46 protein-coding genes, 1 tRNA gene and 1 pseudogene (1 of these 48 only partly in view) are annotated in these 57,671 nt (G+C 71.5%); 21 read left to right on the forward strand and 27 right to left on the reverse strand.

The window, feature by feature from the left end; all coding sequences use genetic code 11:
• Positions 1 to 35 carry the 3' portion of an RdgB/HAM1 family non-canonical purine NTP pyrophosphatase gene (gene rdgB, locus KZ813_RS15415; RefSeq protein ID WP_219755869.1) on the forward strand. 592 nt of this gene lie to the left of the window's left edge, so 35 of the gene's 627 nt are visible here — the last part of the coding sequence; its start codon lies beyond the left edge, outside the window; its stop codon occupies positions 33 to 35.
• A 345-nt stretch (positions 36 to 380) separates the two neighbouring features.
• Here the strand turns inward: rdgB and KZ813_RS15420 are convergent, their stop codons facing one another.
• The 3 genes from KZ813_RS15420 to KZ813_RS15430 form a co-directional block, all read right to left on the reverse strand.
• Positions 381 to 2,756, reverse strand: a complete 2,376-nt coding sequence (locus tag KZ813_RS15420) for a membrane-bound PQQ-dependent dehydrogenase, glucose/quinate/shikimate family (RefSeq protein WP_219755870.1) — start codon at positions 2,754 to 2,756, stop codon at positions 381 to 383.
• 118 nt (positions 2,757 to 2,874) lie between these two features.
• Positions 2,875 to 3,474, reverse strand: coding sequence for a CAP domain-containing protein (locus KZ813_RS15425; protein WP_308461908.1), 600 nt, complete (start codon positions 3,472 to 3,474; stop codon positions 2,875 to 2,877).
• An 811-nt stretch (positions 3,475 to 4,285) separates the two neighbouring features.
• Positions 4,286 to 4,372 (reverse strand) — tRNA-Leu (locus KZ813_RS15430).
• Between the two features lie 155 nt (positions 4,373 to 4,527).
• Here KZ813_RS15430 and KZ813_RS15435 point away from each other — a divergent pair.
• From KZ813_RS15435 to gltB, 6 genes are all read left to right on the forward strand, one after another.
• The gene (locus KZ813_RS15435) at positions 4,528 to 5,457 is read left to right on the forward strand and encodes a complex I NDUFA9 subunit family protein (protein ID WP_219755872.1); all 930 of its coding nucleotides are present in this window, start codon (positions 4,528 to 4,530) and stop codon (positions 5,455 to 5,457) included.
• A 45-nt stretch (positions 5,458 to 5,502) separates the two neighbouring features.
• Positions 5,503 to 6,312 carry an undecaprenyl-diphosphate phosphatase gene (locus KZ813_RS15440; protein ID WP_219755873.1) on the forward strand — a complete coding sequence of 270 codons (810 nt, stop codon included), beginning with the start codon at positions 5,503 to 5,505 and terminating at the stop codon, positions 6,310 to 6,312.
• A 152-nt stretch (positions 6,313 to 6,464) separates the two neighbouring features.
• Positions 6,465 to 7,904, forward strand: coding sequence for an NAD(P)-dependent oxidoreductase (locus tag KZ813_RS15445; protein ID WP_219755874.1), 1,440 nt, complete (start codon positions 6,465 to 6,467; stop codon positions 7,902 to 7,904).
• On the forward strand, positions 7,901 to 8,197 hold the full coding sequence (locus KZ813_RS15450) for a nucleotidyltransferase domain-containing protein (protein ID WP_219755875.1): 297 nt from the start codon (positions 7,901 to 7,903) through the stop codon (positions 8,195 to 8,197). Before KZ813_RS15445 ends, KZ813_RS15450 begins: the two co-directional genes overlap by 4 nt.
• The gene (locus tag KZ813_RS15455; protein ID WP_219755876.1) at positions 8,194 to 8,667 is read left to right on the forward strand and encodes a ribonuclease HepT family protein; all 474 of its coding nucleotides are present in this window, start codon (positions 8,194 to 8,196) and stop codon (positions 8,665 to 8,667) included. Before KZ813_RS15450 ends, KZ813_RS15455 begins: the two co-directional genes overlap by 4 nt.
• The gene (gene gltB / locus KZ813_RS15460; protein ID WP_219755877.1) at positions 8,664 to 13,169 is read left to right on the forward strand and encodes a glutamate synthase large subunit; all 4,506 of its coding nucleotides are present in this window, start codon (positions 8,664 to 8,666) and stop codon (positions 13,167 to 13,169) included. The genes KZ813_RS15455 and gltB overlap by 4 nt, the downstream gene beginning before the upstream one ends.
• An 81-nt stretch (positions 13,170 to 13,250) precedes the next feature.
• Here gltB and KZ813_RS15465 read toward each other — a convergent pair whose 3' ends face one another.
• Positions 13,251 to 13,682, reverse strand: a complete 432-nt coding sequence (locus KZ813_RS15465; protein ID WP_219755878.1) for a transposase — start codon at positions 13,680 to 13,682, stop codon at positions 13,251 to 13,253.
• A gap of 43 nt (positions 13,683 to 13,725) precedes the next feature.
• Positions 13,726 to 13,857, reverse strand: a complete 132-nt coding sequence (locus KZ813_RS20550; RefSeq protein WP_258046840.1) for a hypothetical protein — start codon at positions 13,855 to 13,857, stop codon at positions 13,726 to 13,728.
• A 242-nt stretch (positions 13,858 to 14,099) separates the two neighbouring features.
• On the opposite strand from KZ813_RS20550, the gene KZ813_RS15470 reads away from it, so the two are divergent.
• Both KZ813_RS15470 and KZ813_RS15475 read left to right on the forward strand, forming a co-directional pair.
• Positions 14,100 to 15,338, forward strand: a complete 1,239-nt coding sequence (locus tag KZ813_RS15470; RefSeq protein WP_219755879.1) for a cyclic di-GMP phosphodiesterase — start codon at positions 14,100 to 14,102, stop codon at positions 15,336 to 15,338.
• A gap of 4 nt (positions 15,339 to 15,342) precedes the next feature.
• The gene (locus KZ813_RS15475) at positions 15,343 to 16,422 is read left to right on the forward strand and encodes a GGDEF domain-containing protein (protein WP_219755880.1); all 1,080 of its coding nucleotides are present in this window, start codon (positions 15,343 to 15,345) and stop codon (positions 16,420 to 16,422) included.
• 82 nt (positions 16,423 to 16,504) lie between these two features.
• On the opposite strand, the gene KZ813_RS15480 is transcribed toward KZ813_RS15475, so the two are convergent.
• The gene (locus KZ813_RS15480) at positions 16,505 to 17,887 is read right to left on the reverse strand and encodes a methyl-accepting chemotaxis protein (protein WP_219755881.1); all 1,383 of its coding nucleotides are present in this window, start codon (positions 17,885 to 17,887) and stop codon (positions 16,505 to 16,507) included.
• Positions 17,888 to 18,019: 132 nt separating this feature from the next.
• On the opposite strand from KZ813_RS15480, the pseudogene KZ813_RS15485 reads away from it, so the two are divergent.
• A pseudogene (locus tag KZ813_RS15485) lies at positions 18,020 to 18,426 on the forward strand (cupin domain-containing protein).
• 18 nt (positions 18,427 to 18,444) lie between these two features.
• Here KZ813_RS15485 and KZ813_RS15490 read toward each other — a convergent pair.
• From KZ813_RS15490 to KZ813_RS15530, 9 genes are all read right to left on the reverse strand, one after another.
• Positions 18,445 to 19,203 carry a metallophosphoesterase family protein gene (locus tag KZ813_RS15490; RefSeq protein ID WP_219755882.1) on the reverse strand — a complete coding sequence of 253 codons (759 nt, stop codon included), beginning with the start codon at positions 19,201 to 19,203 and terminating at the stop codon, positions 18,445 to 18,447.
• Between the two features lie 16 nt (positions 19,204 to 19,219).
• Positions 19,220 to 20,614, reverse strand: a complete 1,395-nt coding sequence (locus KZ813_RS15495) for a hypothetical protein (protein ID WP_219755883.1) — start codon at positions 20,612 to 20,614, stop codon at positions 19,220 to 19,222.
• Between the two features lie 94 nt (positions 20,615 to 20,708).
• Entirely contained in the window at positions 20,709 to 22,022 is a 1,314-nt protein-coding gene (locus KZ813_RS15500; RefSeq protein ID WP_219755884.1) for a Gfo/Idh/MocA family protein, read from the reverse strand.
• A 211-nt stretch (positions 22,023 to 22,233) separates the two neighbouring features.
• Entirely contained in the window at positions 22,234 to 23,043 is an 810-nt protein-coding gene (locus KZ813_RS15505) for an aldo/keto reductase (RefSeq protein ID WP_219755885.1), read from the reverse strand.
• 181 nt (positions 23,044 to 23,224) lie between these two features.
• Positions 23,225 to 24,121: a glycosyltransferase family 2 protein gene (locus KZ813_RS15510; RefSeq protein ID WP_219755886.1), complete on the reverse strand. Its 897-nt coding sequence runs from the start codon at positions 24,119 to 24,121 to the stop codon at positions 23,225 to 23,227.
• Positions 24,118 to 25,407 carry a hypothetical protein gene (locus KZ813_RS15515; protein ID WP_219755887.1) on the reverse strand — a complete coding sequence of 430 codons (1,290 nt, stop codon included), beginning with the start codon at positions 25,405 to 25,407 and terminating at the stop codon, positions 24,118 to 24,120. The genes KZ813_RS15510 and KZ813_RS15515 overlap by 4 nt, the downstream gene beginning before the upstream one ends.
• 229 nt (positions 25,408 to 25,636) lie before the next feature.
• Positions 25,637 to 27,751 carry a GumC family protein gene (locus tag KZ813_RS15520; protein ID WP_219755888.1) on the reverse strand — a complete coding sequence of 705 codons (2,115 nt, stop codon included), beginning with the start codon at positions 27,749 to 27,751 and terminating at the stop codon, positions 25,637 to 25,639.
• Between the two features lie 44 nt (positions 27,752 to 27,795).
• A complete protein-coding gene (locus tag KZ813_RS15525; protein ID WP_219755889.1) occupies positions 27,796 to 29,121 on the reverse strand; it encodes an outer membrane beta-barrel protein in 1,326 nt (441 codons plus the stop codon).
• On the reverse strand, positions 29,121 to 29,675 hold the full coding sequence (locus KZ813_RS15530; RefSeq protein ID WP_308461909.1) for a polysaccharide biosynthesis/export family protein: 555 nt from the start codon (positions 29,673 to 29,675) through the stop codon (positions 29,121 to 29,123). The genes KZ813_RS15525 and KZ813_RS15530 overlap by 1 nt, the downstream gene beginning before the upstream one ends.
• Positions 29,676 to 29,891: 216 nt before the next feature.
• Between KZ813_RS15530 and KZ813_RS15535 the strand changes: the two genes are divergently transcribed.
• The 7 genes from KZ813_RS15535 to KZ813_RS15565 all read left to right on the forward strand — a co-directional run bounded on the left by KZ813_RS15535 (position 29,892) and on the right by KZ813_RS15565 (position 38,933).
• Entirely contained in the window at positions 29,892 to 31,061 is a 1,170-nt protein-coding gene (locus tag KZ813_RS15535) for a glycosyltransferase (RefSeq protein WP_219755890.1), read from the forward strand.
• A gap of 17 nt (positions 31,062 to 31,078) precedes the next feature.
• Positions 31,079 to 32,251, forward strand: coding sequence for a glycosyltransferase family 2 protein (locus KZ813_RS15540; RefSeq protein ID WP_219755891.1), 1,173 nt, complete (start codon positions 31,079 to 31,081; stop codon positions 32,249 to 32,251).
• Positions 32,252 to 32,284: 33 nt separating this feature from the next.
• Positions 32,285 to 33,847: a glycosyltransferase family 39 protein gene (locus KZ813_RS15545; protein WP_219755892.1), complete on the forward strand. Its 1,563-nt coding sequence runs from the start codon at positions 32,285 to 32,287 to the stop codon at positions 33,845 to 33,847.
• Positions 33,848 to 34,115: 268 nt separating this feature from the next.
• Positions 34,116 to 35,330: a glycosyltransferase gene (locus KZ813_RS15550; RefSeq protein ID WP_219755893.1), complete on the forward strand. Its 1,215-nt coding sequence runs from the start codon at positions 34,116 to 34,118 to the stop codon at positions 35,328 to 35,330.
• Between the two features lie 87 nt (positions 35,331 to 35,417).
• Positions 35,418 to 36,341, forward strand: a complete 924-nt coding sequence (locus tag KZ813_RS15555) for a glycosyltransferase family protein (protein WP_219755894.1) — start codon at positions 35,418 to 35,420, stop codon at positions 36,339 to 36,341.
• A 151-nt stretch (positions 36,342 to 36,492) separates the two neighbouring features.
• Positions 36,493 to 37,986 carry an MOP flippase family protein gene (locus tag KZ813_RS15560; RefSeq protein ID WP_219755895.1) on the forward strand — a complete coding sequence of 498 codons (1,494 nt, stop codon included), beginning with the start codon at positions 36,493 to 36,495 and terminating at the stop codon, positions 37,984 to 37,986.
• Positions 37,983 to 38,933, forward strand: a complete 951-nt coding sequence (locus KZ813_RS15565; protein ID WP_219755896.1) for a glycosyltransferase — start codon at positions 37,983 to 37,985, stop codon at positions 38,931 to 38,933. Before KZ813_RS15560 ends, KZ813_RS15565 begins: the two co-directional genes overlap by 4 nt.
• Positions 38,934 to 38,940: 7 nt before the next feature.
• On the opposite strand, the gene KZ813_RS15570 is transcribed toward KZ813_RS15565, so the two are convergent.
• A complete protein-coding gene (locus tag KZ813_RS15570) occupies positions 38,941 to 40,302 on the reverse strand; it encodes a DUF1501 domain-containing protein (RefSeq protein WP_219755897.1) in 1,362 nt (453 codons plus the stop codon).
• A gap of 11 nt (positions 40,303 to 40,313) precedes the next feature.
• A complete protein-coding gene (locus KZ813_RS15575; protein WP_308461910.1) occupies positions 40,314 to 42,215 on the reverse strand; it encodes a DUF1800 domain-containing protein in 1,902 nt (633 codons plus the stop codon).
• Here KZ813_RS15575 and KZ813_RS20415 point away from each other — a divergent pair.
• Complete coding sequence (locus tag KZ813_RS20415) at positions 42,199 to 42,738, forward strand: hypothetical protein (protein ID WP_308461911.1); 540 nt, start codon at positions 42,199 to 42,201, stop codon at positions 42,736 to 42,738. The genes KZ813_RS15575 and KZ813_RS20415 overlap by 17 nt on opposite strands.
• Positions 42,739 to 42,831: 93 nt before the next feature.
• On the opposite strand, the gene KZ813_RS15580 is transcribed toward KZ813_RS20415, so the two are convergent.
• From KZ813_RS15580 to KZ813_RS15600, 5 genes are all read right to left on the reverse strand, one after another.
• On the reverse strand, positions 42,832 to 43,368 hold the full coding sequence (locus tag KZ813_RS15580; protein ID WP_219755899.1) for a serine O-acetyltransferase: 537 nt from the start codon (positions 43,366 to 43,368) through the stop codon (positions 42,832 to 42,834).
• 17 nt (positions 43,369 to 43,385) lie between these two features.
• A complete protein-coding gene (locus KZ813_RS15585; RefSeq protein ID WP_219755900.1) occupies positions 43,386 to 44,753 on the reverse strand; it encodes a cellulase family glycosylhydrolase in 1,368 nt (455 codons plus the stop codon).
• A 68-nt stretch (positions 44,754 to 44,821) separates the two neighbouring features.
• Positions 44,822 to 45,898 (reverse strand): glycosyltransferase family 4 protein, encoded by a 1,077-nt coding sequence (locus KZ813_RS15590; protein WP_219755901.1) that lies wholly within the window; start codon positions 45,896 to 45,898, stop codon positions 44,822 to 44,824.
• A gap of 35 nt (positions 45,899 to 45,933) precedes the next feature.
• Complete coding sequence (locus KZ813_RS15595; protein WP_219755902.1) at positions 45,934 to 47,214, reverse strand: glycosyltransferase; 1,281 nt, start codon at positions 47,212 to 47,214, stop codon at positions 45,934 to 45,936.
• 53 nt (positions 47,215 to 47,267) lie between these two features.
• The gene (locus KZ813_RS15600) at positions 47,268 to 48,455 is read right to left on the reverse strand and encodes a glycosyltransferase (RefSeq protein WP_219755903.1); all 1,188 of its coding nucleotides are present in this window, start codon (positions 48,453 to 48,455) and stop codon (positions 47,268 to 47,270) included.
• Between the two features lie 204 nt (positions 48,456 to 48,659).
• On the opposite strand from KZ813_RS15600, the gene KZ813_RS15605 reads away from it, so the two are divergent.
• The 3 genes from KZ813_RS15605 (at position 48,660) to KZ813_RS15615 (ending at position 52,651) form a co-directional block, all read left to right on the forward strand.
• Positions 48,660 to 50,027, forward strand: coding sequence for a hypothetical protein (locus tag KZ813_RS15605; protein ID WP_219755904.1), 1,368 nt, complete (start codon positions 48,660 to 48,662; stop codon positions 50,025 to 50,027).
• Positions 50,028 to 50,117: 90 nt separating this feature from the next.
• The gene (locus KZ813_RS15610) at positions 50,118 to 51,197 is read left to right on the forward strand and encodes a polysaccharide pyruvyl transferase family protein (protein ID WP_219755905.1); all 1,080 of its coding nucleotides are present in this window, start codon (positions 50,118 to 50,120) and stop codon (positions 51,195 to 51,197) included.
• Positions 51,194 to 52,651, forward strand: coding sequence for a lipopolysaccharide biosynthesis protein (locus tag KZ813_RS15615; protein ID WP_219755906.1), 1,458 nt, complete (start codon positions 51,194 to 51,196; stop codon positions 52,649 to 52,651). The genes KZ813_RS15610 and KZ813_RS15615 overlap by 4 nt, the downstream gene beginning before the upstream one ends.
• 10 nt (positions 52,652 to 52,661) lie before the next feature.
• On the opposite strand, the gene KZ813_RS15620 is transcribed toward KZ813_RS15615, so the two are convergent.
• The 5 genes from KZ813_RS15620 to KZ813_RS15640 all read right to left on the reverse strand — a co-directional run bounded on the left by KZ813_RS15620 (position 52,662) and on the right by KZ813_RS15640 (position 57,637).
• Positions 52,662 to 53,759 (reverse strand): glycosyltransferase, encoded by a 1,098-nt coding sequence (locus KZ813_RS15620; protein WP_219755907.1) that lies wholly within the window; start codon positions 53,757 to 53,759, stop codon positions 52,662 to 52,664.
• Positions 53,760 to 53,882: 123 nt separating this feature from the next.
• Positions 53,883 to 54,572, reverse strand: coding sequence for a sugar transferase (locus KZ813_RS15625; RefSeq protein ID WP_308461912.1), 690 nt, complete (start codon positions 54,570 to 54,572; stop codon positions 53,883 to 53,885).
• Between the two features lie 295 nt (positions 54,573 to 54,867).
• Positions 54,868 to 55,335: a PilZ domain-containing protein gene (locus KZ813_RS15630; RefSeq protein WP_219755908.1), complete on the reverse strand. Its 468-nt coding sequence runs from the start codon at positions 55,333 to 55,335 to the stop codon at positions 54,868 to 54,870.
• Between the two features lie 147 nt (positions 55,336 to 55,482).
• Positions 55,483 to 56,769: a DUF1996 domain-containing protein gene (locus KZ813_RS15635; protein ID WP_219755909.1), complete on the reverse strand. Its 1,287-nt coding sequence runs from the start codon at positions 56,767 to 56,769 to the stop codon at positions 55,483 to 55,485.
• A 112-nt stretch (positions 56,770 to 56,881) separates the two neighbouring features.
• Complete coding sequence (locus KZ813_RS15640) at positions 56,882 to 57,637, reverse strand: PEPxxWA-CTERM sorting domain-containing protein (protein ID WP_219755910.1); 756 nt, start codon at positions 57,635 to 57,637, stop codon at positions 56,882 to 56,884.
• Positions 57,638 to 57,671: the final 34 nt, after the last annotated feature.

Consider the following 57,671-nt stretch of genomic DNA (forward strand, 5'->3'; position numbering starts at 1 on the left):
ACGCCTTCCGGCAGCTGGTCGCGGCGGTGTTCTGAGGGGAAGCGTAGGCGCCGCCTTCGAGCGGTCACGGGGCTCGCCTTTCCGTCTCACGAGACCGCCCCGGCGAACGCCGGGGCCCAGGTGGGAGGGCCCCGGTGAAACTCACGAACGTCTCCCGACTGGACCCCGGCGTCCGCCGGTGTGGCGGCAGTGGGGTGAGCGGAGCATCCTTCCCGATCGGTGCCCGGGCGGAGGCCGGGGCCCAGGTGAAAGACGGCGGTGGCTCGAACATGCGCCTTCCCGACTAGGCCCCGGCCTTCGCCGGGGCACCGATCGGTGGGTGAGCGCTCCCGCCGCAGCTTACCCCACCGGCAGCGCAACTCGCCCCACGAGCGCGCCCCTCACGTCCGCGGCAGCGCGTAGGCCAGCGTATAGTCCCCGTAGCGCGTGCCCAGCGCGCCGTGGCCGCCCGCGGTGATCACGACATATTGCCGCCCGTCGCGCCCGCGATAGGTCATCGGCGTCGCCTGAGCCCCCGCGGGCAGCCGCGCCTTCCACACCACCTTGCCCGTGCTGAGGTCGAAGGCGCGCAGATACTGGTCGGTGGTCGCGCCGATGAAGGCCAGCCCGCCCGCGGTGATGATCGAGCCGCCGAGGTTGGGCACGCCGGTCTTGAGCGGCACGCCGAGGTGCGAGCCGAACAGCCCGGTGTCGCGCGCCGTCCCCAGCACCTCGCGCCACAGCACCTTGCGCGTGCCGAGGTCCACCGCGGTGAGATGCCCCCAGGGCGGCGCGACGCAGGGCGCGCCGAAGATGCCGACCCAGGCCTTCACCACCGCGACGTACGGCGTGTTATACTGCGTCTGCAGCTGCGCCTGCATCGCGTTCTCGCCGCCCTGCTTCTGCTTCATCAGCGCCGCCGCGCGCGGGTCGTCGCGGCGCATCAGCCACAGCTTGAACGGCATCTCCATCGTGTTGACCGTCATCACCCCACGCACCGGGTCGACCGCCGCGCCGCCCCAGTCGGTGACGCCGTCGAAGGCCGGGTGGCCGATGATCGGCTTGAGCCCCATCGGCTGGTAGACGCCGGTGCCCTGCGCGCGGCGGACGTCGATGCGGCAGAAGAGCTGGTCGATCGGCGTCGCGCCCCAGGTCGCCACCTCGGTCGGCGCGGGCGGGGTGAAGCTCGGCATGCCGGTCGAGAAGGGCTGGGTCGGCGACACGCGCACGCCCGGCGTCGCGCCGTCGGTGCGCACCTCGCGCTCGGTGATCGCGGCGATCGGCGCGCCGGTCAGCCGGTTGAGGAAGAACACCTGCCCCATCTTGGTGGTCTGGATCAGCGCCGGGATCACCTGACCGTTCGGTGCACGATAGTCGAACAGCGACGGGCCGATCGGCAGGTCCATGTCCCACATGTCGCGGTGGACCAGCTGGCGCACCCAGCGCAGCTTGCCCGTCTGCGCCTCGAGCGCGACGATCGCGCTGCCGAAGCGGTCGTCGAACGGGCGGCGGTAGCCGATCCAGTAATCGGGCGAGGCGTTGCCGGTGCCGAGATAGACGAGGCCGTTGTCGGGGTCGGCGGTGATCGCGCCCCACACGTTGGGCGTGCCGCGGGTATAGACCTGCCCCGCGGGCAGCGGCGCGATCGCGTCGGGCGAGCGGCCGACGTCCCACGCCCAGACCGGCGCGCCCGACACCGGGTCGTAGGCGCGCACCACGCCCGAGGGGATGTCGCGGTTGACGTTGTCGGTGATCCGCTCGCCGATGATCAGCCGACCGTTGACCACGACCGGCGGGGTGGTGCCGATCTGGTCCGAGGGCTTGGACACGCCCATGTTGGCGCGCAGGTCGATCGCGCCGTTCTGGCCGAAGCCCGCGCACGGCCGGCCGGTGTCGGCGTCGAGCGCGACCAGCCGCGCGTCGAAGGTCGGCGCGAAGATCCGCCGCGGACAGGCCGTGCCCGCGGGCGCCTCGAAATAGGTGACGCCGCGGCAGACCAGATAATTGTTGCCCGCGATCCTGGCCGCCTCGTGCCAGCTCCACTTGGTCTTGCCGGTGGTGGCGTCGATCGCCTGGACGAAGGAGTGCGGCGTGCAGGTGTAGAGCGTGTCGCCGATATGGATCGGGGTCGCCTCGGAATGATACTCGCGCTTGTGCTCGGTCGCCTCGGCGGGCATCGGCAGGTCGCCGGTGCGCTGCGTCCAGGCGAGCTGGAGCCGGCCGACGTTCTGCGGCGTGATGTCCGCCAGCGCCGAGTAGCGCCGTCCGGCGGGGGTGCCGCCATAGTCCCGCCAGTCGCCGTCGGCGGCGCCGGTCGGTGCCGCGGCGAGCGCCGCGCCGGGCGCGGCGGCCCGGGCGGTCCCCTGCGCGGCGACGTCCTGGTGGCCCAGCATCAGCCCGAGCCCCGCCAGCGCGGCGACCCCCGCGGCCACCGCGGGCACCGCGCGCGAGCACGCGCGCGGCCCGCGCCGCCAGCCGGTCAGCAGCACCAGCGCCAGCAGCACGGTCGGCGCGACGAGGCGCGGGATCAGCTGGAGCCCGTCGAGCCCGACCTCCCACAGCGCCCACAGCAGCGTGCCGACCCAGACCGCGACGTACAGCCAGCGCCCGGCGGGGTGGCCGCGCCCGAGCAGCGCGCCGCTCGCCACCATCGCGACCCCGGCGACGAGGTAATAAGGCGAGCCGCCGAGCGACGCGAGCACGCCGCCCGCGACCGCGAAGAAGCCGCCGAGGATCGCGATGACCCACGCCAATGCCACCGTGAGCAGCCGTCCCATAACCCGCTTCCTCGTTGATCCAGGGCAGCAACGCGGCGGCGGGAGAAAAGTAACGCGATGTTGCTGGCGGCGGAGGAGAGCGCCGGGGCGACGCGCCCGGCGGGGGGAGGCGGGCGCCTCAGTAAGCGGTCGCGCCGACCGCCGCGCCGGCGGGGGCGTAGCGGCAGACGAGCACGTCGTCGCGCCCGCCCGCCGCCAGCGCGCAGCCGAGCCGCGCGGTGCCGCGCCACACGATCTGCGCGTAATGCACCGCGTCCTGCCAGCGCCCGGTGCGGCTGAAGCGCGGCGCCGGCGCGTCGACATAGGCGGCGCGCTCGTCGAGCCACCAGCGCACCATCTCGGCGTAGGTGTAGGCGTCGCGCGTGCCGGCGAAGAGGTTCTCGCCCTGGCGTTCGCCGCCGCGCGGCTGCGCCGCGTGCGCGAGACGGCCGGCGCGCGCCAGCGCGCGGGCGTAGGTGTCGGCGGCGCGCGCGAGCGTCTCGTCCCAGGCGAGCGGCGGCAGCGCCAGCTCGGCGCGCGCGCGATTGTGCTCGTCGAGCATCGCCTGGCGCAGCAGCGTGGCGCCGCGCGGGGCGGGATCGATCCGCTCGCGCCACTCGGTCGCGCCGAGGCGCGGCGGGGGCGGCAGGCGCGACGGCTCGGCCCGGGCGGGGAGGTCGGCGGAGGAGCGCGCGAGCAGCGCGACGGCGAGCAGGACGACAGTTCGTTGCGATGACACAACGAGCGCTCGTAGTGCCCGCGACTCGCGGTGCAAGGCGGCGTCGCGGCGAAGGGGCGCGCGGGGCTGTGCTAGAGCGGGACGGGGGCGGTGGGCGGCGACGACGCGCTCGTCCCGTCCTCACCGACGGATCGCGGACCGCGAGCGAGACGCCCGCCGTCCTGGTCTCGGGCATGTGCCGGATCAGGGGTCAGGAGGCTTCGAGGCAGCCAGATGGATCGGCGCGATCGCGGTCGCCGGGTCACGCCGGCGCCAGCGCGAGAGGAGCCGTCGCCACGCCGCCGCCATCGCACCGCTCCCTCGCGACCATGGGCGGAACATGCTGGCAACATCGCCGAGTGGCAAGCCGCCGCCCGCGTCCGATCGCCGCGGCGGGTCAGCGCCGTCGGCGCCCGCGTCGACGCGGCGGCGGCGCCCGCGCGTTCGTCGCGGCGGATCAGGTACGAGCCGCCGACCTGGCTCGGGCGCACGACGACGGTCCGCGCCAGGCCAGGGTCGTCCGAGAAGATCGCCTCGACCGCGCCAGCGTCGTGACACATGAGACGTCGCCGATCCTCACCGCGACGCTGAGCGGCTCCTCCGCTTCCGCCGGCGCCTCCGCGTCGGCGGGCGCGGTCGAGGCGCGCGCCGCCTGCTCGCCGGGCGGCGCTGCTCGGCCGTGTAGGGGAAGAGCGCTGTCCATCGTCGCCGCAGACCGCGTCGCCGATCGCGCGACGGATGCGCCCGCCAGCCGCAACGGCGAGCCGTGCCGAGCGCCCGCTCGCCGCGCCGGGTCAGCGCGCGCGGAACATCGATCGGCTCTGCGGGAGAATGGTGCCCAGAAGAGGACTCGAACCTCCACGCCGTTGCCAGCGCCAGCACCTGAAGCTGGTGCGTCTACCAATTCCGCCATCTGGGCACGGGGTAGGCCGGCGCCTCTAGGGGGTGGTCGACGCCCTTGTCAACACGCATTTTCGCGAAGCTCGCCGCACCGCCGCATCCGGCCTTGTCATCGGCGGGCGCGGCGGGCACAGCGGCGCGCGTAGCGGAAAGGCGTTCGAGATGAAGGACGGCATGAACGACAGTCTGGTCACGCTGATCGGCGGCGGGGGGTTCCTCGGCCGCTACGTCGCGCAGGCCCTGCTCAAGACCGGCGCGCGCGTCCGCGTGGCGCAGCGCGACCCGCGCCAGGCCTTCTTCATCAAGCCGCTCGGCGGGCTCGGCCAGACCCAGTTCGTCGCCGTCGACGTCGCGCGGCCCGAGACGATCCAGCGCGCGGTCGCGGGCGCGGACGCGGTGGTCAACCTGGTCGGCACCTTCGCGGGCAACCTCCAGCGGATCCACGTCGACGGCGCGCGCATCGTCGCGGAGGCGGCGCGCGACGCGGGCGCGGCGCTGGTCCATGTCTCCGCGATCGGCGCCGACGCGAACGGTGACTCGGTCTACGCGCGCACCAAGGGCGCGGGCGAGCGGGCGGTGCGCCAGGCCGACCCGTCCGCGACGATCCTCCGCCCCTCGACCGTGTTCGGGCGCGAGGACCAGTTCCTCAACCGCTTCGCCGGGATGATCGCGCGGCTGCCGGTGGTGCCGGTGCTGCGCCCCGCCGCGCGCTTCCAGCCGGTCTATGTCGTCGACGTCGCGCGGGCGGTGTTCGCCGCGCTGGCGGACCGTGACGCGCACGCGGGGCACATCTATGAGCTGGGCGGGCCCGAGGTGCTGACCATGCTCGAGCTCAATCGTCGCGTCGCCGAGCATGTCGGCCGCCACCCGCGGTTCGTCACCGTGCCCGACGCCGCCGGGGCGCTGCTCGCCGCACTGCCGCTGACGCCGATCTCGGCCGACCAGTGGAAGCTGCTCGGCCACGACAGCGTCGTCGGCCAGGGCGCCGAGGGGCTGGCCGCGCTGGGCGTCGAGCCGACGCCGCTCGACGCGGTCGCGCCCGACTGGCTGGTGCGCTACCGCAGGGCGGGGCGCTTCAGCATGATCAACCAGACCGCGGGCTGACCCGACGCGCGGGAGACGCGTCGGCGAGCCGGGGGGAGAAAGACATTGAACGACCTGCTGATCACCATCCTCCTCGGCATCGTCGAGGGGGTCACCGAGTTCCTGCCCGTCTCCTCCACCGGGCACCTCGTGCTCGCCGGCGCGCTGCTGGGGCTCAAGGAGGCCGACGCCACCTTCGACATCGTCATCCAGCTGGGCGCGATCCTGGCGGTGATCGTCCTGTTCTGGCGGCGCTTCCTCAAGGTCGGCGAGGGGCTGCTGCGGCGCGACCCCGGCGCGATCCGCTTCACCCGCAACGTGCTGCTCGGCTTCCTGCCCTCCGCCGTGGTGGGCGCGATCGCTTATTCCTCTATCCGCAAGGTGCTCGAGGCGCCCGGCATCGGCCCGACGGTGGTGGCGGTGGCGCTGATCGTCGGCGGCATCGCGATCCTGTTCATCGAGCGCACCGTGCCCCCCGCCCCCAAGAGCGAGGTGGAGACGATGTCGTGGCGCGTCGCGCTCGGCATCGGACTGGTCCAGTGCATCTCGATGATCCCCGGGGTGAGCCGCTCGGGCGCGACGATCATGGGCGCGCGCGCGATGCGGGTCGACCAGGAGACCGCCGCCGAGTACAGCTTCTTCCTCGCCATCCCGACGATGCTCGGCGCCACCACGCTGGCGCTGTGGAAGAGCCGCGACCTGCCCGGTCACGTCGACTATGGCGCGATCGCGATCGGCTTCGTCGTCGCCTTCGTCGTCGCGCTGCTGGTGATCCGCTGGTTCATGGGGGTGGTGACCAAGCACGGCTTCGCCCCGTTCGCCTGGTACCGCATCGTCGCGGGCACGCTCGCGCTGGTGCTGCTCGCGCTGCATTGATCCGGATCGGACCTTCTTCTCGGGTGCGAGTGGAAGGAGGCTGCGCGGCCGCGCAACAATCGAAGTTTTTGCGGCAGTCTCGCTGACCTGTCGGCCGGAAAGTGCGTGACTCCCCTATGATGGTGTGAGACGTCGGCGATCGGAGGTTACCGATGGCCGACATGCTCAAGTTCGTGGATCGCGCGCAATCCTATCCCGCCAAGCGCGGGGCGGCCGATCGCGCCGACGATTTCCGCGAGATCGCCGAGCGCTACGCCGCCCCCGCGGCGGAGGACCAGGCCGGGCGCTGCTCGCAGTGCGGCGTGCCCTATTGCTCGGTCCACTGCCCGCTCCACAACCATATCCCCGACTGGCTGCGGCTCACCGCCGAGGGCCGGCTGCGCGAGGCCTATGAGCTGAGCAACGCCACCTCGACCATGCCCGAGATCTGCGGCCGCATCTGCCCGCAGGACCGGCTGTGCGAGGGCAATTGCGTGATCGAGTTCAGCGGCCACGGCGCGGTGACGATCGGCTCGGTCGAGAAGTTCATCACCGACACCGCCTGGGAGGAGGGCTGGGTCGAGCCGCTCGTCCCCGGTCCCGCGCGCGGCCAGTCGGTCGGCGTGATCGGCGCCGGCCCGGCCGGGCTCACCGCGGCGGAATATCTCCGCGCGTACGGCTACGAGGTCCACGTCTACGACCGCCACGACCGCGCCGGCGGGCTGCTGACCTACGGCATCCCGGGCTTCAAGCTGGAGAAGCCCGTGGTGATGCGCCGCGTCGAGCGGCTCAGGGCGGGCGGGATCGTCTTCCACGAGGGCTTCGAGGTCGGCCGCGACGCCACGCTCGACGCGCTCCGCGCGCGCCATGACTCGCTGCTGATCGCGACCGGCGTCTATCAGGCGCGCGCGATCGACCTCGCCGGCAACGAGCTGGCCGGCGTCGTCCCCGCGCTCGACTATCTCACCGCGTCGAACCGCAAGGGCTTCGGCGACCCCGTCCCCGCCTTCGAGGACGGCACGCTCGACGCCGCCGGGCGCGACGTGGTGGTGATCGGCGGCGGCGACACCGCGATGGACTGCGTCCGCACCGCGATCCGCCAGGGCGCCCACAGCGTGAGATGCCTCTATCGCCGCGACCGCGCCAACATGCCGGGCTCGCAGCGCGAGGTCGCCAACGCCGAGGAGGAGGGCGTCGAGTTCGTCTGGCTCGCCGCGCCGGCCAGGTTCAGCGGCGCCGACGGCAAAGTGAGCGCGGTCGAGGTCAACCGCATGCGGCTCGGCGCCCCCGACGCGAGCGGGCGGCGCGCGCCCGAGGTCGCCCCCGGCGGGGCCGAGACGATGAAGGCCGACCTGGTGATCAAGGCGCTCGGCTTCGACGCCGAGGATCTGCCGCACCTGTGGGACGCGGCCGAGCTGGGCGTGACGCGCTGGGGCACGGTGCTGGTCGATTCCAAGACGCTGATGACCAGCCTCGACGGCGTGTTCGCGGCGGGCGACATCGTCCGCGGCGCCAGCCTGGTGGTATGGGCGATCCGCGACGGGCGCGACGTGGCGGCGACGATGCACCAGTATCTGCGCGCCAAGGCGAAGAGCGAGAAGGTCGCCGCGTGAGGCTGCCGCCCGACTATGTCGCGGCGATCAAGGAGGCCGCGCGCGAGGCGTTCGGCGCGGGCGCGGTGGTGCGCCTGTTCGGCAGCCGCGTGCGCGACGACCTGCGCGGCGGCGACATCGACCTGCACTTCGAGGTCGATCCCGGTCGCGGCACCGACGCAGAACTCGACCGCTTCGAGGACAAGCTCTTCCAGCACATCGAGCCGCAGCGCGTCGACAAGGTCTTCAGCGTGCGCGGTGAGCCGCTCGGCCCATTCGAGCAGATCGCCTATCGCGACGGGGTGGTGCTGTGACCGCGCCGGAAAGCGTGTTGCTCGCGAAGCTGACCGCGGCGCTCGACTCGGTGCTGCGCGGCGCGGACGTCGCTGCCCGCATCCTTGGTACGTTGCCCGAGACGGCCGTCGACTTCGCGGCACTCGACGACCTGCGCGCCACAGGCGCGCGCGCGCTGCTCAAGGCAGTGGAACAGGCGCAGGATCTGCTCGCCCGCATCTTTCGCACGTACCTGATCGCCGAACAGATCGATATCTCCGAGATGACCGCACGCGATATCGCGAACCGTATGGAGAAGTACGGGATGCTCGCCGATGCGGCGGCCTGGTCCGGGCTGGTCCGGCTGCGCAACCGCCTGGCGCATGAATATCCCGTCAGCCCCACCGAACAGCGTGAACGCGTCGTCGATGCGCTGGCGGCGGTCCCGCTGCTCCGCTCCATCCGCGATGGTCTTCTACCGACGCTTCATACCAAGGGTTATCTGGCATGACCGATCCCCGCACCCACCTCGCCACGCACGGCATGTACCGCCCCGAATATGAGGGCGACGCGTGCGGCGTCGGCCTGGTCGCCGCGACCGACGGGCGCGCGTCGCGCCGAGTCGTCCAGTCCGCGATCGACGCGCTCAAGGCGGTGTGGCACCGCGGCGCGGTCGACGCCGACGGCAAGACCGGCGACGGCGCGGGGCTCCACGTCGACCTGCCGGTGCGCTTCTTCGACGATTGCGTCGCCGCCAGCGGGCACAAGCTGATGCCCAACCGCCTCGCCGTCGGCATGGTGTTCCTGCCGCGCACCGACCTCGGCGCGCAGGAGACCTGCCGCACGATCGTCGAGAGCGCGATCATCGAGGCGGGCTACACCATCTACGGCTGGCGCCAGGTGCCGGTCGACGTCTCGGTGATCGGGATGAAGGCGCAGTCGACGCGGCCCGAGATCGAGCAGATCATGATCGCGGGCCCGCTGCCCGACCAGGTCTCGGCCGAGGAGTTCGAGAAGAACCTGTATCTCGTCCGCCGCCGCATCGAGAAGCGCGTGATCGCGGCGCAGATCCAGGGATTCTACGTCTGTTCGCTGAGCTGCCGCTCGATCATCTACAAGGGGCTGTTCCTGGCCGAGAGCCTGTCGGTCTTCTACCCCGACCTGCAGGATCAGCGCTTCGAGAGCCGCGTCGCGATCTTCCACCAGCGCTATTCCACCAACACCTTCCCGCAATGGTGGCTGGCGCAGCCGTTCCGCTGCCTCGCCCACAACGGCGAGATCAACACCGTGCGCGGCAACAAGAACTGGATGCTCAGCCACGAGATCCGCATGGCCTCGATCGCGTTCGGCGAGCATTCGGAGGACATCAAGCCGGTGATCCCCGCCGGCGCGTCCGACACCGCCGCGCTCGACGCCACGTTCGAGGCGATCTGCCGCTCGGGGCGCGACGCGCCCACCGCCAAGCTGATGCTGGTGCCCGAGGCCTATTCGGACGACATGCCGCCCGCGCACCACGCGATGTACCAGTATCTCGCCTCGGTGATGGAGCCGTGGGACGGCCCCGCCGCGCTGGCGATGACCGACGGGCGCTGGGCGGTCGGTGGGGTCGACCGCAACGCGCTGCGCCCGCTGCGCTTCACCGAGACCGCCGACGGCCTGCTGATTGTCGGCTCGGAGGCGGGCATGGTGGTGGTGCCCGAGAGCACCGTGATCGCCAAGGGCCGGCTCGGGCCGGGGCAGATGATCGCGGTCGACCTCCACGAGGGCCGGGTGCTGCGCGACCGCGAGGTGAAGGACCGCATCGCCGCCGAGCAGGACTATGCCGCGATGATCGGCGAGTTCTCGACCATGGCGGACCTGCCCCCCGCGCCCGTCGACACGCTGACGCGCTACGCCCGCGCCGACCTCACGCGCCGCCAGGTCGCCGCCGGCCAGACGATCGAGGACATGGAGCTGATCCTGTCGCCGATGGTGGAGACCGGCAAGGAGGCGATCGGCTCGATGGGGGACGACACGCCGCTCGCGGTGATCTCGGACAAGCCGCGCCTGATCAGCCAGTTCTTCCGCCAGAACTTCAGCCAGGTGACCAACCCGCCGATCGATCCCCTGCGCGAGCGCTACGTGATGTCGCTGCGCACGCGTTTCGGCAACCTCGCCAACATCCTCGATACCGAGGACCGGCGCGAGCGCGTGCTGGTGCTCGACAGCCCGGTGCTGACCTCGACCGACTGGGCGCGGCTGAAGGGTTATTTCGGCCAGGCCGCGGCCGACATCGACTGCACCTTCGAGGCGGGCGGCGGCCCGGAGCGGCTCCGCGCCGCGATCCAGCGCATCCGGAACCAGGCCGAGCAGGCGGTGCGCGAGGGCAAGAGCGAGCTGTTCCTCACCGACGAGCATATCGGCGAGGACCGCGTCGCCATCCCGGGCGTGCTCGCCGCCGCGGCGGTGCACACGCATCTCGTCCGCCGCGGCCTGCGCTCCTACGCCTCGGTCAACGTGCGCGCGGCCGAGTGCCTCGACACGCATTATTACGCGGTGCTGATCGGCGTCGGCGCCACCACGGTGAACGCCTATCTCGCCGAGGCCGCGATCGCCGACCGCCACGCGCGCGGGCTGTTCGGGAAACTGTCGCTCGAGGAATGCCTCGCCCGTCATAAGAAGGCGATCGAGGAGGGGCTGCTCAAGATCCTCAGCAAGATGGGGATCTCGGTGATCTCCAGCTATCGCGGCGGCTATAATTTCGAGGCGGTCGGGCTGAGCCGCAGCCTCGTCAACGACCTGTTCCCGGGCATGCCCGCGAAGATCTCGGGCGAGGGCTATGCCTCGCTCCACGTCAACGCCACCGAGCGCCACGAGGCGGCGTACGATCAGGCGGTGGCGACGCTGCCGATCGGCGGCTTCTACCGCCAGCGCCACAGCGGCGAGGCGCACGCTTACTCGGCGCAGCTGATGCACCTGCTGCAGACCGCGGTGGCGACCGACAGCTATTCGAGCTACCTGCAATTCTCGCGCGGGGTGGCGGACCTGCCGCCGATCTACCTGCGCGACCTGCTCCAGTTCAACTTCCCCAACGAGGGCGTGCCGGTCGACCAGGTCGAGGCGATCACCGAGATCCGCAAGCGCTTCGTCACCCCGGGCATGTCGCTCGGCGCGCTCTCGCCCGAGGCGCACGAGACGCTGGCGATCGCGATGAACCGGATCGGCGCCAAGGCGGTGTCGGGCGAGGGCGGCGAGGACAAGGCGCGCTACACGCCCTATGCCAACGGCGACAACGCCAACTCGGTGATCAAGCAGATCGCCAGCGGGCGCTTCGGCGTGACCGCGGAGTATCTCAACGCCTGCGACGAGATCGAGATCAAGGTCGCGCAGGGCGCCAAGCCCGGCGAGGGCGGCCAGCTGCCCGGCTTCAAGGTGACCGAGTTCATCGCCAAGCTGCGTCACGCCACCCCGGGCGTGACGCTGATCAGCCCGCCGCCGCACCACGACATCTACTCGATCGAGGATCTGGCGCAGCTGATCTACGACCTCAAGCAGATCAACCCGCGCGCGCGCGTCTGCGTCAAGCTGGTCAGCTCGGCCGGCATCGGCACGGTCGCGGCGGGCGTGGCCAAGGCGCACGCCGACGTGATCCTGGTCTCGGGCCATGTCGGCGGCACCGGCGCCTCCCCGCAGACCAGCATCAAATATGCCGGCACGCCGTGGGAGATGGGGCTCTCCGAGGTGAACCAGGTGCTCACGCTCAACGGCCTGCGCGGCCGGATCAAGCTGCGCGCCGACGGCGGGCTCAAGACCGGGCGCGACATCGTCGTCGCCGCGATCCTGGGCGCGGAGGAGTTCGGCATCGGCACGCTCAGCCTGGTGGCGATGGGCTGCATCATGGTGCGCCAGTGCCACTCGAACACCTGCCCGGTCGGCGTCTGCACGCAGGACGAGGCGCTGCGCCAGAAGTTCGTCGGCACGCCCGAGAAGGTGATCAACCTGATGACCTTCATCGCCGAGGAGGTGCGCGACATCCTCGCCCGGCTCGGCTGCCGCAGCCTCGACGAGGTGATCGGCCGCACCGAGCTGCTGCGCCAGGTCAGCCGCGGCGCCGAGCATCTCGACGACCTCGACCTCAACCCGATCCTCGCCAAGGTCGACGCCACCGACGCCGAGCGCCGCTTCTCGCTCAGCACCTTCCGCAACGAGGTGCCCGACAGCCTCGACGCGCAGATCATCAAGGACGGCGCGCCGGTGTTCTCGCGCGGCGAGAAGATGCAGCTCACCTATTCGGTGCGCAACACGCACCGCGCGGTGGGCACGCGCCTCTCCAGCGAGATCACGCGCAAGTTCGGCATGTCGACGCTGGCCGAGGGGCACGTGACGATCCGGCTGCGTGGCTCGGCGGGCCAGTCGCTCGGCGCCTTCCTGTGCCGCGGCATCACGCTGGAGGTGTTCGGCGACGCCAACGACTATGTCGGCAAGGGGCTGTCGGGCGGCACCATCATCGTCCGCCCGGCGGTGTCGTCGCCGCTGCGCAGCCAGGAGAACACGATCCTCGGCAACACCGTGCTGTACGGCGCCACCTCGGGCAAATTGTTCGCGGCGGGCCAGGCCGGCGAGCGCTTCGCGGTGCGCAACTCGGGCGCGACCGTGGTGGTGGAGGGCTGCGGCGCCAACGGCTGCGAGTATATGACCGGCGGCGTGGCGGTGGTGCTCGGCGCGGTGGGCGCGAACTTCGGCGCGGGCATGACCGGGGGCATGGCGTTCGTCTACGATACCGACGGCAGCTTCGCGCGCTCGGCCAACCCGGAGAACATCACTTGGCAGCGCGTCGCCGCGGCGCACTGGGAGGAGCAGCTGCGCTCCCTGATCGCCGAGCACGCCGTGGCGACCGACAGCCGCTGGTCGCGCGGGCTGCTCGACGACTGGGAGCACACGATCGCCTCGGTGTGGCAGGTGGTGCCGCGCGAGATGCTGACGCGGCTGGCGCACCCGCTCGACGACGCGGAGACGCTGGTGGCGGCGGAGTGAGGGGAGGGGCGGGGACGCGGACGTCGATCCCCCGTTGGGGGTGGCAGCGCGTTAGCACCGACGGAGCGGCCATCTGGGGCGTCAAGTAGAGGAGGCGAGGGCCAGGCGGGTTTCTCGTGCCACGGCGTTCAGGCGGACGAGCAGCGTGCGTGCGAGGGCGAGACGGACGACCATGTTGGGTTGGCCTTGGGCGAGGAGCCGGTCGCGGAAGGCGGCGAGGTCGCTGTCGTATTCGCGGGCGACGTGGGCGACGAGGAAGAGGATGGAGCCCACCGAGGCGCGACCGCCGCGGATGGCGCGTGCGCCGTGACGTTGGCCGCTGTGGTCGGCGAGCGGGGCGAGGCCGGCCATTTCGACGACGGCCTTGTTGGGGAAGGCGGTGGCGTGGCGACGGGCCGGCGCGCCTCGGCGTAACGCGCGATCATCTCGGCGTCGATCCGGTCGGTTTTCTCCGGCCGGCCCATCGCGCACCGCCCGCGGATTGGTGACGGCGCAGGGCTGGCCCTCGCGCATAGCGCCAGGAACGCGGCCCCCTCGACCCCGCCCGACGCCTCCATCACCACCAGCCGGACCGCCGCTCGCGGCAGAACGCCAGCAGCTCGGCCACGCCGGCGGCGGTGTTGGCGAAGCGCTGATACTGCCCCGCCGCCCAGCCATCGAGCCGGGCCGCGCCGGAGAGTGTGGCCACCCTCCCCGGCGCTTCCTCCTTCCCAGCGGAAACTCGCCGGGTGCGTCCAGACACATGGGGTGTCGCGGGTCGCGACGCGGGCGACACTCACCAGCGTCGACACACCTCCCTCAGGCCTGCGGCCTGCCACCTCCCCTCGCAGGCGAGGATCGACCCGCCCCGCTAAACCCAAATTAACGCCGCTCCCTCATAGGCGGGAGCGACGGATTCGCCGAGGACAGGGGGCTGGTCGGGCGGTGCTGGTGACGATCAAGACGAGCGCGGCGCGGCCCGGCATGTACGTCCACGCGGTGGAGGGCGGCTGGATGGCGAGCCCGTTCTGGCGCAAGCAGCTCGTCCTGGCCGACGCGCGCGACGTCACCAAGCTGGTCGAGGCCGGCATCGGCGAGATCGTGATCGACACCGACAGGGGAGTCGGCCCGCTCGCGGCGCACCCCGCGCCCGGCCGCGCCGAGGCGCCGGACGCGACCAGCGCCCCCGGCCCCGCCGAGCCGCCGCGCCGCGCCCGCCGACGCCCCCTGAGCGAGCTCGACCGCGCGCGCGAGGTGGTGGAACAGTCGCGCGCGGCGATGCTGCGCCTGTTCGCCGACGCGCGCATGGGGCATGCCGTCGACCATCGCGCGCTCGCCCCGCTGGTCGACTCGGTCGCCGCGTCGGTCGCGCGCGACCGACGCGCGCTGCTCACCGTCACGCGGCTGCGCAGCAAGGACGAATATACCTGGCTCCACTCGGTCGCGGTGGGCGCGCTGCTGATCGGTTTCGCGCGCCACCTCGGCCTGCCCGAGGCGGAGGTGAGCGACCTCGGGCTCGCCGGACTGCTCCACGACATCGGCAAGATGGCGGTGCCGAGCGCGGTGCTGGAGAAGGCCGGCACGCTCGATCCCGCCGAGCTGGCGGTGGTGCGCCACCATCCCGAGAAGGGGCACGCGCTTCTGCTCGGGGGCGACGTGCCCGCGGTGGTGCGCGACGTCTGCCTGCACCATCACGAGCGGGTCGACGGGCGCGGCTATCCCCACGGCCTCAGCGGGGACCAACTCAGCCTCGCGGCGCGGATGAGTGCGGTGTGCGACGTGTACGACGCGGTCACCTCGCAGCGCCCGTACAAGCGCCCGTGGCTGCCCGGCGAGGCGCTGGCGCGGATGCAGTCGTGGCACGGCCATCTCGACGGCGAGCTGCTGGCCGCCTTCATCGACCATATCGGCATCCACCCGCCCGGTGCGCTGGTGCGGCTGCGCTCGAACCGGCTCGCGGTCGTGGTGGGCGCCGCGGCCGACGACCCGACCGCGCCGCCGGCGCGCGCCTTCTTCGACATACCGAGCCAGTCGCGCCTGCCGCTGGTCGAGGTCTTCACCGACGCCCCCGGCGACCCGATCCTGGGCGGCGAGCGCGGCGCCTATTGGTTCGGAGCGCGCTGGCCCGCGATCCGCGCCGCGGTGATCGCCGCGGACGACGAGGCAGCCTGGCCCGCGGTGGAGGCCTGAGGCGATGGCGACCCGACCGCGTCACGACCCGGCCGCCGCGCCCGCGCCGCTGCGCCGCGTGCTCGACTGGCTCTCGCCGGCGCGCCGCGCCGCGCGCGCCGACGAGCGGCTCGCGGCGCGGCGCCGGCTGTTCGACTCGATCGGCGAGCTGCTGTTCGCCAGCCGGCTCGCGCCCTCGCCGCGCAACTACGGGCTGGTCCACTCCTATCTGTCGGGCGAGGACGTCGCCACCAGCGCCGCGGTGGCCGAGGCGCTGCGCGCCACCGGCACGCTGAGCGAGGCCGCGGCGGCGCGGATCGCGGGGGGGCAGGAGGCGACCGAGCTCGGCCCCGACACGCTGGCGCGGATCGCCGAGACGCTGGAGGCGCGGATCGCCGAGTGCCTCGGTGCGGCGGGCCAGTCGCGCCGCACCGCCGAGCAGTTCGGCAGCGCGCTCGAGGGCGAGGCGGCGCGGCTGGCCGAGGACCCCGCCGCGACGATCGCGCGGATCGCGGCGCTCACCCGCGACGCGGTCACCGCGACGCGACTGGCCGAGGCGCAGCTCGAGCGCACCCGCCACGAGGCCGATACGCTGCGCCGCGATCTGCGCCAGGCACGCCGCGCCGCCGAGCGCGACCATCTCACCGGCCTGCCCAATCGCCGCGCGCTGGAGGCGGCGCTGCGCGCGCTCGACGCCGACGATACGCCGGCGACGGTGGCGCTGTGCGACGTCGACGACTTCAAGCAGGTCAACGATCGCTTCGGCCACGCCGCCGGCGACCGCGTGCTGCGCTTCGTCGCCGGCTTCCTCGAGCGCGAGCTGGGGGGTGACGTGCTGGTGGTGCGCCACGGCGGCGAGGAGTTCGCGTGCCTGTTCCGCCGCGCCGACGCGCGCGCCGCGGTCGCCCGGCTCGACGCCGCGCGCGAGCGGCTGGCGGCGCGCTCGCTGGTCAACCAGGACACCGGCGAGGCGTTCGATCGGGTCACCTTCTCGGCCGGCGTCGCGCCGCTGGGGGAGGAGGGTGGCGCCGCGGCGCTCGCCGAGGCCGACCTCGCGCTCTACGCGGCCAAACACGCGGGCAAGAACAGGGTCTGCGCGGGGTAGGCGCGCGCGCTGCGTCACCCTCGCCCTTCCCACCCCGCCGCGGCGGGAGAGTGAGGGTGACCACCCCTCCTATCTCACCGGATCACCCCTGGTTCTCATACGCCAGCTGGAGCACGCCCCAGTGCGCGCCGCCGACGCTGATCGACGCGATCACCTGCTTGAGCAGCACCACCCCGCCGTCGGCGAGCGGGCGGCGATAGGCCTTGAGGCAGAAGGGCTGGGTGATCTTCACCTGCACCGCGGTGTCGGCGAAGTGGAAGAACACGCCCGCGCGCGAATATTCGCTGTTCCACGCGGGATCGCCGCGGCGCTGCGGCTTGGAGCGCTCGGGCATCGCCACCGCGCCGAAGCAGTTGCGATCGGTGAAGCTCATGCCGAAGAAGCCCGGCAGCGCGCGCGCCGCCTCCTGGTGCGGCCGTGCCAGCGCGGTGATCAGCGCCATCGCGGGATGCGTGAACAACGCCGGATCGGTGTCGGGCACGGGCGTGTAGCGCTCGCTCAGGATCGCCTCGCGGCTGATCTCGCCGCCGGCGGCGGCGGTCGCCAGCCCGGCCGAGACCTGGCGCGCCGCCTCGAGCGCGAAGCGGATATACGGGCGGTCGGGCGTGTCGGCGTCGCTCTCGGCGAGCCGCTGGAGCAGGTCGTTGGTGTCGTCGCTCACGCCGGTGATCCGGTCGGACAGGCGCTGCAGCCCCTGCGCGTTGTCCGTGGAGGTGCGCGCCAGCTCGCCGAGCCCGCCCTCGACCTCGCCGACCGCGTGGACCATCGAGCCGACCCGATCCGCGACGCCCTCGCTGGAGCGGGTCAGGCCGTCCATCAGCCCGCGCAGCCGCGCCACCAGTGCCTCGATGTCCCTCGTGCCGCGGTGCGCCGAGCGCGCGGTGGCGACGCCGAGATCGACCCGCCCCAGCATCGCGTCGGCCTGGGTGGTGAGCGTGTCGATCGAGCCGGTGATCCGCGCCGTGGCCACCGCGGTCTCGGAGGCGAGCTTCTTGACCTCGCCCGCCACCACCGCGAAGCCGCGCCCCGCCTCGCCCGCGCGCGCCGCCTCGATCGTGGCGTTGAGCGCCAGGAGGTTGGTCTGCTTGGCGATGGCGTCGATCGTCGCGGTGACGCGCGCGACCTCCTCCAGCGCCGCGGTGAAGCCGCCGATGCTCTCGTGGATGCGGCTGACCTGGGTGATCAGCTCGACCACGTCGCTGGTCGCCGCCTCGACCTGGACGTGCGAGTCGGCCAGCACCGCGTGCGCGCCCGCGGTATGCTCGCGCGCGCTGCGCGCCGCGGCGGCGACCTCGTCGACGTCGTCGGCGAGCTGGCCGGTCCGGCGGCCGATCTGCTCGATCGTGCCGGCCTGCGCGGTGACCCGGGTCGAGAGCTCGGCGATGTCGGCCTGCAGGTCGAGCGTGCGCAGCCCCAGCTCGCCCGACCGGCGGGCCGCCTCGGCAATCGTCTGATCGAGCGTCAACGCGGCGTCCCTCCGTCCTCGCCACTGGCTAACAGCTTGGGGTTAACGGGATTCTACTATGCGACCGGGCGATATGCGGCGTCGTCGCCGGCGCTCTTGACCGCCGCGGTCGGACGGGCTCCGATCGGTCGCATGACGCACGACCTGATCCGCCGGCTCGATCTCCGCCCGCATCCCGAGGGCGGGCATTATCGCGAGACGCTGCGGTTGCCGCCCGGCCCGGACGGGCGCTCGCGCATGACCGCGATCCTGTTCCTGCTCGGCGCGGGCGAGCGCTCGCACTGGCACCGGGTCGACGCCGCCGAGCTGTGGCTGTGGCATGCCGGCGCGCCGCTCACGCTGGCGATCGCGGACGAGCCGCCGCTGTCGCTCGGCGCCGACGTCGCCGCCGGCGAGCGGCCGCAGGCGCTGGTCCCCGCGGGCGGTGGCAGGCCGCCTCGGCCGAGCATGGCTGGGCGCTGGTGAGCTGCGTGGTCGCCCCCGGCTTCGACTTCGCCGGCTTCGAGCTGGCGCCCCCCGACTGGCAGCCGCGCGGCTGAGCCGCGCGCAGCCCGCGGTCAGCCCGCCAGCCGCACCGCGAACGGGCGCGCGGCGCGGCCATGGGTCTCGATCAGCGCCACGTCCGCGCCGTCGAACACCGCCGCGGTGAGCCGGCCACTGAGATAGCTGCCGCTGTCGAGACACAGCCGACCGGGGCCGGCGTACGCCTCCTCCTTGGGCGTGTGGCCGTGCACCACGAGCCACGGGTCGTCGCGCTCGGCCTGGAGGAACTCGCTGCGGATCCAGAGCAGGTCGCGCTTGTCCTGCTGCTCCAGCGCGACACCCGGGCGGATCCCGGCGTGGACGAACAGCAGGCGGCCCTGCACGACCGAGAGCTCGAGCCGCTCGAGAAAGGCGCGGTGCGACGGCGGCACCGCCGCGCGGAAGGCGTCGCGTCGCGCCGCCCAGGCGGTGCGCGATTCCTCGCGCGGCGGCTCGACGCCGTAGGAACGCAGCGTGGTGTCGCCGCCGTGCTTGGCCCAGCCGAGCCCGCTGATCCGCCCGTCGAGATAATCGAGCATCGCGTCCTCGTGGTTGCCCAGCAGGAACCGGCCCTCGAAGGCGGGATCGTCGGCGAAGCCGATGAGCTGCTCGATCACCTCGCGCGAGCGCGGGCCGCGGTCGACATAGTCGCCGAGGAAGACGATCAGCGCACGCCCCGGTGCCGCGCGCGCGGCGCGGTCGGCGCGGACCTGATCGAGCAGGCGGGCGAGCAGGTCGGCGCGGCCGTGGATGTCGCCCACGGCATAGGTCAGTCGGTCGGTCAGCGGCGGCATCGGTCTTCCCTGTCGGTCACGCCGCCGCGGGCACCGCCGACGCTGCCGCGCCGCTGCGCGAGCGACGCGTCCTGGGCGCGTCGCGCAGGATGAACATCGACGACAGCATCACCAGCGCGATCGGGTTCAGCGGCGTCAGCAGCGTGCCCTCGAACGAGTACCACAGGATCAGGATGATGGCGAACTGGCGGCTGGGCGTGCGATCGAACATCGAGAAGAGCAGGAAAGCGTAGAGCAACACGCCCTGGATCAGGCCATATTCGACGATCGCCTTCACGATCGGCCACCAGAAGATGTTGCCGCCGCGCTCGATCTGCCCCGGGCCCACGCCGGAATAGACCGCCGAGGGATCGAGCAGCGCGCGCCGCACGCGATCCAGCGGCTCGACGAAGCGCGAGCTGCCGCTGGAGCCCTGTTTGTCGAACTCGCCCATCCGGTCCGCCACCATGTCGAACCATTGCAGCTGCAACGCCACGAACAGCGCGATGAAGGCGGTCGCGAGCACGGTGACGAAGGTGCGGATGTTCATGCGGGTGAACACGATCGGCAGCGCCACCAGCAGCAGCGCCAGCCCGGTGCCCGCGAAGGTCGCGAAGAGGGTCGCGCCGAAGAACACCGCGCGCACCATCCGCTGCAGGAACAGCAGCTCGATGATCAGCGCCAGCGTGATGAACTGCGAGATGAACGACACCTCGAGGAAGGTGATCCCCGAAGGCTTCATGTACTTCATGCCGAACTGGATCGGCTGGATGTAGAGAAACTCCGGCACCAGATATTGGCTCGGCACCAGCTTGTCGAGGTCAGGCCAGTATTGCCACCCGATGGAGAATTGGATCGCGTGCTGGATCCACACGATCACGGCGAAGACCAGCATGAGATTGCTGAACAGCGAGAGGCATTTGCGATGGGTCTCCGGCGTCGTGTCGAAGGCCACCAGGAACGGCAGGTAGAGCAGGAAGTACAGGCCGATGCTGCTGAGCGAGAAGGATGGGCTGAACAGCACGGTGCTGAGTGCCGAGGTGACCACCACGGCGAGGTACAGCATCGCGCGCTCGGGCCGGAACACCGGGCGCGCGAACAACACACCGGCGCCCAGCGCGATCAGCGCGATCGGCAGGATGACCGGGATGATCGCCCCGCTCGGGCCGATACCGATCTTCTGCAGCACCGTGATGCCGATCAGCATGGCGCAGAAGACGCCGATCACGACCTTCTGCTGGGTCGCTTCCTGCTCGCGCGTGTCCGGCTCGGCCGCCGGGGCGGCGCGCTCGGCCGTGACAGTGCCGCTGCCATTGCCCTGGCTGCTCCGCCGCACGCGGCGCCGTGCCGGTGCCTCGCCGCCCTTGATCGGCATGCCGAACTGGTCGAGCGCCGGTGGCGCGCGGCGGCCGTCGTCGGATCCCTCACTCACCGCCACCGCCCTCCATCTGGCTAAGCCTCCCGATACACGGAAGTTTCAGAGCGTGTCCATCGGTGCACCGGCGCCCCGCCTGTCCCGCCGCGGCTCAGCGGCGGTGCATCCGCTCGACCGCGCTCGCCGCGGTCCGCTCGGCCAGCCGCGCGCGATAGGTGGCGCGATAGTCGGGCGCGTGGGCGAGCTCGGCGGGCAGCGCCAGCGGCGCGAAGCTGGTGCTCGGCACCACCGTCGCGCCGCGCGCGCCCGCGTCCTGCACCAGCATCGTCAGCTCGTTGAGGTGCATCAGGAAGTCCGGCCCCATCAGCTGCGGGCGGCCCTCCGCCAGCGCGCGCCCCATCTCGGCGATGCCGAGGATCTTGTCCTGCGCGTACACCTCGCGGCGGCGGAGCCAGCTCACCAGCCGGTGCTTGGGCGAGCGGCCGACGCCGCGCTCGGCCTCGACCGCGTGCGACTTCCAGCGCCGCACCAGCGCGAGGCGGCGGCCCTTGATGCCGAAGCGTCGCCCGATCGCGGGCTGGCTGCGCGCGCTGTACGCCTTGCGCGCGCTGAGGCTGACGCGCGAGAAACGCTCGAGGAACACCGCCGACTGGTCGTGGAAGACGTTGTCGACGCTGATCTCGCCGGCCTCGCCGATGATCCGCATCTGATGGTCGCGCGGCGCCACCCAGCTGCACGTCACGCGCGCGGCGACGCCGTGGTCGAAGGCGAGGCACGCCACCGACAGGTCGGGCGTGTCGGCGGGGTGGAGCGGCTCGGGCGTGTTCTTGTCGGGCACGAGGCAGGTCGAGAAAGCGGTCACCGCGCGCACCGGGCCGAACAGCGCGCACAGCCAGGCGAGGTGATAGCCGATATGCTCGACGGTGCAGCCCTCCTGCAGCTCCTCGGCATAGGGGAAGGGCGCGCCGGTCGGGCTCGTCACCGTGTCCAGCCGCATCAGGTGCGCGGGATTGTCGTCGAGCTCGGCGTAGACCAGCACCGGACGGCCGATCGCGCCGTCGGCGATCGCCTTCCACAAGGTCATCACCGCGTCGGAATAGAGGTTGCACGGCGCCGCGGCGAGCACGCGCCCCTCGGCCTCGGCCAGCTCGAACAGGGCGCGGGTGCGCGCCGGCTCGGTGGTGATCGGCTTCTCGGTATAGACGTGCTTGCCCGCCTCGAGCGCGCGGCGGGTCACCTCCTCGTGCGAGGCGATGCTGGTGAGGTTGATCACCACCTCGACGCGCTCGTCGGCGAGCAGCGCGTCGAGCGAGGGATAGAGCGCGAAGCCGTAATGGTCATGCACCACCCGCGCGCGCGCCGCGTCGCGGTCGTAGACGCCGCAGATCTCGATCTCGGGATAGGCCCAGCGCGTGCGCATGTAGATGTCGAACACATAGCCGCAGCCGACGAACGCGATCCTCATGCCCCTGTCCCCTTCGTCGCGTCCGTCGCGGGACGCTCTCCCTTCGTCATCCCCACCTCACGCGGGACCGGCGAGCGACCCGCGGCATGCGCCCGCGTCCGCGGCAGCCCGGGTGCCGCGGGCACCGCCGACCGTCGCTCTGCCCGGCCCTGCGTGCCCGCATCCGCGGCAACACGGTGGCGCGCGGCACGACGACGGGGAGGGGCGGTGATCATGCCACCGCCGCCGCGAGCGCGCGCACGCGTTCCGGCTGGCGCGAGCCGATCAGCGTGGTGGTGACCAGCGGCGAGGCGTGCGCGCGCCGCACCGCCTCGGCCGCGTCGACGCCGGGCTGGAAGCGCAGCACCTCGCGCGCGATCACCGGCAGCCCGCGAGCGCGGATCGCGGCGCCGCGCGGATCGTCCCCGATCGCCGCGATCACGTCCCACGGCAGTTCGAGCACCTCGGTCACCTCGCTCGCGAGCGCGGCGTCGAGCCCCGCGAGGTCGTCGCACGCGATCCCGACCAGCCGCGCGCGCCCGGAGGCCCTGGCCTTGGCGAGCGCCCCCAGCGCCTCGCCGCGCGCGATCGTCGCGGCGTCGGGGCTGTGGAGCAGGAAGGCGTCGACGTGGTCGCTGCGCAGCCGCCGCAGCGAGCCGTCGAGCGCGCGCAGCAGGCCGGCCTCGCTCCAGTCGGTGCGCATCGCGCCGGCGCGCTGCGCGGTCACCGCCGCGCCCATCCGCCGCCGAGCCAAGACCGCGCGGAGCAGCGGCTTGAGCGGGCGCATCAGCCGCATCTTGGCGGAGAACGCGTTGCCCGCCTTGGTGACCACCTGGGCGCGGTGGCGCTGCCCGCGCAGCGCGCGGCCGATCGCGCGCTCGCTGTCGCCCTGGCCGTAGATGTCGGCGGTGTCGAGCAATGTCACGCCGAGGTCGAGCGCGAGCCGGATCAACGACTCGCTGTCGGCGCGCGTGCTGGGATTGTTGAACGACCCCATCTTGGCGCAGCCGAGGCCGAGCGGCGGGAACGCGGGCGCGGTCATCGGCGGGTCTCCCGAGGAATGGATAACGTCAGATCCTCCCCGGAACGGGGAGGGGGACCGCCGCGCATAGCGCGGTGGTGGAGGGGGCTCGCCATACACGCACCGGGCCGTGCGCGGAGCCCCCCCTCCGTCAGCGCTGCGCGCTGCCACCTCCCCGTGCCGGGGAGGATTTCCCGCGCGATCACCGCCACAGATGTCCCCCGCAGTCGCGGATGTACCGCCGCGCCGCCGTGCCGATCGGCTGGCGTGCGGGCCGGTCGGGGCGGCGCAGCCACGTCACGAACTGGCGCATCGCGCGCACCACGTCCATCTCGCCGCGCGCGAAGGCATAGGCATAGGGCGGGAAGGCGATCAGGTTCACCCACACATAGGGCGAGGGCATGCGGAGATAGCTGATGATGAATTTGTTGGTCAGCCGGTCCGACTGCACCTGCCGCTTGGGCTTGCGGCCGGCGGGGTGCTCCAGCTCCTCGCACGCGATGTCGGGCTGGTAGCGGATCGTCCAGCCGCGATCGATGATGCGGTAGGAGAGCTCGATCTCCTCCAGACCGTAGAAGAAATCGGGCAGGAAGCCGCCGGTCTCGCGGATCGTCGCGGCGCGGAAGGCGACGCATCCGCCGACGAAGCGGAAGGTGTCGAACGGCCGCGTCAGGTCGATCGACTTGTCGGTGTGCGGGATCAGGTCGGGACGCGGGCGAGTCTCGCCGCGCACGTGCTTGCGGATCGTCACCGCGCCGAGCCGCGGCGTCGAGTCGAACAGCGCGCCGAAACGGTCGAGGAAGTCGGGCGTCTCGACGAAGACGTCGTCGTCGAGCAGCACGACCACCTCGCCGCGCGCCCGCTCGAACGCGAGGTTGCGCGCGACCACGCCCTTGTTGACGCCGTCCCACAGATGCACCGCGTGCGCGAAGGGGGCGAGCTGCGCGGCGCGGTCGACCCGCTCGACGTTGTTGTCGATCACGATCAGCTCGTAATCGTCGCGCCCGGCGAGATGCCGGGCGAGCCGCTCGATCACCTCGGCCAGGATCGGCTCGCGCGCGTAGGTGAGGATCGCGATCGAGTAGCGGATGTCGGTCATGCGTCTGTCTCTCGCGCGTGGCGCGCCTCGGCGGCGCGCAGCAGCAGCAGGTTGATCGCCTGGGTCACCGCGAAGGCGATCGCCATGCCGGCGACGCCGTGGCGGCCGCCGAGCCACAGGCCGAGGATGGTCAGCGCCGCGGTGACGCAGCGGATCGCCAGCATCGTCCGCCCGGCGCGGCGCACGATCAGCAGCGTCTCCGACGGGAGGTTGAGCCCGAACAGGAAGAAACCGAGCGCGAGCAGCCGGACGGTGTCCGCCGAGCCGTCATACTGGCCGTGGAACACCAAAGCGACGAGCGGCGCGGCGAGGAGCGCGACCAGCGCGAGGTAGAGGCCGGTCGCCACCGCGATGGTCAGCCGCGAGCGCCGCACCACGCGCGCCAGCCCCGCCATGCCCTCGGCGGCGAAGGCGCGCGCGGCGCGCGGCTTGTCGATCGAGTCGATCGCCGAGACGATGCTCATCGCCGGGTTGGTCAGCGTCCGCGCCGCGGTGAACAGCGCCGCGGCGACCGGACCGACCAGCACGCCGATCACGACCACGATCGAGGCGGTGCTGTAGACCGAATAGGGCAGGTTGGTCGCGGCGAGCCAGCTCGACTCGGCGCGGTGGCGCCGCACCAGCGCGCTCACCCCGGCGCGGTCGGCGCGCGCGGGGGCAAGGCCGGGGAGCGCCAGCGCGAGCGCGGCGAGGCTGGCGAGCACCCAGGCGATCGCGCCGCCGGGCGCACCCAGGCCGAGGCGCCCCGCCGTCAGCGCGGCGAGCGCGAGCACGAGGGAATAGACGGTCGCGCACAGCGCCACCATGTCGGCACGGTCGATCTTATAGAGCCAGCGCCGTGCGAACTCCCACGCCAGCATCGCGGGCGAGATCGACGCGGTGAGCAGCAGGGGCTCGACCGCCCAGCCGCACTCGGGCCAGCGCCGCGCCGCCAGCGCGACCGCCCCGCCGACCAGCGCGGTCGCGGCCGAGAGCGCGAGCGCGAGCGCGAGCGCGATCCACCACCAGTCGCTGTTCTCGGCGTGCGCCGCGCGCGGGTCGTGCCCGGCACGATGGTCGGTGGTGAAGGGCAGCACCGCGGCCGAGCGGTGGAAGCCCGAGATGACGTAGTGGAGCCCGATCATCATGCCCACCGCGCCGAACTCGGTCACCGCCAGCGCGCGACCGAGCAGGGCGAAGGCGATGATGTTGCCGACCCCCGACGTCCCCTGGTCGACCAGGGCGTACAGCCGCGGCGCCGCGGCGGCCCCGACGCGCCGTTCGAGCGGCGCGGCCAGCGTGCGCATCGCGCGTTCGAGGCGTTGCGCCGGGATGGTCGGTCCTCCTCGTCGGGCGGTGGTAATAGGAAGGGTCAGGATGCTCGTGCGCGCGGCACCCACCCTCCGTCATCCTGAGCTTGTCTCAGGATCCACCGTTCCGCACAGTCAGAGGCCGCGGCTCTTGCGGCACGGTGGATCCCGAAACGAGTTCGGGATGACGGCTGACTGCGCCGGCTCACGCCGACGCGGCCTGCCGTCAGTTGCTGACGTAATATTCCTTCATGTCGGTGTAATAATAGGACGCGTCGCCATAGCCCGACTGCGCCTGGGTCTTCAGGTTGACCATCGTCATCGCCACGCCCGCGACCGAGCCGCCGACCGTCTCGATCTGGTGGAGCGCGGCGCGCACCGCCTTCACCGGGGTACGGCGCCAGTGCGTCAGCAGCGCCAGCGAGTCGAGCTGCGGGATCATCGTGCGCGTGTCGACCACCGCGAGCACCGGCGCGGTGTCGATCAGGATCACCTCGAACTCGCGCCGCAGCGTGGCGAGCATGTCCTTGAACGCCTCGGTCTCGAAGATGCGCTGGCTCTTCTCCGCGCCCGGCGTGATCGGCAGGATCACCGCGCCGGTCTGGTCGGTGATCATGACGTCGCGCAGCGTCGTCTCGCCGTTGAGCGCGTTGGTCCAGCCCATCGCGGCGTCGGGGCACATCGCCTGGGTGACGGAGCGGCGCCGCAGGTCGGCGTCGATGATCGCCACCTTGGTCGAGGCCATCGCCAGCACGCGCGCCATCGAGGTGGTGGTGGTCGTCTTGCCCTCGCGCGGCAGCGCGGAGGTGACGCCGATCACGCGGCCGCCCTCGGTCGGCGCCTCGCGCGCGTCGAAGATCAGCGTCGTCGCCAGGCTGCGGAACGCCTCGGCATAGGACGACATCGGGTGCAGGATCACCGCCTCGGCCGCATCCTTGGTCCGCGGCTTGTCGATCGCCGAGGTCAGCGTCGGGATCGAGTTGAGGAAGTCGACCCCGAGCAGGCGCTGGATGTCGTCGATCGTGTTGATCGTCTGCGACCAGCGCTCGCGCAGATAGGCCAGCGCCAGCGCGATCGCGGTGCCGAGCGCGAAGCCGACCAGCAGGTTGATCAGCAGCCGCGGCGACGAGGGCGTGAGCGGCGGCACCGCCTCGACGACGATCTGCGCGTCCGGCTGGACGATCGCGAGGTTGGTCGTCTGCTGGCCCACCGTCGCGAGCAGGTTGGAGTAGAGCAGCCGCGCGGCGTCCGACTGGCGCTGCAGCTCGGCCAGCTCGACGCCGGCGCGGACGTTCGAGGCGAGTCGGCCCTGCGTCTGGGCGAGGCTGGACTCGATCGAGGCAGCGCGTGCGCGCGCCGCGTCGGACTCGGCGCGGACGCTCCGCGACACGCTCGCCATCTCGCGGTCGACCGACTTGTCCAGCTCGGCGACGCGCTGGCGCGCGTCGATGACCTGCGGGTTGCGATCGCCGTAGCGCGCGCTGAGCCCCGCCAGGTCACGGCTCGCCTGGGCACGCTGCTCGCGCAGGCTCGAGAGCGCGCTGGTATCGACCCCGCCCGAGATCACCGTGCTGCCGCTCGCGGCGCCGCGTACCGCGGCCTGGGCCGCCTCGCCGCGCGCGCCGGCCAGGGAGTTGTTCATGTCGTTGAGCGCGTCCACCGGCGCGTTCGACGTGGGATCGACGACGATGTTGTTGCGCAGGCGATAGGCCGCCACCGCGGCGTCGGCGTCGCGCGCGCGCTGGCCGAGCAACTCGAGCTGCTTCTTGAGGTCGGTCTTGCCGCCGTCCTCGGTGCCGGCCTTCTGCTGGGCCTGCACCGTGAGATAGGCGCGCGAGAAGGCGTTGGCGATGCGAGCCGCGTCGAGCGGATTGGCATCGGTGTAGCTGATCGTGAACAGCGGGGTCTGGCCCACCCGCGCGGCGGCGACATTGGCGAGCAAGGCGGAGGCGAGGGCATCGACCGACTGGCCGCTCGGGTCCATCGCCTTGGCGACCTCGCGCAGACGCGCGTTGTTCAGCACGGCCTTGTCCTGCAGCACCTGCTTGGCCACCGGCAGCGAGCTGACGATCTGCAGCTGCGCGCTGATCGCGGCGTCGCGCTCCTGGTCGGAGAGCGAGCGCTGGGCCTGCGAGCCCGCGTCGCGCGCCAGCGTCTCCGCCGGCGCGTATTGCAGCTGCGTCGATGCCGTATATTTCGGCGACATCAGCTTGGTGCCGACATAGGCCAAGACCAGCATGGCCGCCACGATCGCGATGCTGAGCGGCAGGTGCCGCTTCAGGCGCGAGAACAGCCCGGCGAGATCCTGCGGTCCAGGGTCTCGGATCGTCTCCTGATTCATAAGCTACCTGCGCTGGCTGGGATCGATGCGGACATCGCCCTGGGTCAAATCCTGAACTTCATGCTGGTGAGCGCGCGGAACTCGTTGATCCCCGGCCCGCGCTGCGTCCCCGAGCTCTGACGCGAGCTGTAATTGGCGTCCAGGCTCAGCACCCACCGCCGATTGAGCGTGTAATCGAAGCCACCGACCGCGATGACGCCGGTGTCCTTGCGGTCGAAATTCTTGAAGTCGCCGGTGAAGTAATCCAGCCCGACATAAGGGATCAGGCTGCGGAGCAACTCGTGGTTCACGCGCACGCCGGCCCGGCTCGCGATATAGCCCGGAGAACCTCGGATCGCGGCCTCCTCGGGCTGACGCGACACGACCGCCGAGATCGTCGTCAGCGGCGACAGGTAATAATCGGCGCGGAGATCGATCGCGATGCCGCCGATCGGCACGAACACCGGGCTGGCGTAGGTGCGGCGGAAATATCCCACGCCGCCCGCGACGCGCACCAGGTCGCTGACGTCGGCGATGGCGCCGATGCCACCGCGCCACTCGCTGCTGGTGCGATCGTCCAACACGTTGGTGGTGTCGTAATCGGTGCGGCGATACGTCCCCTGCGCGAAGACCGAATTGTCGGGGCTCACCTGATATTCGGCGCGCACCGTGCCGCGATACACCTCGCGGTCGCGGAACGACAGATCGATCCGCGTGCCCGTGGTGCTGACCGTGTCGCCGTAGCGGAAACTGTTGAAGTCCCCGCTGACGGTCCAGCGTAGCCGGTTCGTCACGAGCGCGGCGCGCAGCATGCCGCGCGCCTGATCGACCGCCACCGAACCGGCGCCGTTGACCGGGAAGTTGGCTTCCTGCTGGCTCTCGTACGTGCGGCGATACGACGCCGCCCCGTTGATCTGGCTCTCGCCGACCACGTCGAGGCGGCCGGACAGCTCCGCGAGGAACCCGTCCTCGTCCCGCGGCGAGGTCCAGCGGTAGCGCACACCCGTGTAGTTGAGGGTGCCGCGAAGCTCGTGCCTTCCCCAGTCACTGCGCAGCGCCAGCTGCGGCGTCACCACCGCGAACGTGTCCGACCGCGGGTTGGCCGAGGCGCCGACCACGTTGGTGGTGACGCCGACGCCGGCGCTCACGTCGGGGTAGAGCCGGAAGCTGCCGAGCGGCAGCCCGATCGGGGCCAGCTCGGGCTTCTGCCGCTCGAGCACGCCCTGGTTGCGCCCGGTCTGCGTCGTCAGCGGGATCTCGGAGTCGAGCAGCTGGCCGAACACCTGTGCCGCGGCCGCGCCCGGCCAAGCCGCACCCGCCGCGAGCAGCACGCCGACCAGCGGCGCGGTCGCCGCGGCGGATCGACGCGCGCGCGAGAGAGCGCGGCGCATCAGAAGTAGCGCTCGCCGACTCTGATCGTGTCGCCGGGTTGGATCAGCAGGTCGTTGGTGACGCGGACGCGATATTCCTGCGGGTCGCCCTCGCGCTTGACGAAGACCTCGCCCTTCTTGGCGCGATAGGTGAAGCCGCCGGCGCGCGCGACCGCGGACAGCACGGTCATGCCCTGCGCATATTCATACTGGCCCGGCGTGTTGACCTCGCCCAGGATGTAGAAGGGGCGGTAGTTGACGATCGTCACCGCCACGCTGGGGTTCTGCACGAAGCCGTCGGCGAGCCGCGTCCGGATCTCCTCGGAGACCTGGTTGACCGAGCGACCTTTGGCCATCACGCGACCGATCAGCGGCAGCGTCACGGTGCCGTCGGGGCCGACCAGCTGCTCGCCGGTGAGCTCCTGCTCGCCGTAGACCGCGATCTGCACCTTGTCGCCCGACCCGAGCAGATAGGCCGGCACACCCGCCGTCGCGGCGGGCGCCGGCGCGCTCTGCGCGCCCGCTACCCCCGCGTTGGCAAGCAGGATCAGACCCCAACAGGCTGTGATACGCACCGACACTGCTCCCCGGTTAACGGCGTCGATACCTACCAGTGAACCTCGCGTCACGTCAACATGGTGCGGTGCAGCACAATGTCCTGTTCTGAAATGGTAAGTCTTGGTTTTTCCGTTGCATCGAATGACGTCTCGCCACACTCTGCGGGCTCAGGGGCCAGTGTACGCGGTCGTTAGTCGGGGCGACTTCCAATAGATACGTCGATCGTTCTCGCGATGGTGGCGGCCGCGGTGTTGTTGGCATGCGCGGTCCATCCGCTGCTGACCTATCCGCTCAGCCTGCGCGTCTTCGTGCGCGCGCATCGGGCGGTGCCGACGACCGAGCTGGCGTCGCCGCCGCCGTCGCTCGCGATCTGCATGAGCGCCTACAACGAGCAGGACGTGATCGCCGCCAAGGTGGAGCGGCTGATCGAGGTCGCCGCCGCCTACGGCCCCGCGACGATCCACGTCTACGCCGACGCGCCGCAGGACGGCACCGTGGCGATCCTCGAGCGCTACGCCGACCGCATCGACCTGGTGGTGGGCGCCGAGCGCGCGGGCAAGACCTTCGGGATGAACCTGCTCGTGGCGCGCAGCCGCGGCGACTATATCCTGTTCACCGACGCCAACGTGGAGAGCCAGGTCGACGTCGCGACGCGGCTGGCGCGCTGGCTCGCCGATCCCAGTGTCGGCTGCGCCACCGCGCGGCTGGTGTATTCCAACTCCGACGAGACCGCGACCGCGGCGCTCGGCTCGGGCTATTGGCAGCGCGAGGAGCAGATCAAGCGGATCGAGAGCGACCGCATGGGGCTGATCGGCTGCGACGGCGCGATGTTCATGATGCGCCGCGCGCTGCACCGCCCGCCGCCGCCGCACCTGATCGACGACCTGTTCCTCAGCCTCACCATCCTGATCGCGGGCAAGCGCATCGTCAGCGCCGACGACGTCGCGGTCTATGAGCGCAGCGCCACCGGCGCCAACGAGGAGAAGCGCCGCAAGCAGCGGATCGCGTGCCAGGCGCTCAACGTGCATCGCGCGATGTGGCCGCAGCTGCGCCGCATGCGCTTCCTGCCGCTCTACGCTTATGTGTCGCATCGCCCGATGAAGTGGCTGATGCCCTTCTTCGTCGCCGGCGCGGTGCTGTGCGCGGGACTCGCCCTCGCGCTCGCCGTCGGCTGGGCGATCGCGGGCGGGCTGGCGCTGCTCGCCGCGCTGCTGCTGGTGGTGGGGGAGACGACCCAGGCCAAGCCGCTGTCGCTCGCCTCCTCGGCGGTGCTCAGCCTCTACGGCGTCGGCGTCGGCGTGATCGAGTCGGTGTTCATGGGCAAGACCTACACGGTGTGGGACCCCGCGCTGTCGGTGCGGCTCGACCCGCAGCCGAGCGCGAGCGACGCGGTGCCGCGATGATCGACACGGGAGACAGGATGGACCGGCCGACCCTGCGCGAGGCGACGCCGCCGGCGGCGCCGACGCGCGCGCTCCCCGCCGAGCTCGCGATCGTGGTGCCGGTGTACAACGAGTCGCGCAACGTGCCCCTGCTGGTCGCGGCGCTCGACGCCGCGCTGGCGGACGTGCGCTGGGAGGTGGTGTTCGTCGACGACAACTCGCCCGACCGCACCGCCGACCAGGCGCGCGACCTCGCGCTGGCCGACCCGCGCGTGCGCGTGGTGCAGCGCTTCGGCCGGCGCGGCCTGTCGACCGCCTGCATCGAGGGGATCCTCGCCACCGCCGCGCCGTACGTGGCGGTGATGGACGGCGACATGCAGCACGACGAGCGGGTCCTCACCGACATGTTCCGCCGCATCGCCCAGGGCGACGTCGACGTCGTGGTCGGCAGCCGCTACGTCGCCGGCGGCGGGGTGGGCGAGTGGGACCGCCGCCGCGCCGCGATGAGCCGCTTCGCGACGCGGCTCGCGGGCCGGCTGACTCGCGCGCCGATCACCGACCCGATGAGCGGCTTCTTCATGCTGCGCCGCGACGCCTTCATGGCGGCGCTGCCCAACCTCTCGACCGTCGGTTTCAAGATCCTGCTCGACATCGCCGCCTCGACGCCCGAGCCGCTGCGCGTCGCCGAGGTGCCCTACACCTTCCGCACCCGCCAGCACGGCGAGAGCAAGCTCGACAGCCTGGTGCTGTGGGAATATCTCCAGCTGCTGCTCGACAAGATGTTCGGCCGCTACGTGCCGGTGCGCTTCATCAGCTTCGCGATGGTCGGCGGGTCGGGCGTGTTCGTCCACTTCCTCGTGCTGACGATCGTGCTCGAGTCGCTGCTGACGTTCGGCGACGGGGCGGCGCACCAGGGGCGCTCGTTCGCGATCGCCCAGGGTGCCGCCACGCTGGTGGCGACCACCAGCAACTTCCTGCTCAACAACCTGCTGACCTATCGCGACCAGCGCCTCACCGGGCGGCGGCTGTGGTGGGGCTGGCTGAGCTTCAACCTGGTGTGCGGCATCGGCTTCCTCGCCAACGTCGGGATCGCGCATTATCTGTACCAGCGGCAGAATTACCTGGTGGTGTCGGCGCTCGCCGGCATCGCGGTGACCACGGTGTGGAACTACGCGATGTCGTCGATCTTCACCTGGCGCAAGCGCGGCTGAACACGCCGCGCTCGCGCGGGGGAGAGGGGACGGATGGAGCGGAGCGACACGCCGCGGCGCTGGCCGGGCTCGGGGCTGGAGGCGCGGATCGGCATGGCCGCGCTGACCGCCGCGGTGCTGGTGGCGGCGACGGTGCGGCTCGCCTTCTCCGACTATTCGCTGTGGTTCGACGAGCTCGCCTCGGTGTTCTTCGCCTCGCAGCCGACCGCGCGGCTGTGGAGCGCGTGGATGCTGCGCGAGACCAACCCGCCGCTGTTCTACACGCTGCTGCGCTGGTGGATCCAGGCCACCGGGCTGAGCGACGCCGGGCTCCGCGTTCCCGGCATCGCCGCCAGCCTCGCCGCGATCGGCGTGATCTACGCCGCGGTGGCGCGCGCCTACGGCCGCCGTGCCGCGGTGGCGGCGGCGCTGCTGCTCGCGCTCTCGCCGCAGCAGCTGTATTTCTCGCACCAGGTGCGCGCCTATATCTTCCTGTACCTGGCGGTGGCGATCTCCTTCGCCGGGCTGGTGCAGGTGCTGCTGGCGACGACGGCGCGCGGGCGCGCGATCGGCTGGCTGCTCTACGTCGCGGGCGCGGTCGCGGGCATCTACCTGCACACCACCGGCGTGATCTGGCCCGCCACCGCGACGCTGGCGCTGATGCTGGTCGACGCGCGCTTCCGGCCGCCGCGCGGAGGGCTCTGGATCGCGCTGGCGGTCGCCGGCGGCGTGATCGTGCTGGCGTCGTCCTGGTGGCTGTACATCACCTTCCGCCAGCTCACCCAGCCCAACGGCAATCTCGGCTGGATGCAGGGGCTGGGCCCGACCAAGAGCGCGCTGGTCTATGTCGCCACGCTGCTGCAGTCGCGCCAGATCAGCGCGCTGCAGCTGCCCGCGCCGCTGCTGGTGGCGGGGTTCGCGGTGCTGGGAGCGTGGCGCGGGCGCGGCGAGGCGGCGACGCGGCTGACGCTCGCCTGCCTCGCGAGCGCCACCGCGCTGTTCCTCGTGCTCAACCTCAAGCAGCCGATCTTCCTCGACCGCACCATCCTGTGGCTGTCGCTGTTCCCGCTGGTGCTCGCGGCGCGCGGCGTCGGCACGCTGCGCGGGCGCGGCTATGGCGTGGCACTGGTCGCGCTCGCGCTCGCGCTGGGCGTTAGCGTCGTGCTGACCCGGCCGCACCTGCCGCGCGAGGATTGGCGCGCGGTGGTGACCCGCGTCGGCGCCGACCCGCGCGGCGCGCTGCTGGTCGACGGCGAGGCGATGGGGGTGGCGACGCAGATGGCGTGCCGCGTCCAGCTCCACCGCCCCGCCTGCCCCTTCGCGGTGGTGGCGCTCGTCCCGCCGGGGCCGCAGCTCGACGCCTGGGGGCGCGGCCTCGCGTCCCCCGTGCCGGCGCGCGACGGGCGGCTGGCGCTGCCCGCCGACGCGCGCGCCTATGTGCTGCGCCGCCCGTTCCACGACGCGCTGCTCGACGTGCAGCGCGCCGGGCTGCTGCGCGACGCCGACGCGAGCGCGCCCGCGGCACCGTACGTCGTCGGGCCGTACCCGCCGGCGCTGATCGTGGCGCTGGCGCAGCGCAGCCGCGTCGCGGACGGGACGGTGCGGGTGGAGCGCTGAGCGCCGGCTACCTCTCTGTCCCGGCACGAGACAGAGGCGCGCCATGGGCAGCCGCGGCGCGCCGGATCAGCCACCCGGGGTAGTCGGCCGCTGACCCCGCGGGCAGCCCGGCGACCCGCGGCGACCCTATCAGGGCACCGGCCCGTCGTGGGCGCGCGACGCACCGTGGAACCGGCGCTTGCGTCCGCCCGAGCCGCTGCCTAAGGCCGCCTCGGTCGCATGTCCGCCCGGCGCGAATGGCGCACTCCCAACCATCTACGGCTCCGCGGTGTCATCTGTGAACATCCTGATCGTGAACGCGCTCTACCCGCCCCATCGCATCGGCGGTGCCGAGAAGTCGGTGTCCCTGCTCGCCGACGGCCTCGCGCGGAGGGGTGACCGAGTCACCGTCGCGACGCTCGACGACATCGCGGCGCCCACCACCGAGCGGCTGGCCACCGGGGTGGAGGTCCACCGCTTCCCGCTCGACAACATCTATTGGCCCTACGGCAAGGAAGTCGTCGATCGTTCGGCGATCGAGGGCTTCCGCTGGCACCTTCGCAACAGCTGGAACCGGCGCGCGGCGCGGCGCGTGGGCGCGCTGATGGACACGGTTCGCCCCGACGTGATCCACTGCAACGTGCTCACCGGCTTCAGCAACGCGGTCTGGTCCGAGGCGTCGCGGCGCGGCATCCCGATCGTGCAGACGCTGCGCGACTATGCCGTGGTCTGCGTGCGCACCTCGCTGTTCCAGCACGACACGACGTGCACCAAGCGCTGCGCCGAGTGCCGGCTGCTGACCTTCCCCAGCAAGAAGGCCTCGCGGCAGGTCACCGAGCTGGTCTCGATCAGCCATTTCGTCGATGCCAAGCACCGCGAGTTCGGCTTCTTCGAGGGCGTGCCCGGGCGCCGCATCTTCAACATCATCCCCGACCCGCAGCGCGACGACGCACCGCCGCGCGAGGGGCCGCTGACGTTCGGCTACATCGGCCGGGTCGAGTCGGGGAAAGGCATCGAGGTGGTGCTCGACGCCTGCGCTCGGCTCGGGCGCGCGGACTGGCGGCTGCGCGTCGCCGGCGTCGGGCTGGCGAGCTATGTCGAGGACCTGCGGCGCCGTTACCCGGATCCACGGATCGAGTGGCTGGGCTTCGCCGATTCCACCGCCTTCTACGAGTCGATCGACGTCGCGCTGATCTCCTCGATCTGGCCAGAGCCGCTGACCCGAACGCTGATCGAGGCGACCAAGTTCGGCCGCAACGTGATCGCGGCGGATTCGGGCGGAATCCCCGAGATCGCCGACCTGCCGCGCCGCTCCGCGGTGTATCCGGCCTATGACAGCGCGGCGCTCGCCGCCGCGATGACGACCGCCATCGACGCGCGCGACGACTGGCGCCAGGGTGGCGTCGGGCGTCCCGACCTGCTCGCGGCCTTCTCGGAGGAGGCGGTGGTCGCGGCCTATCGCGACGTCTTCGCCGACGCGATCGCGGCCAGGCCCGCGGCGTGAGCGCGCGGCATGTTGCGGCGCGGCGGGCTCGACCGTAAGCCCGCACGGGCCGCCGCGCGGCGCGGGGCGCAACAGGAGGTGCCGGCATTGAAGCTGAAGCGCGCACTACGGTCGACCTTCCCGCGCGGCTATCGGCTGCTGGGGCGGCTCAAGCGTCTGCTCGACGTCGCGGGACCGCGTGAGCAGCGCCGCCGGCTCGCCGCGGCGGTGGCGGCCACCGACGCCTTCCCCGCGGTCGGGGAGCGGAAGCGCCACGGGCTGGCGACGCCGCTGGTCGTGTCGCTGACCTCTTACCCCAAGCGGTACGCGACCCTGGCCCGGACGCTGCGGAGCCTGATGGACCAGACGGTCCGGCCCGACCATCTCGTCCTGTGGCTGGCCGCGCCGGACCGCGCGTCGCTGCCAGCGGACGTGCTCGCGCTGGTCGAGCACGGGCTCGAGATCCGCGCGTGCGCCGACCTGCGATCGGCCAAGAAACTGCTGCCGGCGCTCGCCGCCTTCCCCGACGCCACGATCGTCACGACCGACGACGACGTCTATTACGAGCCGCTGTGGCTCGAGCGGCTGGTCGACGCCGCCCGCGATCATCCCCGCGCGGTGATCGGGTATCGCGGCCATGTCGCCCAGTTCGACGCGGGCGGGCAGCCCGCCGCTTACGAGGATTGGGCGTTCGATACCGACGCGACCGGGGACCTCGGCCCCGGCCGGCTGCTGTTCCTGACCGGCGTGTCGGGCATCCTCTACCCGCCCGGCGCGCTGCACGAGGACGTGCTCGACGCCGAATCGTATCTCGCGCTCTGCCCGCGCGCCGACGACATCTGGTTCTTCGCCATGGCGGTGCGCCAGGGTACCGCGCGGCGCCGCGTGGCGCATCGCCTGCCCGTCGTGGAGTGGCCGGCGTCGCAGGAGAGCGCGCTCAACAGCTACAATTTCCACGAATCCGGCAACGACGCGCAGTTCGCCGCTCTGCTGGAGCGCTTCCCCGAGCTGCGCCCTGCGCTGCGCTCCTAGCTGCCGGGGCGCCGACGCCGCGGCGTCGCGTCATGGTGCAGTGCGGCAAAATTCGTACCCGCTTCGGCGAGAAGCGGTGCTATGGGCCGGTCGCCCTCGCCATCGCGGCGCGGCGCTGCTGTCGATGTCTTCTGGTGGATAGGCCTGAGCGGTGGAACTGAAAGCCAAGACGATGAAGGCGGTGAAGTGGAACTTCGTGTCCACCGCCATCGGCGCGTTCGTGGGATTGTTGCAGCTGTGGCTGCTGGCGCGGATCCTGCCACCGCACGAATATGGCGTCATCAGCCTGGCCCTGATGATCATCACCTTCTTCAACATCTTCATCGATTTCGGCATCTCGAACTCGATCATCCGCCACGGTCACATCACCGAGCTCGAGCTCTCCTCGCTCTACACCATCAACATCGGTCTCGGCCTCGTCACCTTCGTCGTGGCGTTTCTCAGCAGCCCGCTGCTGAGCCATTTCTTCAAGTCGCCCGAGCTGACGATCCAGCTGCAGATCATGTCGTTCGTGTTCCTGTTCGTGCCGTTCGGGCAGCAGCAGCGCGCGATCCTGTCGCGCGAGCTGCGCTTCGACTTCGTCGCGATCGTCTCGATCATCACGCTGCTGACCAACTGCGTGCTGGTGATCGCGCTCGCGGTCATCTTCAAGAAGGCGTGGGTGGCCTCGGTCGCCTTCTTCGTCAGCACGACCCTGGGCTGCATGATCTTCTTCGCGCACAGCCTGCGCGAGCGACGCCCGTCGTTCACCTTCTCCTGGCCGGCGGCGCGGCCGCACATCCGCTACTCGGTCCAGCTGGTGCTCGACTCGCTGATCAACGTGGTCAGCGTGAACACCTATCCGGCGCTGATGGCGCGGATGGTCAGCCTCACCGCGATCGGCGGCTACAACATCTCCTACGGCATCAGCATCAACCTGATCGAGCGACTCAAGCCGGTGCTGGTGCAGGCGCTGTTCCCCGCCTTCGCCAAGATCCAGGACGACGAGAGCAAGCTGACGCGCAACTTCCTGCTGGTGACCAGCTACGGCATGCTGGTGAACCTGCCGCTGCTGGCCGGCATGTTCGTCTGCAGCAGCCTGGTGGTGCAGCTGTTCTTCAAGCCGGAATGGCACTTCATCGCGGTGCTGGTGAAGATACTGTGCCTGGTCGGCATGGTGCGCAGCATCGATCCGCCGGTGATCTCGCTGCTGCTGGTCAAGGCGAAGATGCATCTCAACGTGCGCATGGGGGTGGCCAAGCTGCTGATCGGCATCGTGCTCGCGGTCCTGCTGGGGCAGCGCTACGGCATCGTCGGCATCGCCAGCAGCTTCCTGATCGTCCAGCTGCTCAACACCATCGCCTCCTATTTCTTCCTGGTGCGTGCGTGTGTCGTCGGGGTCGGCCGCCAGTATCTCACCAACGTGCTGATCCCCTTCGCGCAGACGCTGCCGATCTTCGTCGGGGCGGGCGCGATCGTGGTGCTGGCGCCGACCCCGTGGCCCGCCCTCGACCTCGCGCTGGCGGTCGCCGTCGGGGCGATCGGCTACGCGCTCGGGCTGTGGTTCTCCCCCTTCGCGCTGGTGCGCGACTTCGTGCTGCTCGCCGCCTCGGGGCTCAGCGCGAAGCTCGGCGGGCATGCCAGTCGCGCGATGCGCCCGTCGTGAGCGCGGCGCCGGTGTTCCTGTCGGTCGTCGTACCCTGCTACAACGTCGGGCCGGCGATCGATGAGCTGCTCGCGGCGGTCACCGCGCAGATGGGCGACGACGACGAGCTGGTGCTGGTCGACGACGGCTCGGTCGACGACACCGCCGCGCGCATCCGCGCGTTCGTCGCGCGCAGTCCGCGCGGGCGCCAAGTCGTGCTCAAGCAGACCGCCAACGCGGGCGCGGCGCGCGCGCGCGCGCTCGGGCTCAGCCTGGCGCGCGGCGAGTTCGTGTTCTTCTGCGACAGCGACGACCTGATCGACGTTGACTTCATCGCCACGCTGCGCCGCCAGCAGGCGCTGCACCCCGCGATGGACCTGATGTTCTTCTCCTCGGCGATGGTGACGGCGCGCGACGGCAGGCTCGTCCCGGTCGCGCCCAAGGTCGCCTACGCGGAGGCGCGGCGCTACGAGGACGGCGGCGAGTTGCTGGCGCATCATCTGCGCCAGCGGATGTACACCGCGGCGGTGTGGACGTACGTCGCGCGACGCGATCTGATCGAGCGCAGCGGCGCCGCCTTCACCGACCGCGGCGCGCACGAGGATCATCTGTTCACGCTCAAGGTGATCCTCGCGGCGCGCCTGATCGTCGCCGTGCCCGATCTGCTCTATCGACAGCGGGTGCGCGACGGGTCGCTGACCAACTCGCGGAAGTCGGCGAGCTATGTCATCGACCGGATCACCGCCGCGGATGAGGCGATGGCGGCGCTGCGCGATCGGCCGGCGGCGCTGCGTCGTCTGTACGACGACTGGTCGTTCTACTCGGTGATGTGGATGCTCTGGGACAATCGCGACCTGGTCGGCGCGGTGGCGCGCACGCGCGAGGGGCGCGCCTATCTCGCGGCGCGACCGCTCCGCCTGCTCGGTTTCGCCGCGCGCGCCGCGCGCCGCGGCCTGCGCCGCGGCTGACCGTCGCTCAGGTGAACAGCGCCAGCGGCGCGCGGCCGTTGCTCGACCAGGTCGCCCAGTTCGGCACGACATAGGGCATGTCGGCGTCGCTGACGCCGTGCCAGCGAAGGATGGCGCCGATATACTCCTCCTGCGACGTGGTCGGCAGGAAGCGCCCTTCCCAGCTGATGTCATCGTTGCCGCCGAGCGTCGGGTCCGGGTAGCGGCCGAACACGCCGCGCTGCGCGACCCCGCCGCCGATCACCAGGTGATTGCTGCCCCAGGCGTGGTCGCAGCCATATTGGGCATTGCCCTGGTAGGTGCGGCCGAAGTCGCTCATCGTGAAGGCCGTCACCTGGTCCTGCAGCGCCAGCCCCTGCATCGCGTTGTAGAAGGCGTAGAGCGCCAGCGCGAGTTCCTTCAGCAACACGGCATGACGGCCGCTGCCGGTATCGCCGACGGTGACCTGGCCGTCATGCGTGTCATAGCCGCCGTGCGAGACGAAGAAGGTCTGACGCGCGTGGCCGAGCGTGCCGCGCCCCTCGATCATGCGGGCGACGCGCTTGAACTGGTTGGCGATGTCCGAGGTCAGCGCGGCGCCGGTGTCGGGGTCGACGAAATAGCCGTCGACGCTGCTCGTCTGCCCCAGGAGCGAGGCGGTCGCGCCCATCATCGCATAACCGTCCGAGTAAGCGGTGCCGGCCGACTCGCTCAAGGTGCCGAGACCGCTGCCGTCAGCGAAGCTCGCCACCGCGGAATCGATGCTGCTCTGACCCGAGGTGAGCCGCGTCAGCGCGCCGGTCGCCGGCACCACCAGCGGGCGCGAGGTCTGGCCGATCAGCGCGAGGTTGTTGCCGGCGAAGGACATCAGCGGCGGCACCGTGCCGGCGGCGAGCCGATCGTTGAGCCGTCCCATGAACCCGTCCAGGCTGGTGCCCTGCGGGCGCAGGCACTGCCAATGCTCCTGCTCGTCCGCGTGGCTCATCAGATTGGTCGGGCGCAGGTCGGGGCGCGCCGTATAGGTCGCCTTGTCGAGCGGCGCGGCGAGCGTGCCGGTGTTGAGCACCAGCGACATCGCGCCGCGATCCCAGAGCTCGCTCAGCCGCGCCATCGCCTTGTGCAGGCCGAACGACACGCCCGACAGCGGCGTGATCGCGCCGGGCGCGAGCGCCACTGTGCCGCGCGACTGGAGATAGGCGCCGTAGGTGGCGGGATCGGTCGGGACCACCATGTTCCAGCCGTCGTTGCCGCCGAACAGGAACACGCCGACCATGGCGCGATAGCTTCCCGTGGTGGCGCCGAACGCGGCGCCGCGCCCGAACATGCCGATGGTGGCGGCGGCGCTGGTGCTGACCGCGAGACGATGGAAGTGGCGGCGCGACATCAACATCTATCGGGTCCTTAGCGATCGACGAGGAAGTTGGGGCTCGACGCGGCGATGTAGAGGGCTGCCTGCGCGCGCTTGTGCGCCTGGACCGTCGCGTCGTTGTTACGGATCGACAGCAGCGCGCTGCGCAGCGCCGAGAGCTGTGCCGAGGTGGCGGAATTGTCGAGCAGCAGCAGGTTGGTGACCGCCACCAGCCGGTCGACGTCGGTGCCGACCTCGTCCCAGCCGGTCCAGCGCGGCTGCGTGCCGGTGAAGTTCGGCAGGCCCATGTCCCAGCTATATTCCTGCCGGTTCGCGTCGCCGCGCATGGTCCAGTTGAACACGAGGTTGTGCACCTCGGTGACGTTGCCGGCCGACAGCAGCTTCGACGCCGGGCTCACCAGCCCGCGCGCGCGCGGGAGCGGGTAGTCGGGCGGGTAGAAATTGAACACCGACGGCGCGCCGAAGACCGGCTGGCCGAGATAGGTGTCCTTCAGCACGAAGGCGATGCCGTCGGTGGAGAGCCCGATCGCCCGGGCGATCGACGTCATCACCAGGATCGGCTCCTTCACCTTGCCGGCGTCACCCCGCGGCTCGTCGCCGCGTGCCTCGGGGTCGAGCAGGATGGCGCGCACCACCGCCTTCAGGTCGCCGCGCACGCCGCTGCCGTTGTTCTCGAACACCCCGGCGACGCGGTCGACGTAGCCGCCCGACGGGTTGGCGGTCACCAGGTTCTGGATCAGCAGCTTGGCGATGCGCGGCGGCGTCGACGGATGGTTGAAGGCCGCCCCCACAACCGCGCGCACGCTGTCCGCCGGGCTCGCCCCCGCCGCCACGCTCGTGCCGAAGAAGGACTTGGCGTCGCTGTCATATTTGGTCGCCGCCGCCGGCACCATCGGCAGCGAATAGTCCGCGCCGGTCCAGTCGGTGCGGCCACCGCTGCGGACATAGGTCCAGCCGGTCAGCGCGCGCGCGACCCCGCGCACGTCGTCGGGACCATAATTGGGGATCGTACGGCCGCCCGAGTCGGTCACCGCGGTGCCGTCGTGGGCGAGCTTGACGGGGCCCATGCTGAACAGCTGCAGCAGCTCGCGCGCGTAATTCTCCGATGGCGCGGTGCGGACGCTGTCGGCCATGTTGAGGTAGCGGCCCATGTAGCCGTGCAGCGTCACCGACTGGAGCAGCTCGCCGTAATTGCCGAAGGCATTGTCGAGCAGCAGCTGCTGGTACGAGGCGAGCCCCGCCGTCGAGTCGCCCTGGTTCGACACGACCAGGATCTGCGACAGCGCGAAGGCGACCCGCTGGCGCAGCTGGTCCGGCGCCATCGTCGCGTCGGCGTAGAACCGCGCCGCGACGCGCGCGCGGTTGAAATGGGTCAGCACGCACTTCGGCACGCCGGGGTTGACCGAGCAATAATTGGTCGGCACCCACTCGATCAGATCTTTGTACGTGCTGCCGCGCAAGGTGAACTGCTCGTCGATCCACCCGGGCAGGCCCAGCTCAGCGATCCGCGCGACCACCTGCGGGTTGGGGCCGAAGGTGGCCTGGCGGGCGAGCCGGATGACGTCCGGCGGCACCGCCGCGGCGCCGCTCGCGCTCAGGACGGGCTGGCGGAAGGCGGTGAGGCCGCTGCTCCATGCCAGGTTGGTGCCGTCGGCGGTGAAGAGCGCGAGGAAGCGCCAGAAGGCACTCGCGATCGTGTCGGCCAGATCGCTCGCGAGACCGGCGAGATAGGCGAAGCCGCCGGCCGGCTGCGAGGCCGCGGGTGTCGGCGTGGGCGTCGGCGCGGGCGTGGTGTCGGGTGCGGTCGTCGCCGCCGGTGTCGGGGTGACGACGACGATCTCGCCGCTCGACGGTGGCGTCGGCGTCGGGGTGGGTACAGGCGTCGGGGTGGGCGCTGGCGTGGGGGTGGGCGCTGGTGTGGGCGTCGGCGTCACCGCCGGGATCGTGGTCGGCGACGGCGTGGGCGTGGGTGCCGGTTGCGCCGGGCTGGGGGTCGGTGATGCGGTCGGCGCAGGCGTAGGCGTCGGCGTGGGCGTCGGCGTGACGACCGGCGTCGGGGCCGGTGTCGGCGTGACGATCACGATCTCTCCACCGCCAACCGCGGTCGGCGTCGGCGTCGGCGTGTCGGTCGGGCCCGAGCTGGCGGGCGGCACGACCGGGGTCGGTGTCGGGCTCGGCGCCGGTACGACGACGACGGGTGCCGGCGTGGTGGCGGTCGCGCCCCCGCTGCCGCCACCGCCGCCGCCGCAGCTGGCCAGCGCCACGCAGGCGCAGGCTGTAAGCAAAGATGTACGTCGTCGTGCGCTCGCCACGCCTGCCCCGCCCGTCTCGATGATCAGGATGTCGCGCGGCTACCGCGCTGGCAGATCAGTAAGCGGGTGCACTAAAGACGAGGTTAATGTGGCGGCGGTCCGAGCCCGACTTCTGGCATCGGACGGAAGAAAGATCGAGCGATGAGCAAGCTTTGTCGCCACAGTATCAGGGCGAACTTGCGTTAACTATTTTCTGGTATCTACTCGCGCCCGGCGACCTGATTCGTCGCGTGCCGGATCAGGGGGCGCTCGTCGCCCGGACGATGCGGGCCGGGTTGCCCGCGGCGGTGGCGCCGTCGGGAACGTCCGCGAACAGCACCGCGCCGGCGCCGACCCGCGCGCCGGCGCCGACGGTGATCGCGCCGAAGATCACCGCGCCGGGATAGAGCGTCGCGCCATCGCCGATCACCGGATGTTCGTCGGGGCCCGACCGGCCCACCGTCACCGACTGGTAGATCGTCGCGTCGCCGCCGATGCGAACGCCCTGGCCGATCACCACGGCGACGGGGTGGGGCAGGGAGAGGCCGGCGCCGATCTGGCTCTCGAGATGCAGGTGACAGCCGCTCCGCCGCGTGTTCCACCCCCAGATCAGCGCGCCCAGCTTGTCCCACGGGGTGCCCACCAGCGCCGTCGCGATCCGATGGAGGAAGACGGTGGCGAAGCCCGGGTGAAAGACGAAGGCGGGCACCGCGCCGAGCAAGCGGGTCCGGCCGGTGTTGGCGCGCAGGTCGGCGAGCACCAGGTCGCAGAAGCGCACCGACCCCATCCCCCTCACGCGCGTGCCGGCCGCGATCAGCCGGTGATCGCCAGCGTGACCGGGCGACCGAGCGGGTAGCGCGCCACGAGGGGCGCTTGGCCGACCGGCAGGTCGCCGTCAGCGCTCGCCGGATCGCCGCACATCATGCGCACGCCCGGCTTGCCGGCGAAGCGGACGCGGCTGCTCGGGTTCATGCTGTTGGTCCAGACCACCGCGAGCTGACGATCGGCCATGGTCGCGCGGAGCACGAACACGTCGGGGCGCGGGCGCTGCAACTCGACCGCGCGCGCGCCGGACACGATCGCGCGCGCCTCCCGGATGAAGCAGGCGGCGGGCTTGGGCTGATCGTCGTAGCCGAAGATGCCGAAATTCTGCTCCATGTCCTTGGGATCCTGCCCCTCGTCCTTGAGCTCATAGGCCCAGGAGCCGCGCAGCCACGGCAGCGTCGCCGACTGCAGGATATAATGCGCGAAATTATAGGCCTGGCGCTGCTGATTGACGCCGCACTTGCCGTCGACGGTCGGCCAGCCGAACTCGGTGACGTAGATCGGCGTGTCGCGTCCGCCGCGCTGCTGGCGCAGCAGCGTCTGGAGCCGCTGCAGCCGCGTCAGCATCTCGTTGGCGGTGCGGTTGTTGACGCCCTGGCAGTGATTGTAGGTGTGGACCGATATGCCGTCCGCGCCGTCGAGCGCCCCGTAGCGGACGATCGCCTGCGTCCACTTCCAGTCGGGGTCGTCGCCGGCCGAGCCGACCACGATCGGCGCGTTCGGGTTCGCCCGCTTGGTCGCCTGGACCGCCACCTTGGCGACCGCGGCATAGTGGATCGCGGCGCGCGCGTCCGACGGGTCGCCCTCGCCGGTCAGCCGAGCGGGCGGCTTGACCTGGCCGACACGCAGGTTCCACTCGTTCCACACCTCGTAGATCGTGTCGTACGACCGGGTCATGCGCACCAGCGCGCCGGCATAGTCGGCGAACTGCTTGAGCTGCGCGTCGTCCAGCGGCATCCCGCTCGGCGAGAGCGGGAACGGCGGGCCGGCGAAGCCGAACAGCGGCCGCGCCCCGGCGACCGGCAGGAAGCCGATGATCCGTCGCGGGTCCTTGATCACGGGCGGACCGTCCGGCGGGAAGCTGAACTGGGCCCAGACGACACCGTCGCGATAGGAACCGGCGCCGATCGAGCGGAGCTGCGCGGCGGCGCGCGCGCCGTCGGTATAGCCGAGCAGACGACCCATGCCGAAATGAGTCTGCGCGCCGAAGATCGGCGGCGTGTAGCGCCCGGCCGGCGGCGTGGCCGCGAAACTGACCTGAGTCGTCGTCGGCACCTGCGACCACAAGGCGGCTGCCGCCAGCGCGGTCGCGGCGACGGTGCCCGCGACCGCCAATGGCCATCTCTTCAGGCTCATCGCCCGTCTCCCCACAAGCTTCCCGGCGCGGCTAGAACGAGGCAGCCGCGCCCGCGATCCGCGCGCGATCACCTGCGCCGCGCCGCCGCGACGCAGGCGGCGGCCAGTGTGGCGGCGGAGCGCTCCCAAGAGAAATGCGACAGACGCGCGCGGCCGCGCGCCAGCCGATCCGCGCGCCACGCGCCGTCGTCGTCCAGCGCGCGCCGCATCAGCGCCGCGAGGGCGCCCGCGTCGTGCGGATCGAAATAGTCGGCCGCGTCGCCGCACACCTCGCGCACCGGCGCGATCGCGCTCGCGAGCACCGGGCAGCCGTTGCCGAACGCCTCCAGCGGCGGGATACCGAACCCCTCGTACAGGCTCGGGAAAACCAACGCGCGCGCGCGCCGCATCAGCGCGGTCACCTCGGCGTCGGAGAGCCGCCCGGCCAGGATCACCTGCTCGGGCGCGTCCGGCATCTCCGCCGCGAAGACGCCCCCGTCGATCTGGCCGACGATGACCAGCCGCGCCGCCGGGCGCTGGTCGCGCATCGCCTCGATCGCGACGCGGAGGTTCTTGTTCCGGGTGAGGCTGCCGATGGTGACGAAGAAGGGCTGGTCGTCCTGCAGTCCCAGCTTGGCGAACACCGCGTCATCCGGCGTCGCGTCGAGATGCTCGGCGGAATTGGTCGCGACCACGATCTCGTCGGCGGGGATCCCGAGCCAGTGCGCCAGCTCCCCGCGCGAGAAGTCCGACACGGTCGCGATCGTGGCGCCGCGCGCCAGCAGGCGATCGACGACGCGGTGGAGCAGCACGTAGCTGCGCGAGTAATTCTCGGGGAAGCGGTAGATCGCGGCGTCGTGGATCACCGCCACCTGACGCCGCTGGAATACCGGGCCGCTCGCCGCCAGGCTCAACGCCACGCCACGGCGCGCGATCCGCGCGAAATCGACCTGCTCCCAGGCATGGCCGCGCAGCCGCCCGTGATGCACCTGCGTGATCGCACCTAGAGGCAGCGGCGGCGCACCCGGCGGGAGCACCAGCTGGCACTCCATCGCGAGCGCGCCGCGTGCCGCCAGCGCGTCGAGCGCGAGCACGATCTGGGTGGCATAGCGCTGCACGCCGGTCATCGGCTGCTGGCGGAAACGCCCGTTGATGAAGAGCGTCACCTTCTCCCGCCCCGTACCCGCCACCGCGCGCCGGCTCAGCGGAACGTGCCGGCCGGCGTGGCGCGCGCCGCCAGCGCGGCCTCGACGAAGCGGGCGAAGGAGTCGAGGAAGCGCTCGCGGCTGAACGACAGCGCGTGGGTGCGGATCGCACCCGCGTCGTAGCTCGCCTCGTCGCGCTCGAACGCGGCGATGGCGGCGACCAGGCTGTCGACGCTCTGCTCGGCGAAATGCAGGCCGGAGAGGCCCGGCACCACCGTCTCGGTGGCGCCGCCCGAGGCATAAGCGATCACCGGCCGGCCCGAGGCCATGGCCTCGACCGGGGCGATGCCGAAATCCTCCTCCCCGGGCATCAGGAAGGCGCGCGCACGCGCGTAGTAGCGCTTCAGCTCGGCGAAGGAGCATTGCCCGACGAACTCGATCGTCGGCCCGGCGAGCTTGCGCAGCGCCGCGGTCTCGGGGCCCTTGCCGGTGATCACCAGCCGGCGGCCGAGCCGGTTGCACGCCGCGATGGCGAGGTCGATCCGCTTGTACGAGACGTGGCGGCCGGTGATCAGATAATAGTCCTCGACCTCGGGCGAGGTGGCGAAATCGTCGACCTCGACCGGCGGGTAGATCACCTCGGCGGGGCGGCGGTAATAGCGCGCGATGCGGCTGGCGACGTAGCGGGAGTTGGCGACGAAGCGGTCGACTCGCAGCGCACTGCCCACGTCCCACAGCCGCAGACGCGGGATCGTGACCGACAGCACCAGCCGCTTCAGCAGCGAGGCGTCGCGCCGGTAGTGATGATATTGATCCCACAGGTAGCGCATCGGCGAGTGGCAGTAGCAGACGTGCACCGTGTTGAGCGGCGGCATGATCCCCTTGGCCGGGCCGGACTCGCTCGAGATGATCAGGTCGTAGCCGTCCAGGTCGAGGTTCTCGAGCGCCATCGGCGCGACCGGCAGCAGCGAGCGATGGAAGCGCGCCGCGCCCGGGACCTTCTGGAGGAAGCTGGTGCGCAGCCGCTCGTCGGGCACGATCGTGCGCGCATAGTCGGGATCGGCGACCAGGGTGTGGACCACCGCCTGCGGGAAGATCCGCAGCATCGTCTTGACCACGTTCTCGCCGCCACCCGGCCCGACCAGCCAGTAATGCACGATCGCGACCCGCAGCCCGGCGAAGTGCGCGCGCCACTCGGCCTCGTCGCGGAGCGGCGCGTCGATCGCGCTCACTTCGCCCGCGGCATCCGGCCCAGCGCCCGCGGGCGCGGGCAGCGGGGGCGCCGCGGTGATCTCGCGCTCCATCGTCATCACGCTACCATCCTGCTGTGGCCTCATGCGAAAACCCCGTTTATGCCGTGCTATCGCAGGTGCGGCCTCATATTGCACGATCAAAGCCGTGCCTCGACCAGCCGTTCGTAGATCGCCAGCGTCCGCTCGGCGACAACGTCCGGGTCATAGTCATGGCGGTCGATCAGCCAGCGCGCGCGGACCCGCTCGCGCAGCGCGCGATCGCCGCGGACTCGCGCGATCGCGGCGAGCAGCGTGGCGGGCGCGTCCGGGTCGAACACCAGCCCGCGCTCGCCGTGCGCCACCATCTCGGGCAGGCCGCCCCGCGCGGCGACGATCGGGATCACGCCGTGGATCCCGGACTCGAACGCGACGCGGCCGGACGGTTCATCCCAGAGAGAGGACACTACGAGCGTATCGATCGTGGCATAGAAATCGTCCGGTGCCTGCACGCCCAGGAAGTCGACCGGGAGGTCACGAGCCAACTCCTTCAACTGATTGACATAGTCGGACCTGCCGTCGCCCCCGACGCGCAGCCGCCAGCTGTCCCCCGGGAGCGTGCGCAGCATCGTCAGCAGCTGTTCCAGCCCCTTCTCGGGCGAGATCCGGCCGAAGAAGCCGATCGTGAGGCGGTCGGGCTCGAGCAGGTCCGGCCGCGGCGCGACCGGCCGTTCGGGGCGGTAGGCACCGGTGAGGATCGTCGTCGGCACGTCGCGCGGGAAAACGTCGCTGCAGTCGTAGATCGAGCGGATCTTCTCGGACACGTAGATGACGTGGCGAACCAGCGGCGTGCGCCGCCGCGCCGGCGCGAGCGCGAGCGCACGGCAGCTGCGGCACACCCCCGTACAATTGGCGCCCTTCTTCCTGTGGCCTGAATTGAGACACATGAGATAATAATCGCTGACGCGGTGGACCACGGGAACGCCCCACGCCGCCGCGACGCGCCAGATCGTGGTACCGATCCCCGCCATCACGTGCGTGTTGATGACGTCGGGGCGGAAGTCGCGGAGTACCGCGCGATAGTCCGCCGCCATGCGGTCGCCCAGGCGATCGATCAGGTGCCAGCCGATGCGCGTCGGCGCGGGATGGTCGCCGCGCAGGTAGAGGTTGCGCAGCCGCAGCCGATATTCGGGGATGCCGCTGGCGGCGTGGAGTCCGCGGTGCGCGTGATCGTCGACGTTGAGCACCGCCACGGCATGGCCGCGTGCCTGCAGGCCCTGCGCCAGCTGCATCACCGACACCTGCGCGCCGCCGTGCACCCGCGCCGGAAAGTAGTTCCTCGAGACCAACAAGATTCGGATGGCGTTCCTCCGGCCTCGCGGCGGCGCCGCGCGGTCGATCTCCTGATAGCGACGGTGCGCGACCTCTGCGCGCGGCGGGTCACGATCGCGACCGTGGTGACCCAAGACGGGAAAACTGTCAATTCGGGATAGGTTGACATTGCGCCGCGGCGGCGAAGCACCTAGCACCGCGTCGTGGGAATTGAACGCCCGATGAACGGAATTGACAGCCTCGCGCCGGTGGCGTCGGGGCGGCGCGCGCGTCGGCATCGTGCCGACGCGGCGGCGCCGTCGTTCCGCGGCTGGTCGGCGGGCGTGGCGGGCGGAGAGCGGGTCCGTCGGATCGTCGTATGGGTGACGATCGTGCTGATCTATCGGCAGACCTTCGCGGCACCGATCCGCGCCTTCGCGCCCTTCCTCTGGTATGTGCCCGACGTGCTGATGGCCGGCGCGCTGCTGGCGATCGCGGGCGCCGGGATGCGCGACAAGGTCGTGCCGGTGATCGTCTCCGTCGGCGCGCTGGCGCTGCTGGTGGTCTATTCGCTGCTCAGCAACAAGGGCTATGCCGTGGCGCTCGCGGTCCGCGGGCTGGGCTATATCCTGCTCGCCTTCTTCGCGGGTCTCGGCGTGCGGCGCGACGACCGGCTGCTACCGTTCGCGCTGGTGGCGGCAGCGGCGATCAGCATCGTCGGCGTCTATTATGACGCGCTTTTTTCCGTGCCCTGGGCAGGGATGGAGTTCGAGGGTTTCGGCGGTACCGCCGACGCGGCGCGGCAATGGTCGGCCGCGGGCAGCCGGCGGCTCTCCGGCCTCGGCATCGCCTCGACCGACACCTCGGTGATCATCGCGGCCGGGACGCTGGTGTACCTGAGCGTCACACGGAACCGGCTGCGGCCGTCGAGCGCCCTGTTCTGCGCCGCCGCGGTGCACGCGCTGGTGCTGACCACCCAGAAGGCGACGGCCGGCTGGCTGATCCTCACCGTGCTGGCCGCCTATGTCGCGCCGCTGGTGGCGTTCCGTCGCGCCGGCTTCCACGCCTCCGCGCTGCTGCGGCCGCTGGGCGTGCTGGGACTGGTCGCCAGCATGCTGGTGCCGCCGATCTTCGCCGGGTTCAACTTCAGCGCCGCGCTGCGGGTGAACGCGGCCACGCTCGACCAGCGGATGATCGAGGTCTGGCCGCGGGTGCTGCCGCATCTCCTCGACTTCCCCCAGGTCCTGCTGGGTTTCGGGCTGGGCGGTATCGGCGCCACCGGGTTGAGGCCGGACCTGGCGATGATCGACAATATGTTCCTCTATGTCGCGCTCACGCTCGGCCTGCCGGCGGCCGTGGCCTTGTTCACGATCGCCGCGCGGGCGCTGCTGGCGACGCCGCTGCGCGACGGGATCGACTTCGCCGCGCTGGCGCTGGTGGCCCTGCTCGCGCTCAACGGCATCACCGCCAACATCGTCGTGGCCGGCGCGGTAGGCAGCATCTACCTCGGCTACGCGGTCGGCTGCCTGCTCCGCCCGCTGCGCCGCACCCGCTCGAGGCGCCGCGGCGGCCACGCCGGGGCCGCCGCGCCCGTCGCGGCGGCGGGCTGACCGAGGTTGGCCAGCGTTCCTTCCCCCTCGCTCGCCCGCGCCGCGCTGGGGCGTCGGCGCGGGCGTCGACCCACCGTGACGATCTGCGGCGTGGCGGGCTACAACCGCGGCGACGACGCGATCGCGCTCGCGCTCGTGGAGGGATTGCGCGCGCGGTTGCCGCACGTGCACGCGCGGGTGGCGATGCTCACGCTGGGCTCGATCGCGTCGACCGACGACGTCACCCCCTTCCTGGCCGCGCGGCGCCGGCCCGCCGGCATGCTCGCGCTCATCCACGCGATCGCCTGCGCCGACCTCGTCATCATCGGCGGCGGCTCGATCATCCAGGACAAGTTCGGCGGCGGCCGCGTGAAGGGGATCATCGGCTACGCCTGGCTGGTGGCGCGGCTCGCGGCGCTGTTCGGCCGCCCGCTGATCACCGCGCCGATCGGCGTCGACTCGATCACCACCGATCGGGCCCAGCAGTCGGCCGCCGAACTGCTCACCTCGGCGCGCGCCATCTTCGTACGCGACGCGCGATCGATGGCGAACTGCCACGCGATCATCGCCGCCACCGCCGCGCCGCAGCCCCAGATGGCGTGCGATCCGGCCTTCGCGCTCGCCGGCGCCGCGCCGCGCGCGGGCGGGCCGGTGATCCTCGCGCCCGCCTTCGAGGACGAGTATGACGAGCTCGTGATCGACATTTTCACACGTGCCGCGACCCAGGCGGTCGAGCGGCTGGACCGCGACGTCGTGGTGGTGTCGATGGACAGCCGCGACGACGGGCGCGTCGCGCGGATCGTGGCGGCCGTCCCGATGCCGGCGCGCGCCCGGGTCGGCGCCTCCTACCCCGCGACTCTCGACCTCGCGCTGGAGGTGCTGCGCGGCGGCTCGGCGTTGATCGCGATGCGGCTGCACGCGATGATCCTGTCCTACGGCAGCGCGCCGATCGCCTGCCTCAGCCGCACCACCAAGACCGACGCCTTCATGGAGGATTTCAACGTCCCGGGCACCTCGATCGGGGAGGGTACCCCGGCGGCGGTGGCGGCGCTGCTGGTCGAGGCGGTGGCGAGCTGGCCGCAGCGGCACGAGCAGGCGATGATCCTGGCGACGCGGCGCACGGCGCTGAACCGCTTCTTCGACACGGCGGTCGCGCTGATGACCCCGCAGCGCGCGAGCCGCACCGCGTGAGCAGGCGTTCGGGCGCGGCGGTCGTCACCGCGGCGACGGTGATCGGCAGCGGCCTCAACTTCCTCGCCACGTTGCTGTGGACCCGGCTGCTCGATCCCGCAGCGTTCGGCCGCTACGCCCTGGTCTCCGCCGCCGCGGTGCTGCTCAACGCCATGCTGTTCGAGTGGCTGCGGCTGGTCAGCGCCCGCACGCTGTACGATCCCGCGCAGCCGAGCGGGGTCAATCCGGCGCGCGCCGACGCGCTCGTGGCGCTCTACGCGGGCGTCGCGCTGCTGTTCGTCGCGATGGTGACCGCGATGGCGACGCTCGGTGTGGCGTTCGCGGGCGTGACCGCGCGCTGGTGGCCGATCGTGGCGGCGTTCACGCTGACCGAGATGGCGCTGGCGTTCCTCCAGACCGTCTATCGCCTGAGGCAGCGCGCCTGGCCCTATTTCTGGAACGCCACCGCGCGCTCGCTCGCGGCGATCCTGCTGGGCCTCCTCCTGGTGCGCTACGCCGGGCTCGGCGCGCTCGGTACGCTGCTCGGCATCGTCGCCGCGCAGGGCGCGGTGGCGCTGACGAGCGTGCTGGTCGATCCGCTGTGGCGCGCGGCGCGACCGTGGCAGGCGCGGCGCGCGCAGCTGGTCGCCGCCGTGCGGCTCGGCTACCCGCTGATCGCGAGCTGCGCGCTGACCTACGCGGCGAGTTTCGCCGATCGTTTCCTCGTCGGCGCGACGCTGGGGCCGCACGCGGTCGGGCTCTACGCCGCCCCCGTCGATCTGCTGCAGAAGACGCTGGTCTTCATGATGATGACGATCAACCTCACGGGCTATCCGGCGCTCGTGCGGTCCTATGACGATCATGGGCCGGCGGCGGCCTGCGCCACGCTGGAGAACAACCTCCAGCTGCAGCTCGGCCTCGGCCTCCCGGCGGCGGTCGGGCTGATGGTGCTCGCGCCGGGCATCGTGCACCTGCTGCTCGGTCCGGCCTTTCGCGCGGAGGGCGCGCGTCTGCTGCCGCTGGTGGGTGTCGCCGCGCTGCTCCGCTGCCTCGTCACCTTCCACCTGATGACGGCGTTCCAGGTGACCCGCCGGATGGGATGGATGATCGTGCCGCCGCTGACGGCCATGGCGGTCGTGGTGCCCGCGGGACTGATCGGGATCCGTCTCGCGGGCCTGCCCGGCATGGCGCTCGCGGCCGTGGCCGCGCAGGCGGTCTGCTACACGATGAGCGCGATCCTGGCCAAGCGCGTGCTGCCGCTGCGACTGATCACGCCGGAGATCGCCAAGATCGCGGCGGCGGCGCTGGCGATGGGCGTCGTGCTGAGCCCGTTCCGCTGGGTCACGGATGCCGCCGCGACGGTGGCGCTCGTGGCGCTGGGCGGCATGGTCTACGCGGCGCTGCTGCTCGCGCTGCGCGTGCCCGCCGCGACGCGGCTGGCGACCGCCGCGGGGCGACGCCGCCGCACCGCCTGACCGTCGGCGATCACGCCGCCGCGAGCAACTCGCGCGACAGCCGCACGTGCGCGCGAACATAGGATTCGGAGCTGAGGCCCTCGTCACCCATCTGCGCCTGCGCGCGCGCCGCCATCGCCGCGGCGGCGGCGGGATCGGCGGCGAGGTCGGCGATCGCCGCCGCGATCGCGGCGGGGTCGTGCTCGGGCACGTAGCGCACCGCGTCCGCCGGGAAATAGGCCTCGTGCCCACCCACCGCGGTGGCGATCGTCGGCACGCCGAACAGCGCCGCCTCCTGCAACGCGGTGGATCCCGAGACGTGGAGGTTGTGCTGCAGCGGGATCACGACGAGGTCGGCCTCGCGGTACAGCGCGAACAGATCTTCCGAGCTGGTGACCCCCGCGATCGTGACATTGTCGAGCCCGCGCGCGAGCTCGGGATCCGCCTTCGTGGAGACGATGCGGAGCTGCCACTCCGGGTGACCGCGCACCGCCTCGACGAGGCTGCGCCAATCGCGGTGCTTGTCGTTGCCCACGCTGATGATCCGCCGCGCGCCGCCCGGTGCCGGGGGCGTACGGGGCGGCTCGCGGTGATCGGCGCGGATGCCGAAGCGCACCAGCTCGCAGCGCTGCTGCGGGAACAGACGGCGCGCCTCGGCGAGGTTCAGCGGCGAGTGGAAGGTGAGCACATCGGCCTGGCGGATCAGCCGCCGCCACAGCCGACGGTGCAGCGGGTTGGTGTGCGGCCACCGGTCGATCAGCCACACTGCCTGGGCGAGGAGCCGCGGCGGCGCGGTGCGGCCGCGGCGCCGCAGTGCCAACAGCGCACAGACGCCGAGGAACTGCGACTCGGTGTGGGTCCACACCACGTCGGCCGCCATGATGCTCGATCGGTTGCGCCAGGCGTTGACCAGGTCGAAGCCGACCAGCGCGCCGACGCCCATGCGGACGAGCCGGCCCAGCCTGCCCTCGCCCGATACCGCGGGTGGGATCAGCGTCACGCCCATATGCTCGGCGCGCGCGTAGCCATAGGGATCGGGTTCGTTGAGACCGACCAGCCTGCCCGCGGCGAACTGCTCCGCCCAGCGGTGCGGGTGCTGCGCCACCGCCAGATGGACGTAGACCTTCATCGCCTCGCCGACCCCTTCGGCACGATCATCGACAGGATGGGGGCGGGTCGAACGTCGCCCGCCGAGGCAACCGCGCCGCCGGGCGGAGACGACACCATCCGCGGTGAGCGGGCCGCGCCCGCCTCAGTACGACCCGCGCTGGAACAGCACGCTCGGCACCGTGTACGCCATGATCTTGACGTTCATCGCGCACGAGCGCGCGCGGCTGTAGGTCACGTCATAGGCGACGCGGCGTCGGTACGAGACGTCGTTGCGGCCGCCGACCTGCCACAGCCCGGTGATGCCCGGGCGCACCGCGCAATAATGCTCGAAATAGCGGCCGTAGCGCGCGATCTCGCCGACCACGATCGGGCGCGGCCCGACCAGGCTCATCTCGCCGCGCACCACGTTGATCAGCTGGGGCAGCTCGTCGAGGCTGGTCTTGCGCAGGAACTTGCCGATGCCGATCACGCGCGGGTCGTCGCGCAGCTTGTGGTCGCGCTCCCACTCCTCGCGCGCCTCGGCGCTGGTCTCGAGCAGGTGGCGCAGCCGCGCGTCGGCGTCGACCACCATCGAGCGGAACTTCAGACACGGGAAGGCGCGGCCGCCGCGACCGATGCGCTGGTGCGCGAAGATGATCGGGCCGGGATCGAGGATGTAGATCACCGCCGCGATGATCAGCATCAGCGGCGCCAGGATCAGCAGCGCGATCAGCGCGATCGTCACGTCGAGCGCGCGGCTCGCCATGTCGTCGATCCGACGCAGGTTGAACCCGTCCTCGCGGGGCTCCACGTCGCCGCTGGGCACCGACGCGGTGATGGTCGCTTCATGCACGAAGATCGCTCCCTCGACGATACGCTGCAACGCAACATTAGGTTATTTGGTTGTTAATGTAACCCTGAAGGTGCAGCGGTTCGTCTCGATTCCGGGCGTAATCGTCGCAGCATGTACCGATGCGGTACGGTCAAGCATCAGCAATCAGTAGTAAAACCCTACTGATCCTGCGGTTTTTTCCAATCGAGCGCGACGGGCGCGGGCTTCATATCCGGCGACCGCGCGGCGTTCGCGCGACTCGCCGGCGTTCCCTGGCAAGGGCGCGGAAGGAGTAATCCTGCTGCGCTGCGGCGGATCAGAAGAGGGCGACGGCGACCCGCGCGATCAGCGCCCAGAGCAGCGCCGAGCTGCCGACGATCACGCCCAGCCGCACCGCGCCGGGCAGCTTGGTCACCTCGGGCTCGGCGAAGGGCGCCACCAGCGGCGCCGAGGAGGTGAGCTGGATCACCGTGTCGGTGCGGAACGCGCTCGCCACGACCGCGGAGCTGACCGGCACCGCGAACTCGCAGCCGTAGCCGCCCGTCACCTGGCGCACCACGCGCGCCATCGCGCGACCGTGGCCGGCGAGGCCGATCGTCACCGTGCTGCCGATCGCGAGCCGCGAGTCGGTGGTGACGCTGAAGCCCGTCTCGGAGAGGTCGGCGACATAGACGTCGTGCGCGCCGCGCTCGCCGCGCAGGGTCGACGGCTGGTTGATCGCCTGGCGCTCGGCACCGCGGCGGTCGTCATTGTCCTCGTTCACCATCACCGCGTGGAGCAGCATCGTCGCACCCTTTCGATCAGCTGCGTGAGGATTAGCGGCGACGCACCTACTATCGAGTTAACCGGGGCGGCACGATCAGGGCGGAAGCGCCGGAATCAGCGGCTTTTTCCGCTATCGTGGTAAACGCCGCGTAAGCCATGCGCGCGCTCAGCGCAGCGCGGAACCGTGCTGCATCCCCGCGTGCGGGTCGGCGCCGCTGGCGGCTGCCGCGGGGCGGTCGGGCACCGGCACCGCGTGCGGCTTGGCCAGCCAGGCGAAGGGCGTCACCTGGCGCAGCTGCCTGCCGTTGCCGAGGTCGCCCCCGTGGCAGTTGAGCAGCTTGTCGATGCAATTCTCGGTCCATTGCCGCAGCGTCGCGTCGTCCCACGCGCCGAACCAGTCGGCGTGGAAGGTGGTGCCGGGGACCCGCATCGTGCCGTTGGCGCCGGGCATCTCGTCCGAGGAGAGATGCCAGGTCGGGCGCGTGCCGTCCCACGCGCCGCTGCGGTCGAGCGTGGCGTCGACGGTGTACCAGGATCCCATGGTGAAGGTGGGGATCACCACCGGGTGGGTGAACGGGCAATGCTCCTTGCCGCCGGTCCACTGCGGATAGGCGACGTGCTCGCGATGGTCGGGGCTGTCGAGCCGCTTGCCGTCCCAGCAGCTCGGCGCGTTGATCACCGCGCCCAGCTGCGCCCCCGGCGGACACGCCTTCGCCACCTCGACCAGCGTCTTGTAATGGCCCTCGGTCGCGCCGGGGCCCTGGCAGTTGAAGTAGTTGGAGCCGGTCGCGGGGGCGTCGGGGTGGACCATGTCGAAGCCGAACACGAAGCGAAGCCCGCGCGGCAGCGCGACGCAGGCGGCGCGGACGCGGTTGCACTCGGGGTCGCTGCTGGGCCGGCGCTTGTAGTAGATCGAGACGAAGTCGGGACGGATCACCTGGCCGCGCCCGTTGAGCATCGCCGGCATCCAATAGGCCGAGCGGTTGAGCCGGTTCATGCAGGTGCTGTCGCCGCTGCGGCGCAGGCTGGCGTAGGTCGAGTCGGCGTCGGCGGCGGTGTTGCCGAAGAACTGGTGGAGGTGCGACTGGCCCGGCTTCCCCGGATAGAGGATCGGGTCGTCGAAGCGCAGCTGGCCCGCCATGCACAGGAAGCGGAAGGCGCCGACCACGTCGGGCGCGGCGCTCTCCGGGATCGCGCCGGGCGGGCCGCTCTCGTGCGACACCATGATCCCGCTGGCCGAGTCGAAGTTGCTCGCCACCGCGGGCTCCTCGCCCTCGGGGCCGCCGGCGGCGGCGCGCGGTTGGGCGAGGTCGCCGGTGCCGCCCATCTTGCCCTTGGCGTGCTGGGTCGTCGGCGCGACCGCCGCGCGATCGGCCTGCGCCGCGCCGGCGAGCGCCAGCGCGAGCAGCAGCGCGCCGATCCAGCCCCGGTTCCCGATCGTCCGCACCCGCATCCTGCCTCCGTCACTCGGCCGCGTCATACATGAGGCGGCCGCGCGGCGCACGCGAAAGGGGCCGGTCGCTCGCGCGGCCGGCCCCCTCGTCGTCCCGTCCGGGAACGCGCGGTCAGGCGACCGCGGCGCCGGTGGTGACGCCCTTGCGACGGCGCACCGCGGCGCCGACCATGGCGAAGCCGCCGATCATCATCATCCAGGTCGCCGGCTCGGGCACCGCGCTGCTGACGGTGACGTTCGAGAGCTTGAAGCCGTCGATCTTGCCGTCAGGTCCGCCCCCGATCGCGGCGCCGACCAGCCATAGGTTGGAGGCGGTCGCGCCCGAGATGGTGCGGGTCGACTTAGTGTTGTCGCCCACCAGCGTGGTATTGCCGTCAAGCATGGCCGCCAGCTTATTGTACGACGTGTTGTTGAGTCCGAGCGACTGGTTCCAGGCGTTGCTGGCATTGCCCCAGGCGACATAAGCGTCCGAGTCGATGCTATTGCTGATCTGGAACGGCGAGGTAGTGAGCTTCGACAACGTCACCGCGGTGTCGAACTGCAGCAGTACGAAGTCCAGGCCGTCCTGGTTGTCGATCGTGTGCACGTTGCCGGTGTTGGTCTCACGGTCGTTGAGGACGCCGAGCCCCTCCGCCCACACGCCGAGGTTGGCGTCATAGACCGTGGTGCTCGTGGCGGAGTTCGTCGACCATGCGGTGGCGCGGGCGTTCACCGTCTTGCCGTCGAGCTGGAACGTGTAGTTTCGATAAGCGCCGCTGCCGCTACCCGTCGACGACAGGTTCAGCACGAAGTCCGCCGCGCTCGCCGGTGCCGCCGCGCTCGCCAGCGCGAGCCCCGCCACCGCCGCCATCATCTTCAACTTGGTCATGATCTCATCCCCCCAGAAACTCGGTTCGTCGCGT

This window comes from Sphingomonas folli (assembly GCF_019429525.1).
Classification (GTDB): Bacteria; Pseudomonadota; Alphaproteobacteria; order Sphingomonadales; family Sphingomonadaceae; genus Sphingomonas; species Sphingomonas folii.

Bases quoted from the DNA above. Each gene is read 5' to 3' on its own strand.
- KZ813_RS15420 (WP_219755870.1), bottom strand. From the start codon at position 2,756: ATGGGACGGCTGCTCACGGTGGCATTGGCGTGGGTCATCGCGATCCTC.
- KZ813_RS15435 (WP_219755872.1), top strand. From the start codon at position 4,528: ATGAACGACAGTCTGGTCACGCTGATCGGCGGCGGGGGGTTCCTCGGC.
- KZ813_RS15445 (WP_219755874.1), top strand. From the start codon at position 6,465: ATGGCCGACATGCTCAAGTTCGTGGATCGCGCGCAATCCTATCCCGCC.
- gltB (WP_219755877.1), top strand. From the start codon at position 8,664: ATGACCGATCCCCGCACCCACCTCGCCACGCACGGCATGTACCGCCCC.
- KZ813_RS15465 (WP_219755878.1), bottom strand. From the start codon at position 13,682: ATGCGCGAGGGCCAGCCCTGCGCCGTCACCAATCCGCGGGCGGTGCGC.
- KZ813_RS15475 (WP_219755880.1), top strand. From the start codon at position 15,343: ATGGCGACCCGACCGCGTCACGACCCGGCCGCCGCGCCCGCGCCGCTG.
- KZ813_RS15490 (WP_219755882.1), bottom strand. From the start codon at position 19,203: ATGCCGCCGCTGACCGACCGACTGACCTATGCCGTGGGCGACATCCAC.
- KZ813_RS15500 (WP_219755884.1), bottom strand. From the start codon at position 22,022: ATGAGGATCGCGTTCGTCGGCTGCGGCTATGTGTTCGACATCTACATG.
- KZ813_RS15505 (WP_219755885.1), bottom strand. From the start codon at position 23,043: ATGACCGCGCCCGCGTTCCCGCCGCTCGGCCTCGGCTGCGCCAAGATG.
- KZ813_RS15510 (WP_219755886.1), bottom strand. From the start codon at position 24,121: ATGACCGACATCCGCTACTCGATCGCGATCCTCACCTACGCGCGCGAG.
- KZ813_RS15515 (WP_219755887.1), bottom strand. From the start codon at position 25,407: ATGCGCACGCTGGCCGCGCCGCTCGAACGGCGCGTCGGGGCCGCCGCG.
- KZ813_RS15520 (WP_219755888.1), bottom strand. From the start codon at position 27,751: ATGAATCAGGAGACGATCCGAGACCCTGGACCGCAGGATCTCGCCGGG.
- KZ813_RS15525 (WP_219755889.1), bottom strand. From the start codon at position 29,121: ATGCGCCGCGCTCTCTCGCGCGCGCGTCGATCCGCCGCGGCGACCGCG.
- KZ813_RS15535 (WP_219755890.1), top strand. From the start codon at position 29,892: ATGGTGGCGGCCGCGGTGTTGTTGGCATGCGCGGTCCATCCGCTGCTG.
- KZ813_RS15540 (WP_219755891.1), top strand. From the start codon at position 31,079: ATGGACCGGCCGACCCTGCGCGAGGCGACGCCGCCGGCGGCGCCGACG.
- KZ813_RS15545 (WP_219755892.1), top strand. From the start codon at position 32,285: ATGGAGCGGAGCGACACGCCGCGGCGCTGGCCGGGCTCGGGGCTGGAG.
- KZ813_RS15570 (WP_219755897.1), bottom strand. From the start codon at position 40,302: ATGTTGATGTCGCGCCGCCACTTCCATCGTCTCGCGGTCAGCACCAGC.
- KZ813_RS15585 (WP_219755900.1), bottom strand. From the start codon at position 44,753: ATGAGCCTGAAGAGATGGCCATTGGCGGTCGCGGGCACCGTCGCCGCG.
- KZ813_RS15595 (WP_219755902.1), bottom strand. From the start codon at position 47,214: ATGAGGCCACAGCAGGATGGTAGCGTGATGACGATGGAGCGCGAGATC.
- KZ813_RS15605 (WP_219755904.1), top strand. From the start codon at position 48,660: ATGAACGGAATTGACAGCCTCGCGCCGGTGGCGTCGGGGCGGCGCGCG.
- KZ813_RS15620 (WP_219755907.1), bottom strand. From the start codon at position 53,759: ATGAAGGTCTACGTCCATCTGGCGGTGGCGCAGCACCCGCACCGCTGG.
- KZ813_RS15630 (WP_219755908.1), bottom strand. From the start codon at position 55,335: ATGCTGCTCCACGCGGTGATGGTGAACGAGGACAATGACGACCGCCGC.
- KZ813_RS15635 (WP_219755909.1), bottom strand. From the start codon at position 56,769: ATGCGGGTGCGGACGATCGGGAACCGGGGCTGGATCGGCGCGCTGCTG.
- KZ813_RS15640 (WP_219755910.1), bottom strand. From the start codon at position 57,637: ATGACCAAGTTGAAGATGATGGCGGCGGTGGCGGGGCTCGCGCTGGCG.